At 66.1% G+C, this 57,671-nt stretch carries 42 protein-coding genes, 2 tRNA genes and 1 pseudogene; 30 read left to right on the plus strand and 15 right to left on the minus strand.

Features of this window, described 5'->3' with window-relative positions; all coding sequences use genetic code 11:
• The first annotated feature begins 219 nt into the window (after positions 1 to 219).
• The gene (locus VGK32_17120) at positions 220 to 2,535 is read left to right on the plus strand and encodes an ATP-binding protein (protein HEY3383491.1); all 2,316 of its coding nucleotides are present in this window, start codon (positions 220 to 222) and stop codon (positions 2,533 to 2,535) included.
• Between the two features lie 17 nt (positions 2,536 to 2,552).
• Positions 2,553 to 3,491 (plus strand): diguanylate cyclase, encoded by a 939-nt coding sequence (locus VGK32_17125; GenBank protein HEY3383492.1) that lies wholly within the window; start codon positions 2,553 to 2,555, stop codon positions 3,489 to 3,491.
• Between the two features lie 73 nt (positions 3,492 to 3,564).
• Here VGK32_17125 and VGK32_17130 read toward each other — a convergent pair whose 3' ends face one another.
• Together VGK32_17130 and VGK32_17135 are read right to left on the minus strand one after the other, a co-directional pair.
• Positions 3,565 to 5,283, minus strand: coding sequence for a metallopeptidase TldD-related protein (locus VGK32_17130; GenBank protein HEY3383493.1), 1,719 nt, complete (start codon positions 5,281 to 5,283; stop codon positions 3,565 to 3,567).
• Positions 5,284 to 5,360: 77 nt separating this feature from the next.
• Positions 5,361 to 7,064 carry a TldD/PmbA family protein gene (locus VGK32_17135; protein HEY3383494.1) on the minus strand — a complete coding sequence of 568 codons (1,704 nt, stop codon included), beginning with the start codon at positions 7,062 to 7,064 and terminating at the stop codon, positions 5,361 to 5,363.
• Positions 7,065 to 7,186: 122 nt separating this feature from the next.
• On the opposite strand from VGK32_17135, the gene VGK32_17140 reads away from it, so the two are divergent.
• The 10 genes from VGK32_17140 (at position 7,187) to VGK32_17185 (ending at position 20,972) form a co-directional block, all read left to right on the plus strand.
• On the plus strand, positions 7,187 to 8,263 hold the full coding sequence (locus tag VGK32_17140; GenBank protein HEY3383495.1) for an NADH:flavin oxidoreductase/NADH oxidase: 1,077 nt from the start codon (positions 7,187 to 7,189) through the stop codon (positions 8,261 to 8,263).
• A gap of 76 nt (positions 8,264 to 8,339) precedes the next feature.
• Positions 8,340 to 8,433: transfer RNA gene (locus tag VGK32_17145), tRNA-Ser, on the plus strand.
• A gap of 659 nt (positions 8,434 to 9,092) precedes the next feature.
• The gene (locus VGK32_17150) at positions 9,093 to 9,551 is read left to right on the plus strand and encodes an Rrf2 family transcriptional regulator (GenBank protein HEY3383496.1); all 459 of its coding nucleotides are present in this window, start codon (positions 9,093 to 9,095) and stop codon (positions 9,549 to 9,551) included.
• A 77-nt stretch (positions 9,552 to 9,628) separates the two neighbouring features.
• On the plus strand, positions 9,629 to 10,051 hold the full coding sequence (locus VGK32_17155) for a DoxX family protein (protein ID HEY3383497.1): 423 nt from the start codon (positions 9,629 to 9,631) through the stop codon (positions 10,049 to 10,051).
• Positions 10,052 to 10,232: 181 nt separating this feature from the next.
• Positions 10,233 to 10,808: a methyltransferase domain-containing protein gene (locus VGK32_17160; GenBank protein ID HEY3383498.1), complete on the plus strand. Its 576-nt coding sequence runs from the start codon at positions 10,233 to 10,235 to the stop codon at positions 10,806 to 10,808.
• The gene (locus VGK32_17165; GenBank protein HEY3383499.1) at positions 10,798 to 11,799 is read left to right on the plus strand and encodes a DsbA family protein; all 1,002 of its coding nucleotides are present in this window, start codon (positions 10,798 to 10,800) and stop codon (positions 11,797 to 11,799) included. Before VGK32_17160 ends, VGK32_17165 begins: the two co-directional genes overlap by 11 nt.
• A gap of 32 nt (positions 11,800 to 11,831) precedes the next feature.
• The gene (locus VGK32_17170) at positions 11,832 to 12,323 is read left to right on the plus strand and encodes a hypothetical protein (GenBank protein HEY3383500.1); all 492 of its coding nucleotides are present in this window, start codon (positions 11,832 to 11,834) and stop codon (positions 12,321 to 12,323) included.
• Between the two features lie 944 nt (positions 12,324 to 13,267).
• Positions 13,268 to 18,466 carry an NBR1-Ig-like domain-containing protein gene (locus tag VGK32_17175; GenBank protein HEY3383501.1) on the plus strand — a complete coding sequence of 1,733 codons (5,199 nt, stop codon included), beginning with the start codon at positions 13,268 to 13,270 and terminating at the stop codon, positions 18,464 to 18,466.
• Between the two features lie 209 nt (positions 18,467 to 18,675).
• Complete coding sequence (locus tag VGK32_17180; GenBank protein ID HEY3383502.1) at positions 18,676 to 20,406, plus strand: IS1634 family transposase; 1,731 nt, start codon at positions 18,676 to 18,678, stop codon at positions 20,404 to 20,406.
• A 374-nt stretch (positions 20,407 to 20,780) separates the two neighbouring features.
• Positions 20,781 to 20,972: a hypothetical protein gene (locus tag VGK32_17185; protein ID HEY3383503.1), complete on the plus strand. Its 192-nt coding sequence runs from the start codon at positions 20,781 to 20,783 to the stop codon at positions 20,970 to 20,972.
• Between the two features lie 547 nt (positions 20,973 to 21,519).
• Here the strand turns inward: VGK32_17185 and VGK32_17190 are convergent.
• The 3 genes from VGK32_17190 to merR all read right to left on the minus strand — a co-directional run bounded on the left by VGK32_17190 (position 21,520) and on the right by merR (position 24,840).
• The gene (locus VGK32_17190) at positions 21,520 to 22,218 is read right to left on the minus strand and encodes a VTT domain-containing protein (GenBank protein HEY3383504.1); all 699 of its coding nucleotides are present in this window, start codon (positions 22,216 to 22,218) and stop codon (positions 21,520 to 21,522) included.
• Positions 22,215 to 23,783 (minus strand): mercuric reductase, encoded by a 1,569-nt coding sequence (locus VGK32_17195; protein HEY3383505.1) that lies wholly within the window; start codon positions 23,781 to 23,783, stop codon positions 22,215 to 22,217. Before VGK32_17195 ends, VGK32_17190 begins: the two co-directional genes overlap by 4 nt.
• Positions 23,784 to 24,432: 649 nt before the next feature.
• Positions 24,433 to 24,840, minus strand: coding sequence for an Hg(II)-responsive transcriptional regulator (gene merR, locus VGK32_17200; GenBank protein HEY3383506.1), 408 nt, complete (start codon positions 24,838 to 24,840; stop codon positions 24,433 to 24,435).
• Between the two features lie 71 nt (positions 24,841 to 24,911).
• On the opposite strand from merR, the gene merT reads away from it, so the two are divergent.
• The 3 genes and pseudogenes from merT to merA all read left to right on the plus strand — a co-directional run bounded on the left by merT (position 24,912) and on the right by merA (position 26,918).
• On the plus strand, positions 24,912 to 25,262 hold the full coding sequence (gene merT, locus VGK32_17205; protein HEY3383507.1) for a mercuric ion transporter MerT: 351 nt from the start codon (positions 24,912 to 24,914) through the stop codon (positions 25,260 to 25,262).
• A 34-nt stretch (positions 25,263 to 25,296) separates the two neighbouring features.
• Entirely contained in the window at positions 25,297 to 25,581 is a 285-nt protein-coding gene (gene merP / locus VGK32_17210; protein ID HEY3383508.1) for a mercury resistance system periplasmic binding protein MerP, read from the plus strand.
• 4 nt (positions 25,582 to 25,585) lie between these two features.
• Positions 25,586 to 26,918 (plus strand): annotated as a pseudogene (merA, locus tag VGK32_17215) (mercury(II) reductase).
• A 75-nt stretch (positions 26,919 to 26,993) separates the two neighbouring features.
• Here the strand turns inward: merA and VGK32_17220 are convergent.
• Both VGK32_17220 and VGK32_17225 read right to left on the minus strand, forming a co-directional pair.
• Positions 26,994 to 27,341, minus strand: a complete 348-nt coding sequence (locus tag VGK32_17220) for a redoxin domain-containing protein (protein ID HEY3383509.1) — start codon at positions 27,339 to 27,341, stop codon at positions 26,994 to 26,996.
• A gap of 3 nt (positions 27,342 to 27,344) precedes the next feature.
• A complete protein-coding gene (locus VGK32_17225; GenBank protein HEY3383510.1) occupies positions 27,345 to 27,593 on the minus strand; it encodes a hypothetical protein in 249 nt (82 codons plus the stop codon).
• Positions 27,594 to 27,797: 204 nt separating this feature from the next.
• On the opposite strand from VGK32_17225, the gene VGK32_17230 reads away from it, so the two are divergent.
• Both VGK32_17230 and VGK32_17235 read left to right on the plus strand, forming a co-directional pair.
• Positions 27,798 to 30,458, plus strand: a complete 2,661-nt coding sequence (locus tag VGK32_17230) for a hypothetical protein (protein HEY3383511.1) — start codon at positions 27,798 to 27,800, stop codon at positions 30,456 to 30,458.
• 25 nt (positions 30,459 to 30,483) lie between these two features.
• Positions 30,484 to 31,911: a hypothetical protein gene (locus VGK32_17235; protein ID HEY3383512.1), complete on the plus strand. Its 1,428-nt coding sequence runs from the start codon at positions 30,484 to 30,486 to the stop codon at positions 31,909 to 31,911.
• A 22-nt stretch (positions 31,912 to 31,933) separates the two neighbouring features.
• Here the strand turns inward: VGK32_17235 and VGK32_17240 are convergent, their stop codons facing one another.
• The 5 genes from VGK32_17240 to VGK32_17260 form a co-directional block, all read right to left on the minus strand.
• Positions 31,934 to 32,551 (minus strand): CDP-alcohol phosphatidyltransferase family protein, encoded by a 618-nt coding sequence (locus VGK32_17240; GenBank protein HEY3383513.1) that lies wholly within the window; start codon positions 32,549 to 32,551, stop codon positions 31,934 to 31,936.
• Between the two features lie 107 nt (positions 32,552 to 32,658).
• Positions 32,659 to 32,922, minus strand: a complete 264-nt coding sequence (locus VGK32_17245) for a zf-HC2 domain-containing protein (GenBank protein HEY3383514.1) — start codon at positions 32,920 to 32,922, stop codon at positions 32,659 to 32,661.
• Positions 32,923 to 32,929: 7 nt separating this feature from the next.
• Positions 32,930 to 33,562: a sigma-70 family RNA polymerase sigma factor gene (locus VGK32_17250; protein HEY3383515.1), complete on the minus strand. Its 633-nt coding sequence runs from the start codon at positions 33,560 to 33,562 to the stop codon at positions 32,930 to 32,932.
• Between the two features lie 220 nt (positions 33,563 to 33,782).
• A complete protein-coding gene (locus VGK32_17255) occupies positions 33,783 to 34,469 on the minus strand; it encodes a hypothetical protein (GenBank protein HEY3383516.1) in 687 nt (228 codons plus the stop codon).
• 78 nt (positions 34,470 to 34,547) lie between these two features.
• Positions 34,548 to 35,024, minus strand: a complete 477-nt coding sequence (locus VGK32_17260) for a DUF302 domain-containing protein (protein HEY3383517.1) — start codon at positions 35,022 to 35,024, stop codon at positions 34,548 to 34,550.
• Between the two features lie 244 nt (positions 35,025 to 35,268).
• On the opposite strand from VGK32_17260, the gene VGK32_17265 reads away from it, so the two are divergent.
• The 10 genes from VGK32_17265 to VGK32_17310 all read left to right on the plus strand — a co-directional run bounded on the left by VGK32_17265 (position 35,269) and on the right by VGK32_17310 (position 47,366).
• Positions 35,269 to 36,120 (plus strand): DUF547 domain-containing protein, encoded by an 852-nt coding sequence (locus VGK32_17265; GenBank protein HEY3383518.1) that lies wholly within the window; start codon positions 35,269 to 35,271, stop codon positions 36,118 to 36,120.
• 59 nt (positions 36,121 to 36,179) lie between these two features.
• Complete coding sequence (locus VGK32_17270; protein HEY3383519.1) at positions 36,180 to 38,984, plus strand: TonB-dependent receptor; 2,805 nt, start codon at positions 36,180 to 36,182, stop codon at positions 38,982 to 38,984.
• A gap of 229 nt (positions 38,985 to 39,213) precedes the next feature.
• The gene (gene gltX, locus VGK32_17275; GenBank protein ID HEY3383520.1) at positions 39,214 to 40,707 is read left to right on the plus strand and encodes a glutamate--tRNA ligase; all 1,494 of its coding nucleotides are present in this window, start codon (positions 39,214 to 39,216) and stop codon (positions 40,705 to 40,707) included.
• A gap of 104 nt (positions 40,708 to 40,811) precedes the next feature.
• Positions 40,812 to 40,885, plus strand: a tRNA-Gln gene (locus VGK32_17280).
• Between the two features lie 770 nt (positions 40,886 to 41,655).
• The gene (locus VGK32_17285) at positions 41,656 to 42,384 is read left to right on the plus strand and encodes an ERCC4 domain-containing protein (protein HEY3383521.1); all 729 of its coding nucleotides are present in this window, start codon (positions 41,656 to 41,658) and stop codon (positions 42,382 to 42,384) included.
• Between the two features lie 116 nt (positions 42,385 to 42,500).
• Positions 42,501 to 42,683 (plus strand): type II toxin-antitoxin system HicA family toxin, encoded by a 183-nt coding sequence (locus VGK32_17290; GenBank protein HEY3383522.1) that lies wholly within the window; start codon positions 42,501 to 42,503, stop codon positions 42,681 to 42,683.
• 18 nt (positions 42,684 to 42,701) lie between these two features.
• Positions 42,702 to 43,262 (plus strand): type II toxin-antitoxin system HicB family antitoxin, encoded by a 561-nt coding sequence (locus tag VGK32_17295; protein HEY3383523.1) that lies wholly within the window; start codon positions 42,702 to 42,704, stop codon positions 43,260 to 43,262.
• Positions 43,263 to 43,970: 708 nt separating this feature from the next.
• A complete protein-coding gene (locus VGK32_17300; GenBank protein HEY3383524.1) occupies positions 43,971 to 45,047 on the plus strand; it encodes a hypothetical protein in 1,077 nt (358 codons plus the stop codon).
• Positions 45,048 to 45,143: 96 nt separating this feature from the next.
• Positions 45,144 to 45,524 (plus strand): calcium-binding protein, encoded by a 381-nt coding sequence (locus VGK32_17305; protein ID HEY3383525.1) that lies wholly within the window; start codon positions 45,144 to 45,146, stop codon positions 45,522 to 45,524.
• A 6-nt stretch (positions 45,525 to 45,530) separates the two neighbouring features.
• On the plus strand, positions 45,531 to 47,366 hold the full coding sequence (locus VGK32_17310; protein ID HEY3383526.1) for a hypothetical protein: 1,836 nt from the start codon (positions 45,531 to 45,533) through the stop codon (positions 47,364 to 47,366).
• Positions 47,367 to 47,495: 129 nt separating this feature from the next.
• Here the strand turns inward: VGK32_17310 and VGK32_17315 are convergent, their stop codons facing one another.
• Together VGK32_17315 and VGK32_17320 are read right to left on the minus strand one after the other, a co-directional pair.
• On the minus strand, positions 47,496 to 47,825 hold the full coding sequence (locus VGK32_17315; protein HEY3383527.1) for a DUF86 domain-containing protein: 330 nt from the start codon (positions 47,823 to 47,825) through the stop codon (positions 47,496 to 47,498).
• Positions 47,815 to 48,108: a nucleotidyltransferase family protein gene (locus tag VGK32_17320; protein ID HEY3383528.1), complete on the minus strand. Its 294-nt coding sequence runs from the start codon at positions 48,106 to 48,108 to the stop codon at positions 47,815 to 47,817. Before VGK32_17320 ends, VGK32_17315 begins: the two co-directional genes overlap by 11 nt.
• Positions 48,109 to 49,485: 1,377 nt before the next feature.
• Between VGK32_17320 and VGK32_17325 the strand changes: the two genes are divergently transcribed.
• From VGK32_17325 to VGK32_17335, 3 genes are all read left to right on the plus strand, one after another.
• The gene (locus tag VGK32_17325) at positions 49,486 to 49,614 is read left to right on the plus strand and encodes a hypothetical protein (GenBank protein ID HEY3383529.1); all 129 of its coding nucleotides are present in this window, start codon (positions 49,486 to 49,488) and stop codon (positions 49,612 to 49,614) included.
• Positions 49,615 to 49,744: 130 nt separating this feature from the next.
• Positions 49,745 to 53,572 (plus strand): carboxypeptidase-like regulatory domain-containing protein, encoded by a 3,828-nt coding sequence (locus tag VGK32_17330; protein ID HEY3383530.1) that lies wholly within the window; start codon positions 49,745 to 49,747, stop codon positions 53,570 to 53,572.
• A 165-nt stretch (positions 53,573 to 53,737) separates the two neighbouring features.
• Complete coding sequence (locus VGK32_17335; GenBank protein HEY3383531.1) at positions 53,738 to 56,953, plus strand: DUF5695 domain-containing protein; 3,216 nt, start codon at positions 53,738 to 53,740, stop codon at positions 56,951 to 56,953.
• A gap of 218 nt (positions 56,954 to 57,171) precedes the next feature.
• Here VGK32_17335 and VGK32_17340 read toward each other — a convergent pair whose 3' ends face one another.
• Positions 57,172 to 57,489, minus strand: a complete 318-nt coding sequence (locus VGK32_17340) for a hypothetical protein (protein ID HEY3383532.1) — start codon at positions 57,487 to 57,489, stop codon at positions 57,172 to 57,174.
• Positions 57,490 to 57,671 lie beyond the last annotated feature (182 nt).

Consider the following 57,671-nt stretch of genomic DNA (forward strand, 5'->3'; position numbering starts at 1 on the left):
GCGGCGCGAGCGACGGCGGGATGGTTCGCCGGCACCCTCCCCGGCACGTGGCACGTTGCACCGAGCACTTTCCCGCGCACCCAGCACTCTGCACTTTTCTCTTTCCACTTCCAGCCGATTCTTCCTGTGTAGCGGTGTGACGACCCGTGTGCGCCAGTGAGCGCGCCGGACACGGCCGCTGAACCCCAACCGGTTGTGGTTGGCTGGGCAAGATCCACAATGTTCAACGATTCGAACGAGAGGGTTCCTCTGCCACTCGTCAGTGAGCTCGACCAGTTCTTCGAGGTCACGCTCGAGATGCTCTGCATCACGGACGCGGAGGGCCGGCTCCTCCGGGTGAACCGGGCGTGGCAGACGGCGCTCGGCTACAGCTGCGACGAACTGAAGGCGCGGCCACTGTTCGGCCTGGTCCACCCGGACGACCGCCAGCGGACGGTAGCCGCGTTCCATGAACTGGCCTCCCAACGCCCGGTCTTCAACTTCCTGAGCCGCCTCGAGCGAAAGGACGGCAGCTTCCGCTGGCTGGAGTGGCGGGCAATTCCGGCGGGCGACCTCAACTACGTGGCCGCCCATGACATCACCGACCGGATGGCGGACGAGGAGGCACTTCGCCTGGCAAAGGCGACGGCCGAGCTGGCCGCCAACGCGAAGCACGAGTTCCTGGCTCGCGTGAGCCACGAGATCCGCACTCCGCTCAACGCAATCGTCGGTCTCGGCCACCTGGTGCTGCGGACGCCGCTCACCACCATGCAGCGCGACTACCTGGCGAAGATTCAGTCCTCCGCTCAGGCCTTGACCGAGCTGGTGAACAGCATCCTGGACTTCTCGAAGATCGAGGCCGGCACGCTGGCGCTGGAGCGGACGACGTTCGCGCTGGACGAGGTGATTGGCGGGATCGTGCTGCAAGCGGCGCCGAATGCCGAAGCGAAGGGTCTGCAGATCGTCGCCCGGACAGCGTCGAACGTGCCACGCGCGCTCATCGGTGACCCGGCCAGGCTGGGCCAGGTGCTCGCCCACCTGCTCGGCAACGCGGTGAAGTTCACCGAGCACGGCCGCATCATCGTGTTCGCCGATCTGGTGAGTCGCGAAACCGACGGCGTACGCCTGCGATTCGCCGTCCGGGACACCGGCGTCGGCATCGCCCCGGAGCAACAGGAGAGCATGTTCGAGCCGTTCACCCAGGGTGACAGCTCGGTCGGCCGTAAGCACGGGGGCACAGGCCTCGGCCTGGCCATCTGCCGACAGCTCGTTGCCCTGATGGGCGGCAACCTGTGCGTGGAGAGCTTCGTCGGGGCGGGCAGCACGTTCTGGTTCACGGCGCCGATGGGCGTTCCGGAGAGCGTCCGGAGCGAAGCGGACCTCACCTCGCCGGTGGTGGAGCGGGATCTGTCCGATGCGCTCATCGACGCGGCCCGGTCCGACGCAGATCGGGCCGCCGCGCGTTCCGACCGGCCGGCGCAAGCCGGTGCCGGGCGCGGTCGGACCTCGCAGGTGTCGGGCGTGCGAGTGTTGCTCGTCGAGGACAACCAGATCAACCAGCGGGTCGAGCGCGAGATGCTCGAGGGGTTGGGCGCGTCGGTGCAGATTGCCACCGACGGGCGGGAGGCCGTGGACGTCGTGATGCGCGTCGGTGAGCGATTCGACGCCGTCCTCATGGATCTGCAGATGCCGGAGATGGATGGCGACGAGGCCACCAGAGTGATACGGCAGAAGCGTCCCGACCTGTTGCTGCCGATCATCGCCGTCACCGCGAACTCCATCGAGTCGGAACGAGCCGCTTGCATCGACGCGGGCATGAACGACTACCTCGCCAAGCCGGTCGATCCCGGGCGTCTCGAGGCGATGCTGAAGCGGTGGGTGACGCCCCACGTCCCGGCGCGGCCGGCAGCCACCGAGGTCGCCGGCGTGTCCGCCGATGTGCCCACGCTCGAGATTGCAGGCGTGAACGCTCCGTCGGCGCTTGGCCGGCTCAACGGCAAGCAGGATCTGCTCGTCCGACTCCTGCGCGGATTCGTCAGCGACCACGGCCGAAGCGCGGCAGAGATTGCGGAGGCCGTCAGTCGCGGCGACCTCGAGACCGCGTCGAAGCTGACGCACGCGCTGAAGGGTGTCGCCGGCACGCTGTCCGCGTTCGAGGTGCTGGGTGCCGCGCGTGCGCTCGAAGCCGGCATCCGTCAGGGCGATCGCCAGGCGATCGACGATCACCTCTCGCGTCTGGCTGCGGCTCTCGACGTGGTGGGCCGGGCGGTTGGCGCCCTCGATGTCGGGGTTCGTCGCACGGTCACACCGACGCCGGAACCGATGCCGGCCGACACGACGCGCGTGGCGGCGCTCCTGGTCGAGTTCGACGCGTTGCTCAGGACGAGACGGTTCTCGGCGCGGAGACAATTCGAGGAACTGAGGCAGCACGTGCCGCAGGCGGATCTGCGCGAGAGCCTCGAGGCCGTGCAACTCTGCCTGGATCGGCTCGACTTTCAGCACGCACGGGAGATGCTGCCCGCAATCGCCCGCACGCTGGGCGTGGAGCTGTCGTGACGGGGAACGAGGGAGGTATGGAAGCCTCACGCCAATCGATTCTCATCGTCGACGACTCGCCGGCCAACCTCGAAGCGCTGCACGAGGTGCTCGGCCCGGACTACGAGTTGCTGTTTGCCACCAGCGGCCAGGAGGCGCTCGAGTTGGCGCGCGAACAGGTGCCGGACCTCATCCTGCTGGACGTGATGATGCCGGGGATGGACGGGTACGAGGCCTGCCGCCAGCTGAAACGGGAGGCTCGCACCGAACGGATCCCGGTGATCTTCGTCACCGCGATGGATCACGAACAGGATGAAGAGCGGGGACTGAACGTCGGCGCGATCGACTACCTGACCAAGCCAATCCGCGCGTGCATCGTGCGGGCCCGCGTGAGGAATCACCTCGAGCTCAAGCGTGCCCGCGACCTCCTGGAAAGCCTGTCGATTACCGACCCGCTGACGGGATTGGCGAATCGGCGGCAGTTCGACGCGGCGCTCGAGACCGAGATTCGCCGCGCGCAGCGCGTCGCCGAACGCCTCGCGCTCCTGATGTGCGACCTCGATTCGTTCAAGCCCTACAACGACCACTACGGCCACGTGGCAGGCGACCGCTGTCTGCAGGACGTCGCGGCGGTGTTCCGGGAGACGTTCAAGCGCGCGGGGGAACTCCCGGCGCGCTACGGCGGCGAGGAGTTCGCGGTCATCCTGCCCGGCGTCACGCCTCGGGAGGCGTGGCAACTGGGCGACCGCATCCGCGCGGCGGTCGAGTCGCGGCAACTGCCGCACCGCGCGTCCGAGGTGTCATCGTGGGTGACGCTGAGCGTCGGCGTGGCGAGCGCGATCGTGACGCCGGACGTGACCGGCGCCTGGCTGGTACATCGGGCCGACCAGGCGCTCTACACGAGCAAGAAGAACGGCCGCAACCGCGTCACTACCGCGGAGACCGACTGGACGATCCCGGCCGCGGCGACATTCTGACCCCTGAGCCTGGCCCCAACCCCAACCCCAACCCTTGATCCCCGCCCCGCAAGCGCCGGTCCCGGCTGCCGTGTCACTTGATTGGCGAGTTGACGATCGGCTTCTTCGGCAACGGCTGCTTGTTCTTCTGCAGGTCGAGTTCCTCGAAGATCAGGCTTGGCGCGATGACCGAGACCAGCGTGGTTGCCCCCGGCATCACCATCGCCCCGCCGAGCATCGACGCCGGCGACTGGCCCTGGTAGTTGAACAGCACCCGCTCCTGCGACGCGCCGAGGATGTCGCGGAACGCCGTGTGCGGGATGTTGCCGAGCGCCAGGCCGCGCACCGCCTCCTCCTTGCCGTCGGGCGTGACCTTCACCGCGCGGACGATCGCCGGGCCCTGCCGATCGCCAGGACGTGCCGTTGACGTTTCCAGCCGCCGCAGGATGTACCCGTGGGTGCGTCCCTGCGTCTTCAGGAGATCGAGGTACTTCGCCTTCAGGCCCGCGGCCGGAATCGCCGTGGCGCTCTCCACGAGGAGCACGCCCGCCTGCGCGCCGCCCTTCCTCCCGTGGCCATTGGACTGCAGCAGGTTCTTCTGCGGCGTCCGCGACGTCAGCATCGTCAGCAACCGGCCGTCCCGAACGAGCGTCACGTCCTCGGCCGCCAGCCCTTCGTCATCAACGGCGTACGCACCGGCGACCGGTTCGGCGCCGAAGCGTTGGACCGAAGGCGCGTCCCTCACGGTGAACGACTCGGGCATCACGCGGGTGCCGATGCGCGTCAGGAACGGCGTGGAGAAGAGCTGCGACAGCGAGCCCATGCGGGCATCGTCGGATTCGGGCGCGCGCTGCGATAGAAACAGCGGGACCAGCGACTGTGCGACCAGGGATGCGGCCGCTTCGTTCTCCACCAGCACCGGGCCGCTGTAGTCGTCTCCCACGCGGCCGGCGCGTGTCGCACGCAGGTCTTCCAGCATGCGCCGCGTCCGCGCCAGCAGATCCGCGGCCGGCGGCAGGTCTCTCGGCGATTGCGCGATCACCTGCACCGAATCATGCAGCGCCATCCCGTCGTCCGCCAGCACTTCCGCGTTCACCCGGAACGACGCCGACCTCGCCGGGAGCACCGTGCGGAACCCTTCGGAGCTGACGAAGTACCGCGTGCCTTCGGAAACGCTCAACTGCGCGTCCGAGCTGACGACGTCGGCCGCACCCTGGAAGATCGCCGAGGCCCGGCGCACGGTGTCTGCCCAGCCCTGGTCCACGGGCTGCGCGATGGCCACGGGCTCGACGCGTTCGAGCGGCTTCTCCCTGGAGAAATCGGGAATCGGATCGCTGTCCGTGCGGTTCTGCGCGGCCGCCTTCTTCTTCGCCAGGATCTGGACGCTTCGTTTGTACGCGGCGTCGGTCGCGAGCCAGATCTGCCTCCGCATCACCGTCTCGTCATCGTCCACCGGCAGCGGCGAGACCGACAGGCCCAGCATGCCGAGCAGCCCCGCGTCGCGATCGAAGCTCAGTAAGCGCGAACTGTCGAACCCGTAGTCGCCGACGCGGACGTCGACGCGCAGCAGCCGCATGCGCGCCACGAGGTCGTTGACGGGCGCGCCGAGCGTCGCCACGAGGCGGCTCTCGGTGGCATCGAGCACGTTGTAGGCGATGTAGTACGGCGCCGGCTGGTCTTTGATCGTCAGCCCGGACATCGACCGCGCCAGCTCCTCCTGCATCGCGCGGAGGACCGGCGGATCCGCGCGGGGCTCGGAGAGCAGCGGAACCGCCGCGGCGACCAACAGCAGCATGGCAAGTCGCGTTCGCATCGTCGTTCCTCCGTTCCCGTCCAGCAAGGGCGAGACGCCCATGCCACTCACCCGAGAGTGGCGGCGGGCCCGCCTCCTCACTTCCTGATCGGCGCCGCGAGAATCGGCAGCGTGTCCTGCGACTTCGGCTTCTTCTGCACTTCGACCTCGGACACGAGCAGCGCCGGCGACGAGGCGGAGATCGGTACCGGCCCGCTCTCCGCGCCGCACATCCCGTTGAACGTGTCCATCCGATTGTCGGTCGCGACGATCTTGCCGAATGCGGCCAGCGGCGTTCCGATGAGATCCACGCCGCGCACGAGTTCGGTCGGCCGACCATCGGCGTACACGCGATAGACGAGTACCGGCGTCACGTTGAACGCGTTCGGGATGTACCGGCCGGTCATCGTGAACCCGCCCTCGACGTGGTCGAACAGCAGGCCGAACGGCTGCCCGCGCTTGCGGCACTCGTCGCGAAGCCGCTCGACGAGCTGGTCGGGCGAGACGCCCGACGATGACTCGATGACGAGGTTGGACTGTCGAGAGACCGGGCGCTGACCGTCGGCGGCGCGGCCATGGCCGTTCGACGTCGGGAAGTTCGCGAGCGGCGCACGGCTGAGGAGGAACTCCTCGAGCACGCCCGCCTTCACCACCATCACGCGCCTGGCCTTCACGCCCTCGTCGTCGTAGTCGTAGTGGCCCATCAGCTCAGTCGATCCGAGCTTCGAGATCGTCGGATCGGCGGTGACGCTGATGAACGTCGGCAGCACCATTTGTCCCACCTTCTTCCCGAACGTCTGCGCATCGTCGGTGTTCTTCTGACGATGGGCCTCGATGCGGTGGCCGAAGATCTCGTGGAAGAACACGCCCGCCGCGCGTCCCGACAGGATGGCGGGGCCCGAGAAGGGCTCGACGACGGGCGCCGCCCTCAGCTTCGCCAGCGTGGCGACCATCTCGCGCACGTCTTTCTGAAGCCGCTCCTCGGTCGGGAGTCCTTCTGCGCTGGCCGAGTAGTAGCTGGCGTAGATCGGCAACTCCATGCCGTCTTCGGCCTTTGTCATCGCGCTGACCATGAGGCGATACGAGGACTCGGCCGTGAGCAGCCGCGTGCCTTCGGTGTTGACGAGGTACCGGGTCTTTATCTGCGCCGTGAGGCCGAAGTTGTTGCCCAGGATCAGCGGGTCGGCGGCAAACGGCGCGGAGAAGCGGCGCAGGCGCGTCTCCCACGCGGCTCTGTCGAGCGACAGCACCGGCGGATCGAGGGTGAAGCGCTGCGGATCCTCGCGCGAGAAGTCGGGCGCGGGGCTCTCCTCTTTGACCTTCGCCGCGAGGTTCGTCTTCACCCGCGCCAATCGCTCGACCGCCTGTCTGTACGCGCGGTCGGTGGCGCGCCACGCCGTCAGCGCGACGGGGGCACCGGCATCGGTCAGCGGGATGCTTGCCCGACCCATCGGGGGGGGTGCGCCGGACATCTCGCCGCGAATCTCGTGCGTGCTGTCGAGCGCGTAGTCGCCCGTCCGGACCTCGACGCTCAGCGAGCGGGCGTGCGTGTCCATGCTCGCCTGCAGCGCCCCGAACGAGGCGGACATGTTGATCGACCGCGTCTCGTTGACCGTGTAGGCGACGAAGTAGGGCGGGACCGGCTCCTTCTGGAGCACGTCCACGTTTCGCTTCAGCTCGGTCTGGAGGATGTCGAGCAACCCGGCAGGCGGCGGAGCCGGCGGCGCGGCGGGAGGGGCGGCCGGCGGCGCGGCGCCAAGCGGGGCGAGCAGGCAAACCAGGATCGCGACGAGACTTCTCATGAGGCGACTCCTTGGCCGCGAGTTGTAGCACATCCCGGGGAATCGGGGTCGGAGAATCCTGACCCCTGCTCGCCGATCCCTGCCTCCCCCGATCCCTGCTAGGATCACCGGAGGAGTCCGCCATGCCTCATCAGCCGCGCCTCTTCACTCCGCTCACGCTCCGTGAGGTGACGTTTCGCAACCGCGTGTTCGTCTCGCCCATGTGCCAGTACTCGAGCACGGATGGGTTTGCGAGCGACTGGCACATGGTTCATCTCGGGAGTCGGGCCGTCGGCGGCGCGGGGCTGGTCATGGTGGAAGCGACAGCCGTGGTGCCAGAGGGCCGCATCTCGCCGGCGGATATGGGCATCTGGTCGGACGAGCACGCACTCGCGCTGGCGCGCATCGCCGCGTTCATCAAGGCGCAGGGTGCGGTGCCGGCCATTCAGTTGGCGCACGCCGGAAGGAAGGCGTCAACGGCACCGCCGTGGGATGGCGGTGGAGAGGTGGCGGAGCGCGATGGCGGCTGGATTCCCGTCGCGCCAAGCCCTCTGCCCTTTACGTCGCACTTCGCAACGCCTCGCGAGCTGGCGGCCGGGGATCTGCAGGACCTGGTTCGGCGCTTCGTCGATGCGGCGCGCCGGGCGCACGCGGCCGGCTTCGAGGTCGTCGAGGTTCACGCGGCCCATGGCTACCTGCTGCACGAGTTCCTGTCGCCGCTCACCAATCTGCGGCACGACGACTTCGGCGGGTCGTTCGACGGCCGGGTCCGGTTCCCGCTGGCGGTGATCGAGCAGGTGCGGGCCGCGTGGCCCGCGCCGTTGCCGATGTTCGTCCGTATCTCGGCGACCGACTGGGTGGATGGTGGCTGGTCGCTGCCCGACTCGGTGGAGTTCTCGCGGAGGCTGAAGGCGATCGGCGTGGACCTGGTCGATTGCTCGAGCGGCGGCCTGGTGGCGGACGCGAAGATCCCCGCCGGCCCCGGCTACCAGACGCCGCTTGCCGCGGCCATCAGGCGCGAGGCGGGGATTGCCACGGGCGCTGTCGGGATGGTGACGAGCGCCGAGCAGGCCGAGCAGATCGTGGCCACCGGCCAGGCCGATGCCGTGCTACTGGCGCGCGAACTCCTGCGCAATCCGTACTGGCCGCTCGTCGCGGCGCGCCGCCTCGGAGCCGCCGTGGACTGGCCGAGACAGTACCTCCGCGCCAAGCCCGGGTAGGCCAGGATTTCGTGCTATCCTTGTCTTTCGTCCGTGGTTCGGCCGCCCAGCGGCCGCCGCGGGCCGCTGCCAATGCGGTGAGGTGGCCGAGAGGCTGAAGGCGGCGGTTTGCTAAACCGTTGTACGGGCTAAAACCTGTACCCAGGGTTCGAATCCCTGCCTCACCGCCAACTTTCGCTCACGTCCGGCTTGCCACTTTCCTCCGCGAGCTACGGTTGGCAAGCCATTGACACTGCGAAGGTTGTCCGCCGTAGCCGCGAGCGAAGCGAGCGCGTGGCGAAGGCGGACTATCCGTCGCTTCCCTCCCCGTCAACCCCCGTTGCCAAAATGATGTCTCCATTCGACTCGCCCGGCTTGCGCTCCGCGCCGCGCCAGGCTCGCTCCCTTCGACTTTGCTCAGGGAGCCCCGAGCGTGGTCGAGGGGCTCATGGCAGGCCATCCGACGGAGAATACTCTGAGCGAGGGAACGACGCGAGGTGCCGGAGGCACCGATTCGAAGGGGAGTCGAAGGACCCACCCGGCGAGATGGCTCCCTGATGGAATGCAGTCTCGCCGAAGCGGCCCGAGGACCATCCCGTCCACCCGCAGCACCGCGAAGGTGGACCTCAAACCTCACAAAGCCCTCGACGCCCGCCAGGCCCTGCTCCGGCGTTCCGGCCCGCTCTCTGGATGTCGCCCGCGCCAATCACCTCTTCGCCGACAAGTGCCTCCGTCTCGTGGCCCTCACCGCAGCCGACATCGGGCCTACACCGGCGCGGCAGTCGCGGGGGCCCTTGCGTGGAAGCGCGCACGGTGTTAGTATCAGTGACGGTTACAAATAACGACTGTTGTGAATAGCCGTTTCACCATGGCCGCTCACGTGCTCGCGATGCTGACTCACGCCGACCAGGAGGGCCGGGGGGCCGTGACGTCCGAGACGATGGCGACAAGCATCCAGACCAATCCGGTCGTCGTCCGGCGGCTGGTCTCGGAGTTGGCCCGCGCCGGCCTGGTGACGTCAAAACGCGGCACGAGCGGCGGCGTGACCTTGGCGAAGCGTCCCGAGCAGATTACCTTGCGGGACGTGTACGCGGCCGTCGAGGAGAAGCTCGTCCTGTTCGGGCGGCATCCTTCGGGCCCCAACCGCGAGTGCCCGATCGGCCCGCACGTCGCGGCATACCTCGAGGGAGTGTTCGGCAGGGCACAAACCGCGTTGGAGCGAAGCCTGGACGAAGCGACGGTCGCCGATATGTTCCAGGACCTGCTCGTCCGAGTGCACAGGAGCAGGCGGCGCACGAAGGTGGACTAGTTGGGCCGCTTCCCTTTTTTTTGATTTCATTTGTAACCATGGAAGTGTTGAATGAATTCCAACGATGGAGGAAGACCATGAAGACTCGACTCGGCTATCTCGTTTCGACCGCGCTGTTCTCGGTGATGATGCTGGCCTCCGCGCTCGCCTATCTCACAGGCTCCGAGCAGATGGTCCAGGCGTTCCGCCATCTCGGCTACCCTGACTACTTCAGGCTGATGCTCGGGATGGCGAAGATCGCTGGCGTCCTCGCGCTCGTCATCCCGCAAGTGCCCCGGCTGCTTCGTGAATGGGCCTACGCGGGCTTTGTCATCACGATGGTCTCGGCATTCATGTCGCATGCGGCCAGTGGTGACCCACTCGGACGCATGGCAATGCCGCTCGTGGCGCTCGGCCTCGTGGCCACGTCTCGAGCGCTCTGGCGTCCCGTCCCCCGGGCGGCACGCGCGGAGTCGGGCGCGGGGACTTGGGATCTGTTGCCGGCGTCAGGTCGCTCCTAGAGTTGGTTTCAGAACCCTCGGGCGGGTGATGGCGAGCGGGGCCGCCCCGCCCGCCGCGCAGGCGCCACCCATGTAACAAGCGGTTTTGGCGCCGAGGACGGGTGGGGCTGCTCGCCGGCAGGACCCGAACGGCGGAAGATGGGGTTTTGAAACCGGTTGTAGGGTGTGGGCGGCCCTGCTGATGACGAACCAACACGAGACGTACAGGTGGCTCGTGGAGCGGCTCCCAGGTGAGCGACCGCTCCGCCTTCTCGACCTCGGATGCGGCGAGTGCCTGGAAGCAGAGGCGCTGCTGGCTGCCGGGGTCGACGTGACCGGCCTCGATATCGACGAGGCCGCCGTGGATTCGGCACAAGCCAGGGTTGCGAACGCCACCTTTGCTTGCGAGGACGCGTCGGCGGCGCGTCGCGGTGAGGAGTTCGACGTCGTGCTGCTGCGTCGCCCGGATCTCGCGGCACAACCGGACAGATGGCAGAGGGTATTCCTATCAGTTCGCCAGTCGCTCGGAGCCGCCGGGCAGATCATGGTGACGACGCCCGGCCGTCGAGAGGCGGACCTGGCTTGCCGGTGGCTCGAGCAGTCTGGCTTCGGCACGGCAACAGGACCCGCGGCGGCGAACGCCCAGACACACGTCACGAGTCCGCTCGTGCGGGTCTGGGACGACATCGGCGAAGAACCGGCCGAGCTTTGTGACCTGAAGACGGGCCACTGCGGCCCGCTGCGCGGGTCAACACTGGAGGACGACGATGCAGGGTAGTGCGGAGTTGCTGGCCTTTACGGATCCGTTCTGCTCGTGGTGCTGGGCGAGTGAGCCCGCGCTGCTCACCTTGCGGGAACGGTACCGCGATCAACTCGTGGTTAGGTACATCATGGGCCGGCTCGTCAAGGACATGAGCCACTTCTTCGATGCGGCGAACGCGATCCGGGGCACCGCCGAGGTCGCTCCTCACTGGCGGATGGTGTCGGAGCGTTCCGGCCAGCCGATTGACGAGCGCCTCATGCTCGACATCACGGACCCGCACTGGTCCACGTGGCCTGCGTGCATCGCGGTGAAGGCCGCGACGGCGCAGGGAACGACCGTCGGAGAGCGGTACTTACGGCGGCTTCGCCGAGCGGCACTGACCGAGCGTGCGCAGGTGCAGGACCTGGGGGTCCAGGTGGATCTCGCTCACCAAGTGCCTGGCCTCGACGTCGAAGCATTCCGGCGCGAGCTCGGGAGCGAGCGCCCCCGCGCCGCGTTCCATGAGGACCTCGAACTCTGCGCCGCCCACGGAGTGACCGGCTTCCCGACGATGCTGTTTCGATCCGCGGCGCAAGCGGGCCAGGCGGACGCCGAGCCGGGCATCCTCGTCGGCGGTCACCGCTCGCTGGCCACGTACGAGCAAATCCTCGCTCAGGTGGCGCTACGACTGGTGCGGCACGAACCGCGATCAGTCGGCGAGCTCCTCGCCGAACACGGACCGCTGACCACACGCGAGATCGGCGAGATCACCGGCCAGGGCTCGAACATCGAGGAGTCGCTCCACAGGGCGGCGGCCGCAGGACGGACCTCGTCTCACGAACTCCGCGGTGGTCGGCTGTGGTCCATGGCCGGTGATGCAGCGGCGCGGCAGTCGCTCAGCGGCGCGGCCTTCGTGTACCGTCCTCCCGACTTCCACGGAAAACTCCGTCAACCTCGCGCCACGGTTGCCGCCACGGGCCCCGTCTGGACGAGTACCGTGGCCCTGCATGGGGACTGGCCGTCCTGACGCCATGTCATATTTGACATAGCATGGCCTCGTTGCCTCACGCCGACAAGCCGCTCGCACGGCTGCTCGCACGGCTGCACGGGGAGATCAAGACTCCTCCGCTGTCGAGTGAGGCCAGGATCGAGGCCGGGCTGCTTTTGCGGACGCTCCAGCGCGAAGAACGGCCGGGAATGCCGCAGTCTCGACCGATGCCGGTCGTCGGTGTGCTTTGTCACGAAGCGCACATCCCGGACGGCGATCTGACGAGGCGCATCATCTACCGTCTGGACAGCGACGCGGTGGTGGGGATCCGTCTCACAAAACCTGTCCGCCCGATGAGCCTGTTTCGCGTCCTTCTGGCGCGCACCGATGACCCGTCTCAGGAATCAGTTGATTGGCGAGACAGTGGTACTCAACGCGGAAACGCGCGACCCAACGTGCGAGTCGGCGAGGAGTTCAGCGGGGCCGGCTGCGGCAACGCCGGTCTGGCGGAAAGCACTCGCGGCCCGATGCGCGCCGAGAAGCCGCGCCGCGAAAGCAAATGACAGCGACGACGCAGCGGCGGCGATAGAAGCGTGAGGCTCGCGGCTGGCGCTGCCGGGCCTGCCCAACGGAGTCACCGCGCCGCCTACAGACCCGCCGCCGCCGCTCTTCGAGGCCCCGGCCTTCGATGAGCACGCGGGCGTCGCCGCCTTCGACGCGTCCACGTGACCGGCCCACTCGGTGCCAATTTCGTGGGAGGTCCGCCTGTTCCTCGTCCAGGCGATCACAGGTCGAGCCCCGTTATCTGCAAGCAACGAGTTCTCCAGCATGGAGTTCTCCGACGATGCGTTCTCCAACAAGGATCTCTGCTGTTGACATATCGGCCACGGCCAACATAATCAGCCCGGGGCGCGGTTCCAAGGCTGGCGCCGGCGGACCGTGCCAGAGAACGGCCTTCTGCTAATCTCGCGAACGGTGAAGACTCTGGTAATCCGGCCTTTCGTCCCTCCGTCGAGTTTCGATGAGACTGAAAATGCGCCATCTCGTTGCGCTTATCGTCCTCCTCTGCGCCACGCTGCTGTCTCCCCATCCAGCCCTCGCGCAGTTCTCGCAGCAGGGGCAGAAGTTGGTTGCGGCGGACGCCGTCGGGTTGGGCGTTGCCCAAGGCCAATCCGTGTCCATCTCCGCCGACGGCAACACGGCTATCGTCGGAGGGTACGACGACAACGGTGGAGCTGGGGCCGCGTGGGTCTGGACGAGGAGCTCAGGGGTCTGGTCCCAGCAGGGAACGAAGCTCGTCGGCTCAGGCGCCGTGGGGAACGCTAACCAAGGCTGGTCTGTGTCTCTCTCCGCCGATGGCGACACGGCCATCGTCGGAGGGCCCATCGACCATAACAGTAGCGTTGGGGCCGCGTGGGTGTGGACGAGGAGCGGGGGAGTCTGGACCCAACAAGGACCCAAGCTGGTCGGCGCGGGCGCCATGGGAGCCGCAAAACAAGGCTATTGCGTGTCCCTCTCCGCCGACGGCAACACGGCCATCGTTGGAGGGTGGGTCGACGACAGTCAAGCAGGGGCCGCGTGGGTGTGGACGCGGAGCGGAGGAGTCTGGACCCAGCAGGGACCCAAGCTGGTCGGCGCTGGCGTCGTGGGAGCAGCATCTCAAGGCTATTCCGTGTCGCTCTCCGGCGACGGCAACACGGCCATCGTCGGAGGCCACACCGATGGCCCTGCTGGGGCCGCGTGGGTCTGGACGCGGAGCGGAGGAGTCTGGACCCAGCAGGGTACCAAGCTGGTCGGCTCGGGATCGACAGGGAACGCCTATCAAGGCTATTCCGTATCGCTCTCCAGCGACGGCAACACGGCCATCGTCGGAGGCTACGGCGCTGGCTCTGGGGCCGCGTGGGTGTGGACGAGGAGCGGAGAGGTTTGGACCCAGCAGGGCGCCAAGCTGGTCGGCGCTGGCGCCGTGGGATTCGCAAGCCAAGGCATTTCCGTATCGCTCTCCGGCGACGGCAACACGGCTATCGTCGGAGGGTACACCGACAACAGTAACGCTGGGGCCGTGTGGGTCTGGACGAGGAGCGGAGGAGTCTGGACCCAGCAGGGAACCAAACTGGTCGGATCAGGCGCCGTGGGGACCGCTTACCAAGGCGTTTCCGTGTCCCTCGCCGCCGACGGCAACACGGCCCTCGTCGGAGGGTACGGCGACAACGGTTTTGTTGGTGCCGCGTGGGTCTTCACCGCATCTTCCCAGGAATCTAACTGGGTGCTGAAGTCGCCGACGAACAGCCCAACGGCGCGCGCTGGACACGCGATGGCCTACGATGCGGCGCGGGGGCAGGTGGTCTTGTTCGGAGGTATGAACTACAGCTATAGCAACGGTACGTGGGTCTGGGACGGGACGAACTGGATGCAGAAGACGCCAGCGGACAGCCCGCCGCCGCGATACGCCTCCACGATGGCCTACGATGCGGCGCGCGGACAGGTGGTCCTGTTCGGAGGCATGGACAGCGACAGCACCTCCCTCAACGACACGTGGGTCTGGGACGGGACGAACTGGACGCAGAAGAGTCCAGCGAACAGCCCGCCATCGCGTTGTCTGCACGCGATGGCCTACGATGCCGCGCGCGGGCAGGTCGTCTTATTCGGAGGATTTGACCTTGGCTTTCGCAGCGACACGTGGGTGTGGGACGGGACGAACTGGACGCAGAGGACTCCAGCCGACAGCCCTGGCTCGCGCGCCTACGTCTCAATGGCCTACGATGCGGCACGCGGGCAAGTGGTCCTGTTCGGTGGCTCCGACGGCGGCAACGCCCGTAACGATACGTGGGTCTGGGACGGGACGAACTGGACGCAGAAGAGCCCAGCGAACAGCCCGCCAGTACACTATAAGCACGCGATGGCCTACGACATCGCGCGTGGGCAGGTGATTCTGTTCGGAGGCGATGGCACTACCTACGGCAACGACACGTGGATTTGGGATGGGACGAACTGGATGGAGAAGAGCCCAGCGAACAGCCCGACACGGCGCGCTGAGCACGCGATGGCCTACGACGCAGTCAAGGGGCAAGTGGTCCTGTTCGGAGGTGCTGACTACACCATCCGCAACGACACCTGGGTCTGGCCTGGCGATTCTGCCTCTTCCACGGGCGCGGCCTTCGTCAACGAAACGATTCCCGACAACACGACAATGTTGCCGGGCCAGAGCTTCACGAAGACGTGGACGCTCCGTAACACAGGGACGACGACGTGGACGTCAGGCTATAGCCTGCAATATGTGTCCGGCAACGCGGGGTGCAGCCACACGCTCGTTGCGGTGAGCGGAACGGTCGCGCCGAATGCGACCCACTCGTTTGCTACGAACTGCACGGCTCCGGCGCCGACCGCGACGTATCGCGAGGACTGGCGGCTGGTGGAGCCCGTCGGCTGGACGATCAACGTGGGGAGTTCGCCGACGATCTGGGCCCAGATCAAGGTCGCGAGCGGCGCGCTGCTCACGTTCGGGTCTATTGCCTCTCCACCGGCGGTGGGAGTGCCGTTCCCGATTACGCTCAGGGCCGTTGATGCGTATGGCGCGGTGGTGACGTCGTTTGTGGGTGATGTGCAGTTGTCGAGCACGATCGGTGCCGTCACCCCAACCAAGGTGACGTTTGCCTCGGGTCAAGCGACGGCCAATGTGACCATCGGCCAGCCGGCGTCGCAGGTGGCGCTGATGGCGTGGAGGGCCGGCGTCTCCGCTCAGAGTCTACCCTTCACAGTCACCGGCGCCACGTACCCCGTAACAGTAAACGTCCGAGTGTTCGACTGGTCGGGTGCCGTCCCAGTCGTCGGCGCGACAGTGCGGGTCGGCGGTGTATCCCTGTCAACGCCGACCAACGCTCTTGGAATCGCGACGGGCACGGTCGAGTGCGGTCATGACGCTCTCGTTGAAGCAGCGTCTGGGGCACGCACGGCCCAGAAGACCGTGCCGGTGGTTTGCGTTGTTGGACGACCAGTGGCAGTTTCCCTCTCGCTATCTGGCTCGACGTGCAATCCAACCGGGAAGATCCCTGTCATTCTGCTGCCAGGCATGTTGGGTTCGACCACCGGGGGGGCCCTATTTCATCCGACCCTTCCGAACGGAACAGCACCTGGCCATCACTGGTCGGACTGGGACGCCGGCCTAATAAACGTGGGCTCATTCCACGGGCTGTTCGACCCACTCGGTCTAACCCCTTGGGAACTTGGTTGGGATCTTCTCGCCGAGGAGCTTGGAGGAAACGACGAAATTGGATGCACGTGGTTCCCCGCTCCGTACGACTGGAGGCTCGGGATCGACGAGATTGTCAACGAGTATTTGGCGCCCGTGATTGAGGATGCGAAGAAAGTGTCCGGTATGCACAGAGTCGACATCATCGCCCACAGCATGGGCGGGCTGGTGGCCCGGGCGTACATTCAGGACAAGGGAGGTCTGCGATTCGCCACGGACGAAGACGTCGATGTCCGGAGGCTAGCGTTAGTGGGCACGCCCAATCTTGGGGCGGTGAAGGCCTACTACCTGTGGCAAGGCGGAGATGTCAGGCGGGCCGACGGCCTAGGTGCGGTGGTCGGGAACAAGCTGGGCGTCTATGAGAACACGATCAGCTCTCTGTATGAAGGCCTTCACCCATTCGGCTCGATCTACCGCTTCTCCATCGGACCAATTGAACTCACGAAGGAGTTGTTTGTCGATCGAAGTGAAGTCCGGAAGTTCGTCCAAAGTGAGGTCAAGTCGGGCCGGCAACTGCTGCCGACGTTCGACTTTCGTGAGGACCCCAGAACAGGCGCCAAGGAAGGATTGACTCATACCGACAGGAAGAACCAATGGCTTGAAGACCTCAACAAGACTCTGTGGAACGTATTGGGCGGCGAAACCTATCTCCGAAGCACGGTGGTCAGAGGTTTCGGCGGTACCGGAGAGCCGACGGACGCGTCGTTCGTATGGAAGAAAGAGAGTCCGTACGACGATGGGGCGCCGTCGAAGGTCAACAACAGCCTGCCAGGAGGCGACGGTGACGGGACAGTCCTCAAGACTAGCCTGGGGATCTCCACGCTTCCGCTGGTTGCCTGGCTTCCCGTCACGCAGAAAGCGTCCAGCCATGGACGTCTGATCCGCGCCCATCTGAATGGGCTGGTGGAGTTCATCACCGGGGCCGCTGCCGTTGCGCCGAGAGCGGCCGCCATCAGAGAAGGCATTCAGCCGGCGGCGGCTGCCAGCAGCCTTGGTCCCACGATGCTCCGCCTCTCGGTTGAAGGCCCGGCGGTCGCGCTGGTCGAGCAGGTGAATGCGCCGGGCTTGGCGACCGGTGTCACATCGGGCCTGCTGCCGATCATCGATCTGCCCGAATCTGACTTAGGTGTAGCAGGCGGGGAGACGCACGTCTCGGTCGGACATCCGTATCTGGCCGATGGCAGTGGCGACTCGCTGCGCGTGCGGTTGAGGGCGACGGGGAGTGGCGACTACGCCGTGTCGATCGCGCTGTTCGCTGCAGACGAAGTGAAGACGCAGGACTACCGGTTCCACACAAGCCATCCCGATCGGGCACTGATGTTGACCTGGAATCAGGCCACGCAGTCCTTTGGTGTCGACGTCGGCGCCACTCCACCGACGCTCGTGACAACTGCGCCGTTTGGCAACGCCACGCGGGTGAGTTGGCCAGCGGTCCCAGGAGCGACTGGTTACCGCGTCTTCCGGCGACGCGACGCATTCCCGAGCTTCGACCTGGTGGCCACGGTCGCCGCGGATGCCCTGAGCTGGCTGGCCGTCGACGACCCGTGGAGCGGCACATCGGTGGTGCCGCCGACGCAGTTCGCTGTGAGCACGCTTCTGGGCGCGGAGGAGAGTGCGTTCTCGGTTCTCGTCTCGAACACAGACCGGGACGGCGACGGATTGTCGGATGTCGAAGAGGCCGCGTTGGGCACGAACCCGACGCTCGTCGATACCGATGGCGACGGATTGAGCGACTGGTCGGAGGTGCAGATCGGCACGAACCCAACCAGTCCGGACACCGACGGGGACGGGCTGTCCGATGGAGACGAGTATCGCGTTGGGTCGGACCCCCAGCGCGTCGATGTCACCACCGGCCCCACACCGGAGGTCACAGCCCTCTCACCTGCGGCCACCGTTGCGGGGCAGGGCCTGACCCTCACGGTCGACGGCGCGGGGTTCTTCACGGGCGTGTCGGGTGTGCACGTAGCCGGCCAGGTCGTACCGACGACGTTTGTGAACGACGGGCAACTACGTGCGACCGTGTCGCAGGCGGTGCTGTGCCCGCCGGGTCCCTGTGCGATCACGGTGGTCAATCCGCCACCAGGGGGCGGATTATCCAACAGCCAGTCGTTGATCGTCACGGGCCCCGCTCCGGCGTTCACGGACGACCCGTTGGCGATCGGAGCGACGCGCGTGAGGGCCGTTCACTTTACGGAACTGCGCCAGGCCATTTCCACCCTGCGGGCGCGGTACCCGTCGTTGGGTGCATTCCCTTGGACGGACGCGACCATCGTCTCGGGCGTGACGCCGGTCAAGGCGGTCCATCTGACGGAGTTGCGGACGGCGCTCGCTGCGGTGTACACGGCGGCCGTGCGGACGGCGCCGACCTACACGAACCCCACTATCGCGGATGGAGTCACGGTCATCTCTGCCGTGGACATCGCTGAGTTGCGGGCGGCCATCCTGGCGATCTGGTAGCTGTGTTTCGGCTGTGTCTGGGGCTTGGCGGGGGGCGCCCACGGCGTCGGATAGCGGGCGTTGCGTTAACCCGAAGTTCCGTACCGTTTGACCCTTGGAAGTGATCACTTTTCGGAATGATTCATAGGAAGAGTGACTGGTTTATCCGGGTAATATGTAGTCACTAAAGACCGCTTGACAAAACGGCTGGGCTGGCACATATTGTCTGCATGCCGAGGCGAAGTGGCGCCGTCCATGTCGTCACGACCACGCGCGAGTACAACGGCAAGACCTACCAGACTCATTTGTTGCGCCGCAGCTTTCGGGAAGGGGCACGCGTCCGCAACGAAACCGTCGGCAACCTCTCGCATCTGCCCGGCCACGTCATCGAGCTGATCAAACGGGCGCTCCATGAGGAGCCGGTGTTTGCGGCCAGCGAGCTGGAGATCGTCCACTCCGTCAGCCACGGCGATGTCGAGGCGGTCCTCACGGCGATGAAGCGAGTGGATCTCGCGGGCCTGCTGGGGAGCAAACGCGGCCCTGAACGCGACCTCGTGCTCGCGATGATCGCGGCCCGCATCCTGGCGCCGCACACCAAGCTCGCGACCACACGCTGGTGGCACGCGCGCACCCTCGCCGAGGACCTGGGCGTGCAAGAGGCGACGGAAGACCATCTCTACGCGGCGATGGATTGGCTGCTGGCACGGCAATCAGCGATCGAGACGAAGCTAGCCGGGCGCCACCTCTCGGCCGGCGGCCTCGTGCTCTATGACTTGACCTCGAGCTACATGGAGGGCACGACGTGTCCGCTCGCGCACTACGGCCATAATCGTGACGGTAAGCGCGACAAACTGCAGGTCAACTACGGGCTGGTCACCGACGGACGCGGGTGCCCGGTGGCCGTCTCCGTTTTCGATGGCAACGTCGCGGACACGAAGACCCTGGCCCCCCAAGTCACGCGTCTGCGCGAGAGCTTCGGCATTCGTGAGGTCGTCCTGGTCGGCGACCGCGGGATGATTTCGGATCGGGCCATCACCGACTTTCGGGAGCACGATGGCTTGGCGTGGATCACGGCGCTCAAGACCGGGCAGATCCGCACGCTGCTCGAGGGCGGCCACCTGCAACTCGGGCTCTTTGATGAGCGGAATCTCTTCGAGCTCCGTCACCCGGACCACCGAGACGAACGCCTCGTCGCGTGTCGGAATCCCGAACTCGCGAAACTGCGCGCGCACAAACGGCAGGAACTCCTCGAGGCGACGGAACGCGAACTAACCAAGGTGCAACGGGCCGTCAATGCGGGGCGCCTGCACGGGCGGGATCAGATCGGCCTTCGTGCAGGCCGTGTCATCAACAAATACAAAGTCGCCAAGCACTTTACCCTGACCATCGAGGATCGGCGCTTCACGTTTGCCCGCCGTCAGGCGCGTATCGAGGTCGAGGCGTCGCTGGACGGGATCTATCTCATTCGCACGAATGTCCCGGCGAGCCGGATGAGGGCGGAGGACGCCGTCCGCAACTACAAAGCGCTCAGTCAGGTCGAACGGGCCTTTCGCACGCTGAAGACGATCGACCTCCACGTCCGGCCCGTCCATCACCGCACGGCGGACCGCGTGCGCAGTCACATCCTGCTGTGCATGCTCGCGTACTACGTCGAGTGGCACATGCGTGACGCTTGGCGGCCGTTGCTGTTTGCGGATGAAGACCAGGTCGCGAAAGTCTTTCGCGACCCCGTCGCCCCCGCCCGCCGCTCCGCGGAGGCCGACCAGAAAGCCGCGACCCATCTCACGACGGAGGGCCGGCCCGTCCACAGCTTCCGCACACTGCTCGACAGTCTCACGACCATCGTCCGGAACCGGTGTCGCGCGCGAGGCCAAGCCGATAACGCCACTTTCACGGTAACGACGACCCCGACGCCCGAGCAGCGTCACGCGCTCACGCTCTTGAAGGAAATCGCCGTGTAGTCAGAATCCTCTCCACCGAAAGTCCGTATCCTTCTGTCATCACGGCGGATCCAACTCATAAGTCAGTGGAACTTCGGGTTAACCTGGCGAGCGGAATCCTGCTGACGCCGGCCGACCCTCTTGGTTCCAGAACGGCCGGGCTATGCGGGTTCGCGCCCGGGTCAGTTGGCGTCTCAGGAATCACATGTTTCATGGAACGCTGCGCGCCGACCGATGGCACCACGCGAATCCGTTCGGTTTCTGTGAGCCCCCGCATCCAGGATCAAGGGGCATTTCTGAGACGCGTGCCGGCCAGGCGACTCCCAAGACAGTCATTGAATCCTGTCGGCGGCGCCTGGCTGCGTATGACGCCGTCGCCGGTCAGAGGCAGGACCATGAACAAGAACAAACGCGCGCGCCTCGAGGCCCGCGGGTGGCGCGTGGGGAACGCCGCCCAGTTCCTCGAACTGAGCGCGGAAGAAGCAGCGCTCGTGGAGACCAAGCTGCTGCTGAGCGCCCTCTTCACCCTCGGCGCGACGCCCCGCGACGTGGCGTCGGCGATCCGAAAGGCACGCCCGGCGGCGTGACAACCGTTGCCAAAATGTCTCCATTCGACTCACCCGCGGTTCACTCACGGAAGCCCGCGGATTCTCTCGTGGCGGGCCGTCCGGCCTGCCGCGCGAGGGAGAATACCCTGACCCCGAGCGCGACCGAGTCGGAGGGCATAACGCCAGCGGTCTGATCGAGCGGTCGAATCGCGATGTCCAACGCGGGCGGATCGAGGTGCGCGTCGCGCCGGGTCATGCGCAGCTCCAGCCGGGCCGATGTTCGCCCTGCTGTTGTTCGCTCAGTCGGCGGCGCTGGACCAGCAGAACCTAGTGCACCGTCGAATCTTCACGTCGGGAATCCGCCGCCTTCTGCCGCGCGCGCATGTCCTGCTCCCAGGACACTGGATCCAAGCCTCACGTCGCGTGTGTGGGGCGGGTCAGTCCGTCCAGCACCTCGCGCAGGCCGCGCAGGAACGCCACGAGTCGGAGCCTCGTCGTCATGTGAGTCAGCATACTCTCAGCCGCCGTGCGCGGCGCGTCTTCTCGATCGATCCCGATTGCCAGGGACGCCCGACGAGCCTCGAGTTCACACCTCGTCGCCAGGCGGGAGCCTGCCAGCCAGCGCACGCTTGGCGATCCTCGCGGAGACAAGGGCCGCTGCGAGGGTTGCCACGAATCCGGCGACGTAGAACCACGCGCGGAGCGGCGTCTGCGGCGTCGACGATGTCGAGAGTTGCGCGACCGTGGTGACCAGCGACCCGAGGTAGACATACAGCCACCCGCCGGGTATCTCTCCAAGCACGGTCGCCACCACGAATCTGCGCAGCGAGAGTCCCGACAGGCTGAGCGCGTAGTTGAGCACGTTGAACGGGACCAGCGGCGAGAGCCGGAGCAGGAGCACCAGCGTGAACGCGTCGCGGTCGACGGCCTCGTCGAGCGCCCGCGTGCGCGGCGACTTCGCCATTTTGCGGCGAACCCAGTCCCGCAGGATCGTTCGACCCAGCAGAAACGAACAGGTTGCGCCAAGGAGCGAGGCCGGCACGACGACGAGCAGCCCGTAGATGGGACCGTAGACAAAGCCCGCCAGCATGGTCAGCACCGAGCCAGGAAGCAGCGCGACGGCACTCACGGCATAGACGGCCACGAAGAGCAGGACGCCCCACGCGCCCGACTCGCGGATGAGCGAGACCAGCTGGACCGTCCAATGAGCGAGTGGCAGAAGCCTGGCGCCAGCGACCAGCGCCGCCAGCACCGCGGCTGCGCCGAGCAGTTTCGAGCGGCTCACAACCCGCTTCCCCCTCTGGTCCAGCGGAAGTACCGAGCCAGCCACCGGGCCGCTCTCGGCGTGACGGCCGAACGGCGGTACCGGTCGCCAACCATGCGGAACGCCTCCGCTTCGGTCGGGTATGGATGAACCGTGGCCGAGAACTGACCGAGCGAGCCTCCGTGAGTTACCGCATAGCTCGCTTCGCCAATCATCTCGCCGGCGTGCGCCGAGACGATGGTACAGCCGAGGATCCGCCCCTTCTCGTGGTGCACACGGACGAACCCGTCCGTGTCGTCGTCGAGCACGGCACGATCCACATCGTTCAGCGCGACGGTGATCGTCTCGACGGTGCGCCCTGCCTCCCTCGCCTGCGTCTCGTACAGCCCGACGTGGGCAATCTCAGGTTCGGTGTAGGTGGCCCACGGGATGACGAGCGCGCTGGCCTTTCGCCGTCCGTAGAAGAGCGCGTTCTGAATGACGATGCGGGCCATCGCGTCGGCCGCGTGCGTGAATTTGAACCGGGAGCACACGTCGCCGGCGGCGAAGATCCGGGAGTTGCTCGTTCGGAGATGGTCGTCCACGGTGACACCGCGCCTCGTGAACTCGACGCCGGCGGCCTCGAGACCGAGCGTATCGACATTCGGCGCGCGTCCTGCGGCCACGAGGACCCGGTCGCCCGCCACCTCCAGCCTTTCGGTCGAACCGTCTCCTCTTGTCCGCTCAGCGTGGATCACCACCTCGGATCCGCGCGCCTCGACACGCGTCAGATTGATGCCCAATTCGAGCTGAATGCCCTCGGCCACGAACCGGCGCTGAACGACTGCGGCGGCATCGGCATCCTCACGCGCCAAGAGCTGGGGCGAACTTTCGAAAATGGTCACCCGGCTGCCAAAGCGTGAGAACGCCTGTGCCATCTCGCTTCCAATGGGGCCGCCGCCGATGACGAGGAGGCGCGCCGGCAGGTCGGTCAGCCAGAAGAGCGTTTCGTTCGTGAGGTAGCCGATGTCGCCCAGGCCAGGAATCGGAGGGGCTGTCGCGCGCCCGCCGGTGGCAATCACGGCTCGGTTGAAGCGCAGGGTGCGACCATCGACTTCGATCGTTCGACGGCTGGAGAACCGGCCCTCGCCGAGGAACACGTCCACGCCCGCCTTCGCCAGCCGGTGCGCCGAGTCGTGCGGGCTGATTCCCGCCCGCAGCCGGCGCATGCGGGACATGACGGCCCCGAAATCGACATCGACCGGAACGGTTCGCACGCCCAATGCCCCGGCCCTTCGAATCTCGGCCACCGCCCGCGCGGACCGCAACAACGCCTTCGACGGCACACATCCGCTGTTCAGGCAGTCGCCGCCGAGCAGCGCCTTCTCGACCAGCGCCACGCGGGCACCCAGGCCTGCCGCACCCGCCGCGCTCACGAGGCCGGCCGTGCCGCCCCCGATCACAACCAGGTCGTACACCCCGCCGCCAACCGGATTGGTCCACCCGGAAGGATGCACCCGGGCGAGCAGTTCCTGGTTGGCCTCGTCCAGCGGTTCCACGAGCGGGTGATCGGCGGGGCGGTCCAGGAGTTCTGACATTGATGTCATAGGCGCTCAGTCTTCCAGGTCAGCCGGACGTTACGCCCTGCACACCGGGATCTCGGACGAAGGCCGGCCCCCCCGCTGCCTTTCGCTGCACCGTAACGAACTGGCAATCCGTCGGACAGTGCAGCACGCGAGAATGACCGGCGAGCCTCGATCCCGTGACCCGACTCGACCACAGAGAGGTGACCGATGCACTCGATTCCCGGACTCTCGCCCGAGGCAGAATCGATCCCGTGGCTCACGACGGAGCAGATGGTGGAGGTCGACCGGGCCATGGTCGAGGACTTCCGGGTCCTCCTCCTGCAGATGATGGAGCATGCCGGACGGCATCTCGCACATCTCGCGCGGGAGCGCTTCCTCTCGGGCGATGCCCGTGGCCGCGAGGTCGTGGTACTAGCCGGTCCCGGAGGCAACGGTGGAGGCGCGCTGGTCTGCGCGAGGAGGTTGGCTGCGTGGGGAGCCAGGGTCGTCGTTGCGGTGACCGCCGACGACGAGCGGTTTGCCGAGGTGCCTCGCCATCAACTGGACTCTACCTCGCCGACATCGGGGTGCCTCCGCAGTTCTACCGGAGGCCACCGTTGGGCCTCGACGTCCCCGGCATGTTTGCCGAAGCGGACTTGGTCCGCGTCTGGTAGCGACGCTCAGATCGCCCTCAATGCCTACGCAGTGCCGCGATCAACGGGCAGGTGACGGTTCCCCGGCCTGCCCGACAGCTCGTGACCAGGCGCGCCAGTGCCGACTCCATCCGCCGCAAGTCGCGCAGTTTCGCGCGCACGTTCCCGAGCTTCTGCTCGGCCATCGTGCGGGCCTCGTCGCAGTGTGTCCCGTCTTCCAGCCTCAGCAGCCCTGCGATTTCGTCGAGACTGAACCCGAGGCGCTGCGCGGCCTTCACGAACATGACGCGTTCGACATCACGTTCCCCGTAGCGCCGCATCTGGCCGTACGGTCGGGGCGGTTCGTTCAGGAGACCCCTGCGTTGGTAGAAGCGAATCGTCTCGACATGAACGCCGGCCGCAGCCGCCACGGCGCCGATCGACAGACGGTCCGCCTGTGTGGTCATGCGCTTGACTCCGTACTTGAGTACGGACTCAAGATTAGTCCATATCGGCATCCCGTGAAAGGAGCCTGTCAATGTCGCAGACCGAGGGGGGACGGAGCGCGCTGGTTGTGGGCGGCCTCGCCGCCATTCTGGCATCAACCTGCTGTCTCGGACCGCTCGTGCTACTGGTGCTGGGCGTCAGCGGCGTATGGATCGGGAACCTGACGGCGCTGGAGCCGTACCGTCCCCTTTTCCTTGGCGGGGCCGTCGTCGCCCTGGTCGTCGCGTACCGAAAGATCTTCCGGTCGGCCGTCGCCTGTCGGGTTGGCGAGGAGTGTGCGGTTCCGCAGGTGCGGACCACCTACAAGGCCCTGTTCTGGGCCGTCGTCGTCCTGCTGGTCATCGCGGCCGGCTTTCCACTCGTTGTCCCGTACCTCTACTGATGTCCCTCTACCTCACACCATGAAGGAGACCCCCATGAAGCAAGTACTCGTCGCCGCCGTCGCCGCCATGTTGTTTGCAAGTCCAGTCTGGGCCGCATCCAGGACCGTCACGTTGGCCGTCTCGAACATGACCTGCGCGGCCTGCCCGATCACCGTGAAGAAGGCGCTCACCAAGGTTGACGGCGTGAGCAAGGCCACGGTCGATCTCGACAAGAAGGAGGCCGTGGTAACGTTCGACGATGCCAGGACCAGCGTGGCAGCGTTGATCAAGGCCACGACCGATGCCGGGTACCCGTCGCAGGTGAAGGAGAGGAAGTAGCGCCATGGTCACCCGACACGCCCTCGAGCCTCCGACCCGCGTGGCGGTCATCGGAAGCGGCGGTGGGGCCATGGCGGCGGCGCTGAAGGCCTCGGAACGCGGCGCACATCGCCCACCTCCGTCGCGAAAGCCCGTTCGATGCGGGGCTGTCCGCAACGCCTGCGGTCGTCAACCGGCCACGCCTGCTTGCGCAACAGCAGGGCCGGGTCGAGGAACTCCGTCACGCCAAGTACGAAGGCATTCTCGCCTCGACCCCGGGCGTCACGGTCGTGCGTGGCGAGGCGCGATTCAAGGACGGCCGAACGCTCGCTGTGAACCTGGACGGCGGAGGCGAGCGTCCGGTTCCGTTCGATCGTTGCGTGATTGCCACCGGGGCCGGCTCCTCCATTCCGCCGATTCCTGGCCTGAGCGACACGCCCTACTGGACATCGACCGAGGCCCTCGCGAGCGATGACGTCCCGCCGAGGCTCGCCGTCATCGGTTCATCCGCCGTCGCCGTGGAGCTCGCGCAGGCGTTCGCCCGACTGGGCAGCCAGGTCACGATTCTGGCCCGCCACACGCTGCTGTTTCGCGAGGCTCCAGCCATTGGTGAGGCCGTGACGGACGCATTTCGCGCCGAGGGAATCGAGGTGTTGTCCGGGACGCAGGCCTTGCACGTGTCGTTCGCAACCGATGGGTTCATGCTGGTCACCAATCGCGGCGAAGTGCGGGCGGACAGGCTGCTGGTGGCGGTGGGCCGCACGCCCAACACACACGACATGCGCCTGGAGGACGTGGGCGTCACACTCGATGCGAGCGGCGCCGTCGTCGTCGATGATCACCTGCGCACCAGCGTGCCCGACATCTATGCCGTTGGCGACTGCACCAACCAGCCTCAGTTCGTGTACGTGGCCGCCGCCGCAGGCACCACGGCCGCCGTCAATATGACCGGCGGAGACGCCACACTCGACCTGACCACGATGCCGGCCGTGGTCTTCTGCGACCCGCAGGTGGCGACAGTCGGTCTGTCCGAGGCGGAGGCGCGCCGGGCGCACATCGAGACCGACAGCCGGACTCTCCCACTCGACAGCGTGCCTCGGGCGCTCGTCAACTTCGACACGCGCGGGTTCATCAAGTTGGTGACCGAGGCGGGCACCGGCCGCCTGCTCGGCGTGCAGGCGGTCGCGCCGGAGGCCGGTGAACTGATTCAGACGGCGGCGTTGGCGATCCGCTCAGGGATGACCGTGCAGGAACTGGCCGGCCAGCTGTTTCCGTACCTGACGATGGTCGAAGGCCTGAAGCTGGCGGCGCAGACGTTCACCAAGGACGTCGGCCGACTTTCCTGTTGCGCGGGCTGACGGCCAGCGGCGCGCCTCAGACGCTGAGCCTGGGATCCAATTCCACGCCCAATCCGTCGGCCATTCGATGACCCGCTATTTCAGGCCGTGCAACACCGCCAGGACGTCCGGCGCCGAACTCCGGTCGCCGTGCGAGTGGCTGATCTTCACGAACCGCACGACCCCGTGACGGTCGACGACGATCGTGGACGGGTAGGCGGTCTCGTTCGGGGCGTCCCATCGCAGGCCGTAGAGATTGACGACCTTCAGGTCGGGATCGGTGACGAAGTGGAAGTTCTCAGGCAGCGTCTTTCCGGTGATGAACTCCGTGGCGTACTGTTGAACGGACGCGGCAGCCCCCGGGTAGATCAAAATGACGCTCGCCCCGGCCGCCTCGAGGGCCTCTGCCTGCCCGACGAACCCGCCAACCTGGCGGGTACAGATCGGTCACTGATAGCCGACCCATCCCCGGAGCATGATGATCACGACCGGGCCCTGCATTGTCAGCGCTGACAGCGTGATCGGCTTGCCGTCGATGCCCGGCAGCGAGAAGTCGCGCGCCGCGTCGCCGACAGCCGGCGTCGACGTCGGTGCAGCGGCCGGGTCGGCCGCCCCGGTCGGCGAAACCCACACGAGCGCGGCGAGTAGCAGCGTGCAGAGCGCCCGGTGGCGATACTTGGCGTCAATCATGCTCATCCTGCGAAGCTCCCTCGTCGATCATAGTCTCCCCAGCCCGGCTGGCGTTACAGGCCTTTCGGCACCCTGATCAGCCGGGCATGGCTCGGAGTGGCGCCTGTCCCCCGACGCCGAGGGGTCGAGATGATGTAACGGAATCGAGGCCCAATGGACCGTGACAACACGCGCTCTCTGTCAAGCTGTCGGAGATTGTCGGGACATGAGATGACCGCAGAACACGCGAGGCTCGAAGCCGACCAACAACGCCGACACCACTGGAAGAGGTGGGGACCGTACCTGAGCGAGCGCGCCTGGGGCACCGTTCGCGAGGACTACAGCGCGGCAGCGACTCCCTGGGACTACCTACCGCACGACCACGCGCGTTCCCGGGCCTATCGGTGGAACGAGGATGGCCTGGCGGGGATCTCCGACCGCCATCAACGAATCTGTTTCTCGCTGGCTGTCTGGAACGAGCGCGATCCCTTCCTGAAGGAACGCCTGTTCGGGCTCACCGGCAGCCAGGGCAACCACGGCGAGGACGTCAAGGAATGCTATTTCTACCTGGACAGCACGCCGACGCACTCGTTCATGACGTTCCTCTACAAGTACCCGCAAGCCGAATTCCCATACGGCAGGCTCGTCGAGGAGAACGGCAGGCGCGGACGCGAGGCGCCGGAGTTCGAGTTGCTCGACACGGGCATCTTCGATGAGGACCGCTACTTCGACGTGACGGCCGAGTACGCCAAGGGCGGCCCGGACGACCTGCTCGTCGAGATCACGGCGATCAATCGTGGTCCCGATCCGGCGCCGATTCACCTCCTGCCGACGGTGTGGTTCCGCAACACGTGGGCGTGGGGCCATGACGTCACCAAGCCGGCGTTGCGGGCGAACCCGGGCGAGTCGTATGCCACCATCGAACTCGACGAGCCCTACTACGGCCGCCGCTGGCTGTTCTGCGAAGGTTCGGCGGGACTGCTCGTCACCGAGAACGAAACCAATGTCGCCAGGCTGTTCGGCGCCGCCGGTCCGCGCCATGCGAAGGACGGGATCAACGATGCCGTGGTCCACGGGCGGACCGACGCGGTCAATCCGGCACTCGAAGGGACCAAGGCGGCCGCGCACTACCGGCTGGTGGTCGAGCCCGGCGGACAGGCGCGGCTGCGCGTCCGGCTGACGGACCAGCCAGCCGCGGCATGGGTTGGAGGCCCGTTCGACGTGGAGTTCGACCGCGTGTTTGCGGCGCGCCGTGCAGAAGCGGACGAGTTCTACGCTTCGGTCATTCCCGCGGGCCAGTCCGAAGACGGACGACGCGTCATGAGGCAGGCGTTCGCGGGCCTTCTCTGGTCGAAGCAGTTCTACCACTACGTGGTGAAGGACTGGCTCGAGGGCGATCCGGGACAGCCACCGCCGCCGCCCGAGCGCCGGAACGGCCGCAACCACGAATGGCCGCACCTGTTCAACGCCGACGTGATCTCGATGCCGGACAAGTGGGAGTACCCGTGGTACGCGGCCTGGGACCTCGCGTTTCACGCGGTGCCGCTGGCGCTGGTCGACTCGGATTTCGCCAAGGACCAGTTGGTGCTGATGCTGCGCGAGTGGTACATGCATCCGAATGGCCAACTGCCGGCCTGCGAGTGGGCGCTCGGCGACGTCAACCCACCGGTCCACGCGTGGGCGGCGTGGCGCGTGTACACGATTGAGAAGCAGCGCCGCGGCACCGGCGACCGCGTGTTCCTGGAGCGGGTGTTCCAGAAGCTGCTGCTGAACTTCACCTGGTGGGTGAACCGCAAGGACGCCGAGGGTCATAACCTGTTCCAGGGAGGCTTCCTCGGACTCGACAACATCGGTGTCTTCGATCGAAGTGCGGACGTACCGACGGGCGCCCACATCGAGCAGTCCGACGGCACCAGTTGGATGGCCATGTTCTCCCTCAACATGCTGGCCATCGCCTTGGAACTCGCCGACGGCAATCCCGCCTACGAAGACATGGCAAGCAAGTTCTGGGAGCACTTCCTTTACATCGCCCACGCGATGAGCCGTCGGGGCGGCCACGAAGGCCTCAACCTATGGGACGAGGAGGACGGCTTCTTCTACGACGTCCTCCACATGGCCAGCGGCGATCACCAGCCTCTCAAGGTCAGGTCGATGGTCGGTCTCATCCCGCTGTTCGCGGCCGAAACCCTCGATCACGCGAGGCTCCAGCGATTGCCGGCGTTTCGGCGCCGGATGCAGTGGTTCCTGGACAACCGGCCGGACCTGACCGACGGCGTCATCTGCGAGCAGGCGCCCGGTGGCGGGGAGCGCTACCTGCTGTCGGCCGTCGATCCCGGGCGGCTTCGCCGCGTGCTGCGGATCATGCTCGATGAGCAGGAGTTCCTCTCTCCGCACGGAATCCGGGCGCTGTCGCGCATTCACCGCGAGCATCCGTATGTCCTCCAGCTCGATGGGCGGCAGCATCGAGTGAGCTACGAACCAGGCGAGTCGACGACGGGGCTCTTTGGTGGCAACTCGAACTGGCGCGGCCCGATCTGGTTCCCCGTCAACGTCCTGCTGATCGGGGCACTGCAGAAGTTCCACGACTACCTCGGCGACGGGTTCACGGTCGAATGTCCGACCGGCTCCGGGACGACGCTGACACTCCGGGACGTCTCCGCCGAGCTGTCGCATCGGCTATCCGGGATCTTCCTCCGGAACGCAAACGGCTTGCGCCCGGTCTACGGAGGGCTCGATCGGATGCAGCACGATCCGCATTGGCGCGACCTGATCATGTTCCACGAGTACTTTCACGGAGACACCGGTGCCGGGCTCGGAGCCGGGCACCAGACCGGATGGACGGCACTCGTCGCGGAACTGCTCCAACAGACCCCAGGCGCGAAGGGCGCATGAGCGCCGGGACCGGAGGCGTCCGCTGATGATGGCCGATGTGATCGGATTCGTGGCCGTGTTCGGAGTCCTGGCGTGGACGGGAAGCCGCCGCGCGCGGGGAGACAACGAGTTCCTCGTCGCAGACCGGTCGTTGGGCCTCTTCCCGCTGGTCGCCACCCTCGTGATGACGGAATTCAACACGAGCACGCTGCTGGCCTTCAGCGCGGCAGGCTACCGGGCTGGTCCGATGGCGATAGCCCTTCCGTTCGTCTTCCTCGTCGGTCTCCTGTTCTACACGGTGACCGTCGCGAAGGCGTGGAAGCGATTCGACCGGTTGTCAGTGGCGGAGCTGTTTGTCGTGCGGTATTCCCCGGCGCTGGGGCGATTGGTGTCGGCCATGCTGCTCCTGGCGATGACCGGGTTCAGCGCGACCTACGTCAAGTCGCTCACGCTCCTGGCGCAACCGTTGCTGCCGGGCGTCTCCTTCGGGCTCCTGAGCGCAGCGCTGACGGCGGTCGTGCTCGTGGTCATACTCCCCGGCGGCCTGGTGTCGGTGGTCCGGAGTGACATCGTCAGCTTCGTGATTACGCTGGTCGTTCTGCCGGTCCTGCTTCTGGTTGGTGTCACCGCCAGTGCCCGGCTCGGGGGCCTGGCCGCCGTCTTTCCGAGGGATCAACTCGCGTTCAACCCGTTCACCCAGTGGAACCATCCGGCGCTGCCGTTCCGGTTCGTCAGCACGCTCATGGTGCTCACCTGTTTCACGTACATTGCGGCTCCCTGGTACGGTCAGAAGATCTTCGCCGCACGAAACGAGCGGACGGCGTTCGCCGCAGTGGCGTGGGCAGCCAGCCTCGTGTTCCTTCTGTACGGCGTGATGGTCCTGGCGGCCGCGCACTTCCGCGTGGTCTCGCCAAACCTTGCTGACCCACAGGCGGCGGTGCCGGCATTGGTCGCCGCGTGGCTGCCGGCGGGCATTCGCGGCGTGGGTTTTGCGATGCTGTTCGCTGCGGCGCTCACGACACTCTCGGGTGTCTGGACCGCGATGGCCGCCATGGTCGCCGCGGACTTCGGCTGGCGCGAGGGGCGGCACGTCGGCCAGCAGCGGGGGATCATCGTGGGGTTCGCGCTGGCGAGCTGGCTGGGTGGCGTGTTTCTCGTGGACGACATCCTCAACCGTCTCATCCTGGCGAACATCCCGGTCGCGGCGCTCGCGTTCGCACTGCTCGCCGGTTTCCACTGGCCGCGCGCCAACGCGGCCGGGGCCTGGGCCAGCGTCGTCGTGGGCTTCGTCTGGGGCGTCGGGTCGTTTCTCGTGGTTGGCGAATCCGGGGGCTACACCTGGCCGTGGGCGATGTACGGGATCCCGCTCATCTTCGCGACCGGCGTGATCGTATCGCTGGCCACGCCCGCGGACCCCGCGCAAAGCGCCGCCGTCATCCCCACCGCTGGCGGATCGACCGCGGTGCACGTGTAGGGGGCCGGCCGGTGCCGCACGCTCACGGTCCGGGGTTCTCACGTAGCAGACGTTGTGCCAGCCACGTGCGCTGGACGACCGTGAGCATGACGATGCAGAACCAGGCCCAGGCCAGCCACACGAGCCACTGCGGAAGCACGACCCAGAGCGCGTACATGATGGATGTCTCACCGGCCTCGGCGAGACTGGTCGTGAATTGAAACGTCCGGTTTGTTTCGCTGGCTCGGCGCCCGGCAGTGGTGGCGGCGCCCGATAGCGCCAGGGTGGTCGTGATGGCGAGGACGTAGCCCGCCAGGATTGCCGACCACACCACGCCGAGGTCCGGGTTTGCAATGGCAAACCCCACGACCATGGCCGAGTAGGCCGCCATGTCGAGAGTGATATCGAGGTAGCCTCCGAAGGCGCTGACAGAACCTGTCTCTCGAGCCACGATGCCGTCGAGGCCGTCGGCGAGTCGGCTCGACAGCCAGACGATGACTCCCGCCAGCGGATGCGCCGACGCGACGAGGCCGGCCGCGGCGACGGCGACGACGCATGCCCCGAAGGAGATGGCGTTCGGCGTCACTCCCGCTCGCACGAGCAGGCGAACGAGGTGGCTCACCGTTCGCGGCAGCACCGCCCGGACGCGTTCATCGAGCATCCATCCCTCCCGGGCTTCTGGCTTCGCAATGAGTCCGTCGGTCCACCCGAGACGTCGGCCGGGGTGAGCCAAGTCTGGCCACTCGGCCCGTCTGCCGCGCTCCAGGACTACTGCTGATGGTCCGAGGGACGGTTGGGCCGCTCCGCCTTCCATTGCCGGAAGACCTGGTGAAGCGATTCAGGCGTCTGAACGGGCGCGTCACCTCCCGAGAGCTGATGCAGCACGCGGGACGTGAGCGCGAGTTGCTGGTAATACCGACGGCACATCCAGCACATCGCGAGGTGCAGGCGCACCTGCAGCCGCGTGGTCCAGGGCAGGCCGCGCTCCGCATACTCCGTGGCCAGCGACGTTACTTCCCGGCAGCTCAACATGTCGCCCTCAGGCCCGATGGCCCAGCACCCCGTCAAGGGCCTTCCGCAGGCGCGTTCGCGCCCGGTGCAGAAGCACCCGCTGATTGGTCTCGCTGATCTGCAGAATGTTACAGACCTCGGCGGCGTCCAGTCCCTCGAGGTCCCGGAGGATGACGACGGTCCGCTGGGCCGGCGGCAAGGCGGTCAGGGCGCCTTGAAGTTGATCGACGGCCTCCCGACGAAGCACGATCGCTTCCGGTGTGTCGACCTGCCACGGCGCCGGCGGCTCACCCCAGCTCCCCGTCGGCGTAAACGGCAATTCCTCGGTCGGGTCTCGCCCCTCGTCCCCCGCTGGCGTCAGGTCCGCGAATGGAACGACCCGCCCCTCGCGCGTCGCCCGTGATCGCGCCCGGTTCGCCAGGATGTGGAAGATCCAGGTCTTCAGCGACGAACGCCCCTCGAAAGCCGTCAATCCCTTCAGCACGGCCAGCCAGGTCTCCTGCACAACCTCTTCCGCCACGTCGGGCTTCGAGATGAATCCCCTGGCGACGCGCATCATGGCGCCGTGATGCTGCCGCACGAGGATGTCGAATGCGGGCTCGTCGCCGTCCAGCAACCGCCTGACGAGATCGTTCTCGGCGGACGCCGCTTGGTCGCCCATGGAGCCGGGATCTCGGGTCGCGGCAGCAGTATCTCCCGGGAGACCGTCGGCTGCGGTTGGTCGCGTTTGTTGACCGGCTGGTGAGGTGGCCATGTCGATCGATCTGCGTGACCGGCCTGAATCTGCGCCAGTCTACACCAGACGCCGGTCGGCTGACTCTCGTCATGGCGGGTACGACATGCGGGGCGCGCTTCCGTTGCGGACGACCCAACCAGCGGTTCTACGCACGGAGCACCGTTCCACGGTTCGGCGCGGAGAGGATCGGACTCCGCCCCTCGCCAAGGAACGCCCGAGCCATGAGGGCGGTGAGCGCGAGCCCGAACGCGGCATGCGCTGTCAGCACCGTGGCCGCGAAGTGCCAGCCGAACTCACGTCCAAACGGGCCGACGCCGAGCGCGAGCACGACGGGGCTCGCGAGAAAGCCGAGGCCCACGGTGATGCTGTAAGGAACCGCCCACCACGGGGACCGGCGCCCAGCCAGGAGCGCGTAGATGATCCCGAAGCTGGCGCCGTTCCAGAAGTGATAGGCGAAGCCCGCGAGGTTCGACGCCGTCGAAGGGCCCAGAGCGAACCGATCGAGCAACAACACCCCCATCAACTGGGGAAGATTGCCGGGCATGAACCCGAGCCTGAAGCCCGGGTATCGCACGGCTTCGAGTGCGAAGGTCGCCAGCGCGCCTGACAGCGCACCGCGCGCCAGGAGCCCGGCCTGGACGGACGACCCTCGCCACGCCAGGACACCCCACGCCGCGACCAGCGCCGCCGCGGCGGGCAGGATGAGGGCGAGCGAGAGCGCATGGAGGGAACCGTATCCCAGCTGTGACAGCGGGAACGCGGTAGGGCCGACCGCGGCGATCCCGGCCAGCACGAGTCTCAGAACGAGCGGTTTGTAGACCTCGCGACTCATATCAGCCTCCGGAGCGGGGAGCGTCAGGCTCCCCGCTGTGTTCGTCGCACGGGTGTCCCTTCTCGCAACGGCCCGGACCTACTGCGCGGCCATCGTGGCCAGGCCTTCCAGCTTCTTGTCGAGCATGTCCGCCACCATCGCCACCTTGTCGTTCTTGTACTGTCCGAGCAGCGACGAAGGCTTGTCGTACTCCACGAATGTCCGCCCGTTCGCATCGGCGAACACGAACACCCTCAGCGGGATATACAGGCCGGCAGCGTGCTCCTGCTCGAAGATCTGCTTGCCGACCGTCGGGTTGCCGACGAGAAAGAGCGTGGCCTTGAGGCTCAGGCCCGTCATGGAGAGCATCTTTCCCTGGTCGACTTCGGCCATCACCATCATGCCGTTCCTGGCGACGAGAGACTTCAACGCTTCGACGACCTGCTCGAACGACTTGCCGGACGACACCGACACGCGGGTTCCGGCGAAGCTGTTGTCGGCCGCCCGCACCGCGGGGGCCTGTGCACCGATTGCGAAGACGACGAAGGCGGCAACGGCGGCGTTCTTGAGTGACATGTTCGTATCTCCTGCTCGTTCCACGAGCTGGCGGCATGGGGTCATTCCCAGCGGGAGCGGTCCGGCTGCTGATCGAGTTCGGCCGGGCCGTTGCTCTCCACTCTGCACGCTCGCCATGGAGTCTCGCGGGTTCGACGAGCGTTACACGGGCCACCGACTTCGGGGCCGCGTTGCCGGCGAGACCACACCCCGCCGCCCGCAGAGCGCGCGTAACGTTTCGGGTCGCGTGCGGACTGATGTGGACATGAGGTTCAGACGTCACACGTCGAGGCGATGGCCGGCCGTGGCGGGCCTTCTGGCGGTCGCGACCGCACTGGTGTCGTGGTCGCAACCGGGGATCGCCGCGGAACCGTTCGATCACGAGTACACGGGTTACGGACGGCTCCTGGCGGCCTACGTGCGGGACGGCAGGGTCGACTATCGATCCCTCGCGGCGGAGCGGGCAGCACTGTCCGCGGTCGCGCGCGCGTTCGGAGAGGTCGCACCAGACAGCGAGAAGGCGTGGACGCTGGATCAGCGCCTGGCCTTCTGGATCAACACCTACAACTTCTTCACGCTTCGCGCCGTCCTCGACCACTATCCCATCCGGGGTGGCTGGCTGAGCCTGTACCCGCGCAACAGCATCCGCCAGATTGACGGCGTGTGGTCCAAGTTGACGTGGCGGGTCGCCGGACGCGATCTGACTCTGGACGACATCGAGCACCGCATCCTGCGTCCCGTCTACAGGGAGCCGCGGATTCACTTCGCGATCAACTGCGCATCGCTAGGCTGCCCGCCGTTGCGGTCGAGTGCCTATCTCGCCGCCCAACTGGAGGCCCAACTGGACGAGGCGGCACGGACGTATCTCGGAAGTCCGCAAGGCGCCGCCGTGGAGCACTCGACGCTCGCTGTAACCTCGATTCTGAAATGGTACGGAGCGGACTTCGTGGACCGGTTCGCCCGGCTGGGTCCGGCGGGACGCGACGCCAAGGAGTCCGCCATCGTCGCCGTCATCACGACGTACGGACCGGCGCGGGCATCGGCGCTGGCTCGGACTCCAGGCGTGAAGATTCGGTTCCTGGACTATGACTGGTCGCTCAACGACGTGGCCCGATGAGTCAGCCGCCACGAATCGTGACCGACTGACATTGCGATTTGAAAGCTGGGAGAGTCCCGATGAGACGAGCGCGTTGGATCGTCGTATTGTCGCTTGGAAGCCTGCTGGCGTTGCCACCAGCGCCCGCGATGGCGCAGGGCTCCGCCTCGGTGGAGGGGGTGGTCCGGGACACGAGCGGCGCCGTGGTCCCCGGCGTGTCGGTGACCGTCCGCAACGTGCGAACGGACCAAGCCCGAGCCACCACGACCGATGCCGCCGGATCGTTCACGGTGCTCGGGTTGCCGCCCGCCGAGTTCTATGAACTCCAGGCTGCAATCGCAGGGTTTCGGCCATCCCGTCAACTCGTGCAGTCGCTGGCAGCCGGCGAACGTCGGGTCACGGACCTCCGGCTCGAGCCCGCCGGGGTCACCGCGTCGGTGAATGTGACGCCGGACGCGGCCATCGCCCGCACGACCACGCCCGAACTGGGCGGGTCGCTGACGCAGGCCCGGATCGAGCAGGTGCCGACGAACGGGCGCGACCTGGTCAGCCTCGCCTATCTGGTGCCGGGCGCAGCGCCGGCGCGGGGGTTCTACAACCTCGCGCCCCGGCTCACGATCAACGGATCCTCGTCGCTCGTCACCAACTACGCGGTCGACGGGTTCGACAACACCGATCTGTTCCTGGGCGGGCCGAAAGTTCCGGTGACGGTCGCTTCGACCCAGAATCTCGCAATTCTCGTGAACTCGTACTCGACCGAGTACGGCCGCACAGGCAACGGCGTGTTCGCCGTGACGACCAAGAGCGGCGCCAACCTGACCAGCGGCGACGCGTTCCTCACGGTGCGGCCCGGGAACGTCCTCGACGCCCCCAACTACTTCGCACCACGAGGCAGCGACAAACAGGTGCTTCCGGACAGTTTCCGGCGAACCCAGGCAGGGGGCACGCTGGGCGGCCGGGTCGTCACCGATCGCACGTTCTTCTTCGTCAACGCAGAGGTCACGCGAGAAGAGCAGGATGCGATCCTGACGTCGCCGTTGTCTGCGGGCCTCGCCCCGACCAGCTTCCACAACCTGGAGGCGATGACCAAGCTGGACCAGCGGTGGAACGAGCGCCAATCCACCTCGGTCAGGTACCTGTTCAGCGACTACACCCACGATCAGGACGCCGGGTTCATCGGCGGCCTCACGCTACCGTCGGCAGGCTTGCAGGTGAACTACCGGAACCAGTACGCGGCCTTGACCCACCGCTCGATCGTGGGCCGTCAGAGCCTCAACGAGCTCGGGCTCCAGGTCGGCCAACTCCGTGCAAACTGGCGGTCGCTGGATCCCGGTCCGAGGGCCATCGTCACCGACCGTGGCGCGACGCTCGCCGTGATCGGAGCCGTCAGCAACGACTTCTTCTGGACCGAGAGCGATCTCCAGGTCCGCGACGTATTCAGCCACGTCGCCGGGCGCCACAGCCTCGAGGCCGGTGCAGATCTGCTGCGGGGCGCCTTCGACATCCGGTCGGGCCCCGGTGCGCGCGGTGCCTACGTCGTCGACTTGGCAGGTCGAACGGTCGTGCCCTCGGGGCCGTTCCTGTCGGTATCCGATGTGCCGCGCGACGTCATGGTGTTGTCGTATTCGCAGTCGTTCGTGAACCCGGAGGTGATACGAACGCAGACACTGGTCGGGGCGTTCGTCGAAGACTCGATCCGCGCGGCGGCTGACTTGACGCTCACGCTTGGCGCGCGGTGGGACTACGACTCGGTGACCAATACGCCCGTCGGGCGGCCCGACCTCAACAACGTGGCGCCCCGAACGGGGTTCAGCTGGACGCCCGGGGGCAGCCAGCGCCACCAGGTTCGCGGCGGGTTCGGGATCTTCTACGAGCGGATTCCGTTTGCTGTCTACTCCGACACGGTCTTCAACAGTCCGGCTGCGGGCGCGATCGATGTGACGTTCGCGCCGGGAACGCCGTTCGCTCCGCCGCGGTTTCCGGCGACGCTTCCGCCCGGCGCGCTGTCGAACATCCCGGTCAGCCAGTTGCCGCCCCGCAATGTGCAGGTGTTCGACCCCAACCTGAAGAGTCCGTGGAACGCGCAGTTCTCGATCGGGTACGTCGTGACGCTCGCCTGGGACGCGGCGTTGTCGGTCGACTACGTGCACAACAGTGGCCACAACCTGATCCGCCGCATCGACATCAATGCGCCGACGTCGCCGCCCGGTGGTGCGATCCGAACGGTGGCCGAGGCCGACGCGACACGGCCGGTCGCGCCCGCGCCGGGCGGATTCCGACTGATCGAGCAGGATCAGTCGTCGGGACGAAGCCGATTCGACGGCGTGTACATCAACCTGCGCAAGCGATACTCGCACGGAATCGCGCTCGACCTCGCGTACACCCTCTCGCGGACCCTGAACAACACCGACGACATCAACTTCCGTCCGGTGGATAGCCGTCGTCCCGACGCCGAGTGGGGGGCGAGCCTGAACGACCGGCGACACGTGCTCGCGCTCAACGCGATCGTCCGCCTCCCGCTGCGTATCGATCTCGCCCCCGTCCTGTTCGTGTCGAGCGGCCAGCCTCTCAATCCGCTCACCGGCGTGGACAACAACGGCGACACGATCTTCAACGACCGGCCCGCCGGTGCGCGTCGGAACACCCTGAGAACGTCGGGCTTCCGTCAACTCGACCTCGGCATCGTTCGGGAATTCCACACGACCCGCGGCGCGATTGAACTGCGCGCGGACGTGTTCAACGTCCTGAACACGGTCAATTTCTCCGGCTTCTTCAACTTCGGCGCGAGCGGCGTTCGGCCCGACGAGACTGGCACCCTGGCCTACCAGCCGACCGTGGCGGGTCCGGCGCGCCAGTTTCAGTTTCAGGCCCGATACCGGTTCTGATGTCGCGGCCCACGGCTGACGCTGGCCACCGATGGAATGTCTCCACGACTCCGGTAGAATAGAGAGGGCGCGGGGCCACTGCCGGGAACGACAGTGACCCCGGAACTGGTGGAACCCAAGGCCGTTGTTGCCAGAAGGCGCGCGTCATCCATAACTCACCGCAAGCGAAGGCTGTCTCGCCATAGCCGCGAAGCGGCGATCGCGGACCCCTTCAACAGAATCCTGTCCCATGTCTTCCCCTCGCGTTCGCTTTGCGCCGTCGCCGACTGGCTACCTGCACGTGGGCGGCGCCCGCACGGCGCTCTTCAACTGGCTCTATGCGCGGCACACGGGCGGCATCTTCGTTCTGCGCATCGAGGACACTGATGTCGAACGATCCTCGGAGGAGATGGTCGCGGGGATCCTCGACGGGATGAGGTGGCTCGGCCTCGACTGGGACGAGGGCCCCGAGGTCGGCGGCGCACACGCTCCCTACTTCCAGTCCGAGCGTCTCGATCGTTACCGCGCCGCCGCGGCCGCGCTCGTCGCCTCCGGCAAGGCGTACTACTGCTACTGCAATCCCGACGAGATCAAGGCCCGGCGCGAGGCGGCCGATCAGGCTGGCCAGTCGTGGAGCTACGACCGCACCTGCGCAAACCTCTCCGCGGACGAAATCGCGCGACGCGAGGCGGCCGGGGCAACGCGCGCCGTTCGTTTCCGCATGCCTGCCGGCGCCACCGCGTTCGACGATGTGGTGCACGGGCGGATCGAGTTCGAGAACAGCGTCATCGAGGACTTCGTCGTCCTGCGTTCGGATCAGCAGCCGACCTACCACCTGTCGGTCGTCGTGGACGACATCGACATGCGGATCACGGACGTCGTCCGCGGCGACGATCACATCTCGAACACGCCCAAGCAGGTGCTGCTCTACGAGGCGCTCGGCGCGCCGGTGCCGCGCTTCGCGCACGTCCCGCTCATCCTCGGCCCCGACAAGCGCCGGCTCAGCAAGCGCCACGGCGCCACGTCGGTGATGGAGTACGAGCGCCAGGGGTTCCTGCCCGAGGCGATGTTCAACTTCCTCGCGCTGCTGGGCTGGTCGCCGGGCAACGACCGCGAGTTGTTCACGCGCGAGGAACTCGTCCGCGATTTCTCGCTCGAAGGAATTGCGTCGAGCAACGCCGTGTTCAACCCGGAGAAGCTCGAGTGGTTCAACAGCCAGCATCTCGCGCGTCTCGGCGGCGACGAGCTGACGAACCGTCTCGAGCCGATGCTGCGCGAAGCCGGCCTGTGGGACGACGACGTCCGCGGCGCGCGGCGAGAGTGGTTCCATCAGGTGGTCGAGGTGTTGAAGCCCCGCGCGCGGAAGATCCGCGACCTCGCCGACCAGGGACGCTACTTCTTTGCCGATCCGGCGACCTACGACGAGGCGGCGGTGAAGAAGCACCTGGGCGTGGCAGGAGTGGGCGAGCACCTCGCCGCGTGGCGCGCGGTTGTCGCCGCGATCGATCCGTTCACGCCGGCCGCGATTGAATCGGCGCTGCGCGCGCTCGCGGAGTCGCGGGGCGTGAAGGCGGCCACACTCATTCACGCCACGCGAATTGCCGTGACGGGCCAGGGCGTCAGCCCCGGCGTCTTCGACGTCGTCTCGCTGGTTGGCCGGGAACGCGCCGTGGCGCGGCTCGAGAAGCTCGAGCGCTTTCTGGCGGCGCCGCGCGATCAGGCCGCCGCCCCCCGGCCGGCCTGACCGCCGAATGTGAGATAGTGAACGCAAGAACGCGCCTGTGGCTTGCGCAGCCGCGCGCCATTCGATAGAATTGGTGGTCTATTCGCGTCCTGCCTTGCCTGTACTGGGAGGTCGTTCAACGGTAGGACTCGTGGCTCTGGACCACGATATCGGGGTTCGAATCCCTGCCTCCCAGCCATTCGACTCGCCTGCATCGGGCGCTCGCTCATGGCGAGCCGTCCCCGTGGAGAATGGCCCTGAGCCTGTCGAAGGGCCAAACAACCCTTTACACATCAATCGCTTGCGACCAATTGGTCCGGCTTCCTGAATTTGTGGTTTTGACCACGTTATCGGGGTGCCTGCCGTGCGCCCCGGAGGTGTCGTCCTAACACCTTGTCGTTGAGCGGGTTATGGCCACATCGACGAGCCTGGTTCGCCGAGCCTCGGTTGGTGATCTAGACAGGAAGTTGACGAAAAGGTCGCGCCACGACGGTCTGATGACGGGCGGTTCAGCGCTTCCTGAGCGGGTCGGTGTCCCATCGCGCGATTGCGGTACATGCGATCGGGATCGGCAGGACCGGAGGCACGACCGTGTGGGTGGGCACGTCCCCGTTCCCGACCAAGCGTCACTGGACAATGACATCCAGCACTTCGCCAGCAGCGCCCGAACCGACGACCGAAGCGGTCGGTGCGTGGCAGCGCGCGTTCAAACGAACGTCTCGCCTTGCCCTGCGGCCTTCGTGATTGGCAGGCCTATCTCGGCGGTGGAGTTCTGCTACGACAACCATCCCGGGCCTGGGCGCCCGGTGCCGCCGGCAAGACGAAACAACACAGGTCGTCGCCACCGATGTGGTGTTTCCGCCTCAAGGCCACAACCCCAGCACAGTTGACGCAGTTTTGCCGACGATGGCATCGTCGTCGATGACATCGATCCACGGCATCTACTCAAGGGTCGTGAGGGGAGGAGGGGTGAGCAATTCAGACACAGCCTGTGCCGAGGGGGCGCCGGCGCGGGAGATCATTGTCGATATTGTCGCGGATGTTCGCGAACGGCCGTCCGAGACGTTCGCCGCTCTCGAGTCTCGGTCCGACGTCGCGATGACTCTCGCAACGCTGGAATTCGGGGACTACTCCATAGCAGGGCAAGTGTCGTTCGAACGCAAGACAGCCGACGATCTGGGGCGGTCGATCATCGACGGCAGGCTCTTCCGACAAATGTCCAGGCTACGGCGGCTCGCGGACCGTCCGGTCCTGCTCGTTGAAGGCCTCCTGCCGCAGACGACGCCATCCGGCGTGCCTTGGCACGCCGTCCGTGGCGCACTGGTCAGCGTCGCGGTGATCTTCGGGGTTCCGATCCTCATGACAGGGTGTCCCCACGAGAGTGCCGAGATGATTGTCGCTGCGGGCCGTCAACTGGCGCGCAGCTCAAGCCTCGGGTATGCGCGGCCAGGGTATCGGCCGAAGGGCTGGCGGCGACGTTCATCGTTCATCCTGCAGGGTCTACCCAATGTCGGTCCTGCGCGCGCGCAAGCACTGCTCGACTCGTTCGGTAGCGTCGCAGCGGTGATGGCCGCGGGCTTCGAGGGGCTGGCGAACGTCGACGGTATCGGCGAGCGGGTCGCCGCATCTATCGTTCGGGCACTCGGACCTGAGCCGGTCGCTGAACCGCAAACCCTCGTCAACCGCTTCCCCGACTGACGACGGAGCGGTCCCTTTGGGCGCGTGCACACCCTGCCCCGGCGACCGCTGAGGGCGTGAGGACGCGACAACAGATCTGTTGCTTCATACAACAGATCTGTTGTAAGCTGATCCTGATGACGAGCCAGGAATTCAAGCGCTGGCTTGGAAGGCAGGGCTGCGCGTTCGAACCGGGTCACGGCGGGCACTTGATCGTGCGGCACGGCAACAAGATGTCCATCCTGCCGATGCACGGCAAGCACAAGGAGTTGGGCAGCGGCCTGGTGAAGAGCATCAAGAAGGACCTGGAGCTGAAGTAGGGCGATGACGAATGCTGCGTGGTGGTGGACAGCCGCGTCGGGTTGGGGGTTGCCATGGACTATCCGGTGAAGTTGGAGCGAGACGACAACGACACGATCTTGGTCAGCTTTCCAGACTTTCCGGAGGCACATACCTACGGCGGCAACATGGAAGACGCGTTGATGCATGCGCCGGATGCTCTCGCCACGGTGATTGACGCCTACATCAGGGACCGGCGAGGCATTCCCTCTCCCTCGGCGTGTGTGACGACACACCGAGTGACGGTGCCTGCGCTGGTCGAGGCGAAGATCCGTTTGTACGAGACGATGCGCGAGGCGAAGATCGGCAAGTCAGAGCTCGCGAAACGGCTCGACTGGCACCCTCCCCAGGTCGATCGACTGCTTGCCATGACCCACGGGTCAAAGCTGGAGCAACTTGAAACGGCGTTCCGGGCCATGGGCAAACGCCTCGTCATCGAGGTCGAGGACATGACGGTCCTTCGCGACCGACCGAAGTCGGCGCCGCGTCGGCGGCGACAGAACTCCGCATCTCTACCGCGACACGCCACTCCCGACCGGAGGCGCCGTCCGAGGCGCTAGAGGGGACCGTCGCCCGGCTTCGTCATCTCGAAAAGAGCTTGACCTCGTCGGAGCAAGGGAGCGCCGATCTTGACACGATGTTGACAAACTGCGCCCGCGACGGCCCGTGTTCGCCCCAGCCAGCCCGAAGGTCGTTGCAGAAAACCCGAGGAAAACCGCGACGATCGGTCACCGGCGTCTCCGGGCTTTCTGCCTCTGGACCACGTTATCGGGGTTCAAATCCCTGCCTCCCAGCCAAAACAATCCCTTTAGATATAGGCACTTACGGCACCGACAAAGGGCAGGCTGTGCGTCCGCCCTGACACCACGTCATCGGGCGCGGCGTCAACTCCCTCAAGTTGTTGATGCTCTTCGCCTTGCCGGTCGTGCAAGTGGACTCTCGGCGCCCTGGTGAGACACGAATGAGACACGCTGGCACCGGACGGCCGAGGGTCTACGGAGTGCCGCCGGCGCCTCCACTTTGTCGTCGACCGCGGTCCACGCAGTCCTGAACGGGTCGGTGGTCTGTCGCACGACGATACCGATGGCGAGTAGGATCGGCGGAACCGGAGGCAGGACCTTTTGACTCGACGCATCACCGATCCCGACCACAGGTCGCCAGACAACGACATCCAGGAAGTCGTCAGAACTGCTCAAACCGACGACGACGGGTTCCGAGCGTGGCACGGCTTCTTGAATGAACGGGTCGCGTTGCCATGCGATGGCTTCGTGATCGGCGAGCCTATCTCGGTCGTGGAGCTCTGCTACGACGGCAATCCTCGCCGCGGCTTGACGGCGCGATATCGCCGGTCGGACCAGACCACGCATGTCGTGGCGGCTTGTGATGTCGTCCTTCTACCTGGCAGCGCGGGTGGAGACGGGCTCGCTGCCTATCGCCGATGGCTGGGGCTCGAGCCCTTCCACCCAGAAACCCTCAGTGTTGGCGCCGCTCGCCAGCACAAGGCCACGGCGCGGGACCTCCAGTTGACCGGCCCTGTCGAACTCGTTCTCCTCTCGGTGAAGGAGACGGCCGCGCGTTGTCTGCTGCTTGGGACCCGGCGTGCCATCACCCTCCGCGCCACTAAGCTGTGGGACGTCGTGCCCGGCGAAATCGTCGTCGTGAAGCCGCGCAAGCAATGGAGCTACGCCGGACAGCCATATCTTTCGGGCGAAGTGCAGTCGGCGCGGCTGGAGGTATCCGCGCTCGACCTCGTGCCCCTGAAGTTGAATGACGAGGGCGTGTGGGATCCGTGCGAGCAGTACTGGGGCGAGCCGGATGAACCGCTCGACGAGTGGGCGAAACCGATCATCGCTCGTGGCGAGAGACGCGAATTCGAGATGGAGCAGGTGCTGCCGGGCACCGACCCCGAGGACCCAGAGTCCGACCCGATCACCGAATCGAACGATCTCAAAGACGCCGGCGACGTTCGCGGTGCGCTGAGAATACTGATGGGACTGTTCCAGGCCGACCTGCGCTGCCTCGACGCTCATGCGCATCTCGGCAACCTGGCATTCGAGCACGACCCCGAATTGGCGATTCGTCACTACGAAGTGGGCGTGCAGATCGGTGAGTTGTCGTTGCCCTCCGGCTTCGACGGTGTTTTGCCGTGGGGCGTCATCGACAACCGGCCCTTCCTTCGCTGCCTTCACGGATTCGGACTCTGCTGTTGGCGCCTACGCCGATTCGACGAAGCCGAACGTGTCTTCGTTCGGATGCTCTGGCTCAACCCATCGGACAACCAGGGTGTCCGATTCCTGGTCGACGCCGTCCGCGCGCGAAGTCCCTGGGTTCCAGACAAGATGTGAGTAGTTCGTGGCTGGAGGCGCGATTGGTGGCGAGCCGACCAGTGAAGCGGCAGCGACGTCAGTGGTCGGTTGGGTGGAATCTCGGAGGAGCGACGCATGGCAGGATCGCCCAACGCGGGATGCGCTCGGAAACCACATCCCCGCACGTGGCCTACGGCTGTCCTCGACCGCCTGATCGAGGAAGCGATCGTCGATGCCTACGGCGAGTCCGAACAGACGGTCGGGTTCTTCACGATGCTGGAGGATCACCTCGCGGTGCCGTTCGCGACGAACGTGCTCGATACGGCTGTCATCGTCGAACGTGTCGACTTGACGGATGACGAGCGCATCGTCGCCGTCTGCAGGCGTGGACGTTCACGCCAGCGGATCGGGATTCTCGACCTGCCGATTCCCAACCCGTCACCCGACGGCGCGGAGTGGATCGAGGCCTACCGACGTTGGTCGGGCCATCGCGCCAGCAGAGAAGAGGACGAGTAGACGGCGATGAGCAACCAGACCTTCGTTCCGAACCTGGGGGGCCGCCCGGCCACGCTTCGCGAAGCGCTCGAGGACTGCTACAACGCGGACCGGCTTCGTGAGTTCGCCCGTGCGCTGAACATCGCCGGCCCTACAAGAAAGGTGGATCTGGCGGCCGCCGTCGCCGAGGTCATGCTCGGCGGCGAAGGCACGCGCGCCTTGGCGGATCTCCACGCGCGCCTGACCGAGATCGAGCGAGCCGCGGTTGCCGAGACCTTGTACGATCCGGATCGCATCCTCGATCTCGCCCGCTTTCGCGCGAAGTACGGGTCGCTGCCAGAGTGGCCCTCATTTGAGCGGGCCGGGGGCAAGGTGAAACTCCTCGGGCTCTTCGTGATGCCCGGGGCCGTCCGCGGCCAGGGGCGCGCCCAGTTCCTTCCGGAAGATCTGTCGATCCGCCTGCGCGCCTTCGTGCCTCCCCCTCGCGAGGAAACGCTCGCATCGATCCCGGAACCCGTGCCGGTTCGCGCCGAACTTACTCTTGTCGTGGCGGAGACCGAAGACGCGGCCGTGCGCGAGATCTTCAGCGTGCTGCAACTGGTGGACCGCGGCGGTGTGCCGGTCAGTGCCCAAACGCGCCGCCCGGCGCAGAAGGGCGTTGATGCCGTGCGCGAGGTCCTCGTCGGCGGCGACTTCTATGTGGCTGCCGAGCGGACGAGCCGGTGGCACACCGACATCGGGCCGATCAGAGCTTATGCCTGGCCCCTCATCGTCCAGGCCGCCGGCCTTGCGTCGGCCGCCGGATCGAAACTCGCGCTCACAGCCGCCGGCCGTCGCGCTCTCTCGCAGGCGCCGGCGCAGATCCTCCAGCACGCCTGGAAGAAGTGGATCGCGAACTCGATCTTCGACGAGCTCTCCCGCATCGAGGCCATCAAGGGGCAGAGCGATCGCAAGCGCCTGACCGCTGTCGCCGGCCGACGCGAGGCCATTGTGGACGCGTTGACCGAGTGTCCCGTTGGCGCCTGGATCACGATAGGCGAACTCTCCCGTCACATGCGGGCATCGGGCAATGGGTTCGATGTCGTTCACAATCCCTGGGATCTGTACATCTCGGACAGGAACTACGGCAGCCTGGGATACGACGGAAACGGCGGGTGGGACGTGCTTCAGGAACGTTACATGATGGCGTTCCTGTTGGAGTACGCGGCCACCCTCGGCGTCGTGGACGTCGCGTGCACGACTCCCGAGGATGCACGACCGGACTTCCGGTCGATGTGGGGCACGGACGACCTCGCATTTCTGAGCCGCTACGACGGGCTCTCCTGCATTCGCCTGACACGGCTTGGGGCGTTCGTGCTCGGCCTCGTGGACGACGTCGCAGCACCTCCAACGGCGTCGGCCGGCCGCCTGAAGATTCTCCCGAATCTTCACGTGGTTCCGACCGATGGTGACTTCGACGCTCGAGACGAGGCCTTCCTCTCCACGTTCTGCAGACGCGGTGCCGGCGGCTTCGCGCTCGAGCCCACCTTGGTCGCGGCAGCGGTCGAGAAGGGGCATCGTCTCGGGGATCTGGCCGGCTTCCTGGAGGACGCCTGCGAGGGAGGTCTGCCCGCGGGTGCCCGCGCGTTCTTCGAGGACATGGCACACCGTGCCGCGATGCTGTCGATCACCAGCCATGCCCTGCTGATCGAGTGCGCCGACTCGGAGGTCGGTTACGAGTTGGCGCGCGACAGGCGGACGAAGCGCCTGTGCACTGTGACCGCAGACGGGTCCGTTATCGTGGTTCCTTCCGAATCCGAGGCCGCATTCAGGCGGGCCGTACGCGAGATGGGTTACCCGCTGCTCGTGGGAGGTGATCGCTGAGGCATTCAAGATTCCAGAACCTTGGAATGCCGGCTGGCAAGCCCGCGGCCCGCCAGGCGCCGCAGAAATGCCTGCAGGACAGGACGCTTGGAAGGGACGCCGGCCGAACGAGCGCCGGACGGCGACCAGTCAGAGCAATGGCCGGAGCGCAGCCAGGAACTCCGGCACCTTGTTCCGCGCGACGTCCCACAGTTCCTCGGCGTCAATCGTCCAGCAGCCGTGCGCCAGCAGGTTCCGCAATCCCACGATCTTGCGCCATGGAACCTCCGGCAGGCGCCGCTTCCACTCGTCCGGCAGACGGGCCGCCCCCTCGCCAATGATGAACCGCTGGCGCTCCACGGCGGCGCGCTTCTCGTCGTTGGCAGCGAAGACCTGGAACGTCACGTCGTCGGTGTAGCGGAGGATGGCTTCGCCCGCCGCGACGACATCCGCGATGTAGAGCTGGGCATCACGCGACACGGACAAGATCCTGGTCGATGAGCGGACGGAGACGGGGCTTGATCCCTTTCGCCGTCAGAACATCCACCCGGCGACCGAGGAGATCCTCGAGGAAGATGAGCAAGCCCATGTGGCGGTCGAAGGTCGTCGGCCCCTCGAATTCGACGAGGACATCGACGTCGCTGTCGGGTCCAGCCTCGTCGCGAGCCACCGATCCGAACAGCGATAGCGAGCTCACGCCGAAGCGTTGGACGATCTCGTCCCGGCGGGCTGAAACCAAGGCGATGACATCCGCGCGTCGCATGGCCGCATCATACCGCTTCGTGCAACCCCAACTGAGTTTCTACCGACCTTCACCATCGTCGCCCCTGAGGCGCGGGCAGAATCACCGCGCCTGTGGATAGACCTGGAGAGGCAAACGATGCGGAAGATGCAGGCGCGCCCGCAGAAGAACCGCCCCATGGCGCAACGAACGGCTCGAACCGGCACAGCATCCGCCACATCCTCGCGGCCGCGCTCCAGTCCCTGGACGACGTGAGCTGGAGCCGGCTGCAGGCGCGAATCGGGACGGACACGAGCGCTACACTTCGAGCGGTCCTGGACGCACTCCGCAAGACGCGCGACGGACATCGAGCGCATCGCTCGGCAGATGCGCGTCCTCCTCCCACGCGTATGGGACGACGATATCGACCCGGACCTGAGCGATGCGACCTGAGCCCCTGGGCAGAAGCGCTCCAGCATCCCTATTCGAGTGGTCCCGCGTCCTTCGCCACCATGTGCAACCGGAAAGATGGGTGACAAATCAGACCGGTTACATGGGTGACATCTCGTCCGTCGTCCTATGGATCTCTGGGTCCGGCGTCGAGGTTGCGGTCAGGGCCCGGTAGGCCCTGCGCCAGCAAGGTCGGAGCGGAGCGAAGAGCCTTGACCCTCGCCGAGCGCCGAGCCACCTTGCTCCCGGACGACGGACGAACGGGCGTTCCGTCGTCGCCGGGGTCGCCCCCACCACGCCGCTGTAAATGGCGGTAATCACGATTTAGGGACCCCTGCCTGACGGATTTCTCACGAGCATTCCCCCCTGACGAGGCGGTGTTTCTCACCACCTTTCCCCCCGGTGCGTGACAGAGCGATCGTTGGCGGCCGGGCAGGCGGGGCCCCTCGTGGTCGTGAGCCAGGCGGATCGCACCCCCACCCTGCTCGAGATGCGCTGCCGGGGCGGGTCTGAGGAGGTGTCGCCCACGCTGGGGATCACTCAGGTGGCGACGGCATACGAGTCGACTCCGGAAAAGGTCGGGGCCGACGCCGGTCACGTGTGACCGGTGACCTCCGTCTCCGGCAGCCGTGCACGACAGCCGTGCACGACAGCCGTGCACACGGCCGTTGACAGCGAGACGGCTCATCCGTATGATATGCGGCACCGTGAACGTTCACGGTGCGCTGGCAACGTTCACGTCCGCCCGCCCCGCATCGACCACGGCACCGCCCCTGGGCGGCTTTCAGCGTTCGTATCGGCACAACGTCTAACCGAAGAACCGCGGCCCGCGGCCGGACAGCGGACCGCGCGAGGAATCTGCCTTGAGAACCGTCGTTCCGGTCCTGGTCTTCGCGGTGCTGCTGTTCGCTGAATCCGCGCCGGCGCGGGTCGCATCGCCGGAGCCATGTCCGCGTCGTCACCGACAGCTTGGACCTGGTCGTCCCCGGTGCCGGCGTGCCGCTCATGGACGAGGGCGCCGGCATCGCGAAGCAGACGATCAGCAACCATTCGGACCTCTTCGCGTTCCCGGACCTCAACTTCGGGTCGCATAAGTGAAGGTCTCGCTCGAGGCGTTTCAGAGAGCGGTGTTCAGGAAATTGATCGTCGAATCCTCAAGGACGACGGACCTGCGGGTGAAGTTGACCGCCGGTCAGATCACCAGGACGGTGCAAGGAGGTTGTGTCCTATGAAAAAGCGACATGTCGGCGCGCGACTGTGGGGCAGCCTGCTCGGATGTCTTTTGCTCTGTCTGTGCCTGGTCCCCACAGCCTGGGCCCAGCAGACGACGGGTACGATCACCGTCAGCGTCATGGATTCCAGCGCCGCGGTGGTTCCCGGGGCGCTGTTGACACTGACGGACGTCGCCACGAACGACACGCACACGGCAACCACGCAAGGGGCGGGCAACTACACCTTCGTCAACCTCAACTTCGGCCACTACAAATTGACCGTGTCCCTCGCAGGCTTCGAGACGCAGACGCTCGACGTGCTGGTGCAGTCGGCTCGCACCACCGACGTGAAGATCAGTTTGAAGGTCGGAGCGTTGCAGGATGTCATCCAAGTCTCCGCCGTGGCGCCGATGGTGGAGAGCACGACCAACGCGATCAACACCACCGTCGACATCAAACAGATCGAAGATCTGCCCCTGGGCGGCCGAAATATTGCGCAATTTGCGCAGTTGGCGGCCGGCTACAACGGCACATGGAATGGGTTGCCGTCGGCGGCACAGGGCAACACGGTGGACGGCATCATCGGCAACACCAACCGCTGGCGGTATCAGACCAACAACAGCGCTCTCCAAACCGCCATCACCCCGCGTCTGGAAAACATCGCGGAAATGGTGGTCAGCACCGACCAGTTGGACATGAACCAGGGCTTCGGCAATTCCAGCATGCAAATCACGTACGTAACCCGCCGCGGCAGCAACCAGTTCCACGGTCGGGTGTACGAGGATTTCCGAGCGGATTGGCTGAACGCCAATAACTGGGGCAGCACGGTCAAGCCCAAGTACCACCAGAACGAGGCCGGCGCCAGTGTCGGCGGCCCCATTCTCAAGGACAAGCTGTTCTTCTTTGGCAGCCTCTCCCTTCTGGACGTTCCCGGTAGCCGCCTCACCACCCGCACCTTCCTGACCGACGGCGCGAGGCAGGCGGTATTCACGTACGGCAAGGGCGCCCAGGCGAACCTGTTCAATATCTATGCGGCCTACAACGCGTCGAAAGGCACAGCGTTTCCAGCCTCCGTCGGGCAGATGAATGCGATGGTGAAGGCCCGCTTCGCGCAAGTGGACGGCTATCGGCAGACTGCCGGCGTCCTGTCTGCTCCGGAGCTCCAGCCGACCGATCCGAACCTGCGCCAGTGGGAGTGGCAGTACCCGAACTCGCAGCGAACCTACTTCCCGACCTTTCGGGTGGACTACAACCTGTCGCGCAATTGGCGCCTGAACGTGGCTTACAACCAGACGAAGTTCAATGCGCCCAACGCAAACGCTGAGCACTGGCCTGGGGATGGCCGCGGCGCGGGTTCAAACAGCAACAATGTGAGCATGGCCTTCGGACTGGAAACCATTGTCCGGCCCAACCTTCTCAACCAGATTAGGGGCGGGTACCTGTACACGGCCGCGGCGTTCGGGCAGGGTGGGTCCGACGGCTATTACACCAACCCGACCATCCAATACGGTTACGGCGGCTACGACGATAACTACGAGGTGCCGAACTCGCGTAAGCAGCCCATCTTCAGCGTGTCCGACACGATGACCTGGGTGAAGGGGTCCCATACCTTTGGCTTCGGCTTCAACGCCTATCGCGAGGTGAATCAGTACTGGGATCCGCCTGAAGGTTTCACTCTGATGTCGCTAGGCATGGTCGAAGGTGACCCCGCGCGGGACGCACTGACCAAGGAGGCCATCCGGGCGGCGGCAGGTCCGGGCGCTCCCTTGCCGACCGACGCCGAATGGGCCAACGCCCAGCAGCTATACGCGATGCTGACCGGACGGATTTCCAACTTCTGGGGGCGTCACGCGTACGTGCCGTCCACAGGTACCTACGCGACTGGAAGCACGCCCGACCGGAACGGCGTTGCGTACTCGACGCTGGACGAACTGCTCACGTCCTGGGGTCTGTTTGTCCAGGACTCCTACCGTCTGAAGACCAACCTGACGGTCAATATGGGCCTGCGCTGGGACTTCGTCTCGCCCGACGTGGACCGTACCGGGAAGTATCACTCCCTGACGCCCCAGGATCTCTACGGCCCGACCGGCACCGGCAATCTCTTCAATCCTGGAACGGCGTCTCTGACCGGAACCAATGATCCGGTGTACACAGCCCGGGAAGCTGCGTACGGGCACTGGAAGGCCACCCCGCAGCCGGCGATCGGCATCGCGTGGACGCCGCGCTCCGGTGGCAGCTTCATCGAGCGGTTGTTGGGTGGCAACAGGTCGGTGGTGCGTGCCAGTTACTCGTTCCGGCGGTTCACCATGCCGCAGCAGTTCGTGTGGGACATGGGCTCCTCCTATGGCCTCGGGTTCTACCAGAACTTCTCGTCAAGTCCCAGCACCTCGGGTGCCAAGGGAACATTCATGCCGGGGAGCATCGCGCTCGGCGGCCCGGGCTATCTGCCCCAATCGTGTGCCGCGACTCCCTCCGCTCCCTCGTGCTTCGTGTACAGCCCGCAGCAGTACGACAAAGTCATCCATATGAAGGACGCGACCTTTGTCGGAGGCGCGGCCGCTGCCATCAATAGTGATATTCGTCAGCCCTACACTCAGTCCTGGAGCGTCGGCTTTCAGCGGGAGCTCGGCGGGGGACGGGCGCTCGAGGTTCGCTATAACGGCAACATCACGCGGAACCTGTGGCTCGCCATGGATATCAACGAGGTCAACATCTTCGAAAATGGCTTCCTGAGTGAATTCAACAAGGCCCGAGCGAACTTGGGCATCAACCAGGCGGCCGGAGTGAATTCCTTCGCCAACCGCAGCCTGCCGGGGCAGGTGAACCTCCCCATCATGACCGCGGCGGGCATCAGCTTCACCAACTCGACGTTCATCAACCAGCTGCGGAACGGCCAGGCCGGTAGCTTTGCCAACACGTTGGCCACCAACCGCGACTACTTCTGCCGGATGGTGGGCTCTTCGTTCCAGCCGTGCGGCGCCAGCTACGGCGCGGGTGCGGGCTATCCGATCAACTTCTGGTTGGCCAACCCGTTCGCCCTCGGCTCCTGGACCGGCGCCTCGTACATGAGCGACACTGGCTACTCCAACTACAACGGCCTGCAGGTGGAGTACCGGCAGCGCCCGTGGCACGGCGCATCCGTGACCGCGAACTATACGTTGAGCAAGACCATGGGCGTGCAGACCGCGGGCGACTGGACGGGCTCCTATCCCCAGTTCACAGTACGCGACCTCACATCCAGCTACGCGCCCGCGGGTACCGACCGACGGCACGTCGTCCACGTGAACGCCATCTACGAGCTGCCCTTCGGTAAAGGCAGGAAGTGGCTCACGAACGATGGCGTACTCGACAAGTTCGTCGGTGGCTGGACGGTCGCCACGGTCGTCACGTTCCAGAGCGGCACCCCGTTCCGGATTACGGGCAACAACAACACCTTCAACAACAAGCGCGACGGCGGCCTGATGCTGAACGGAATCACCCAGCAGGACATTCAGGATCGCGTCGGCCTGTACTTCAACGCTGCGGGACAGCCGTACTTCCTGCCTCCGGACTGGGTCGCCCAGGTCAAAGCCGATGGCACCCTCACCTCCAACAATGTGCCGGGAACCTGGGGGGAGATCTTCTATCTCCATGGCCCAACCCAGACCTACACCGATATTGCGATCTCAAAGACGGCACCGATCAAGGGACGGGTTCGTCTCAAGTTCCAGGTGGAAATGCTGAACGCCTTCAACCACCCGACCTTCGGACAGAGTACCGTCGGCCTCGCCTCGACCGGGTTCGGCCGTGGCAGTCAGCTAGCCACTTCGCGCCGCATCGAGCTCCGGGGGAACATTGAATTCTGATCCGGTTGGGTAAGACACGATGCGTTCGCTGGGACCTCGAACCAGGGGTCACCAGTGAAGCATCTCTTTCGACCGCGTCGAAGGGGCCGGGCGGCGCGCGCGCCGCCCGGCGCTCCTCGCCGGGCCCGTTCGGTCAAGCCACTGGATCAGGTAGTATCGGCGACGATGATCCACCTGCATCGAGCCCCGCACCTGGCGCTTCGTGTCTCGCGCGGCGCGCTTTGTCCGCTGCTGGCGACCGCCTGCCTGCACGTCCTGAGTGGCGTAGCGCCGGCGCAGGAACTGTCCACACAGGCCTTCACCCTCCGCTACGACGAATCGGGCGTCCGCAGCCTGAAGCGCGCCAACGACGTGCATGACACGGACTACATCGCGTCCGGCGGCGCGCTGGGCCGGTTGCTCGTCCGGTACCGCAGCACGCCCAATGGTGATTGGCGGCAACTGCGCGACGCTGTGATTCGGCGGCCAGCGGGACAAACGACGTCGATCGAGTACGTCCTGGGCGCGGTCCTGCCGGGGATGGCGTCAAAGGCCAGTCCGAGCGCCGAACGCGGCGTAGGCGGCCTGCGAGCGCTCAGCGACGGCCTCGTGCCGGCCCCATCTGGTGCTGGCGCGGCCGTGCAGGTGCCGACGTTCGCGTGGACAGCCGGACCGAACGAGCCGGGTGCGGGCGGCCCGGGCGCAGCGGCCTCGACACGCTGGGTCCAGTACACGTTCCCTGTCGAGGAAGACATCTCGCGCGCCGAAGTGTTCTGGGTGGCGCCTCCGCAGTCGTGGCGCCTGTTGTACCAGGACAACTCGCAGTGGAGAGAGGTGGCGGCACGCGGCCCGTACACCGTCGCGGCAAACGCCTTCGCCGTTGTCGAATTCGCGGCCGTCAGAACGATGGCTCTGCGGATCGAGGCGACGATGCCGCAGGGCGGTGGCGTCAGCGTTGCCGAATGGCGCGTCGGTCCCGCGTCAGAACTGGGGGCGCCCTCGGATCTCGCGGTGACGGAGAGGTTCGACCTTGAAGCAGACGCCCTCGACTGGACGATCACGCTCGCCAACCGGACGGATCGCCCTGTCGAAATCGCGGACCTTGGCGTCCCGCTGCCTTTCGCCGAGCGCACACCGGGGCGCGGAGAGATCTACACGCGCAAGCTGTTGCGACACTCGCTCATCGCCGGTCACGGTTCGTGGGTGTACTGGCAGCGCAGCAACGGTGTGGGACCCTACCTCGTGATGACGCCCGTCGGGCAGACGAAGTTCGAGTACCAGGACAATACCGGCGGCGGAGCAAGCGGCCTCGGCTACACGCCCTATATTCACGCAAAGGTTGCCAGCGCCGGAGCGCTCGCAGCGGGCGGTAATTGGCGGCTTCCCCTCACGTCACTCACGATCGCGCCGAACGCCTCGGTCATCTACGCGTTTCGTTTCAAGTGGGCGCGCGATTTCGCCGGCGTCCGCGACGTCCTGTACAACGAGGGAAAGTTCGACACGTCGGTGGTCCCAGGAATGGTGGTGCCATCCGATCTGGCCGCCATATTCGCCTTGCGGACGAAGAACAGCATCGAAGCGATCGAGGCGGAGCATCCTTCCGCCACGACGATCGACGCCCTCGGTGAGCGGCCGGGCGGCGCGAAGGTCTTTCGCGTCCGCTTCTCGAAGCCCGGCGAGAACGTGCTTCGTGTCAGGTACGGCCGCGGGCAGTGGACGACGCTGGAGTTCTTCGTCACCGAGCCGCTCGAGACCGTCATCCGGAAGCGCGCCGCTTTTCTCGTCAGCCACCATCAGCATGCCGATCCGGCGAAATGGTACGTGGGCGTCTACAGCGATTGGGATCAGAAGAACGAGACACTCCGCAGCCCGGAGGATCGCGACTCGCTTTCCGCCTGGCTCACCGACGCCAACGACGACGCGGGAAACGCCCGGCCGGCGTTCATCGCGTCCAAGAACGTCTTCTTTCCCGAGCCGAAGGAAATCGCGAGCCTCGAGCTCTACGTCAGCAAGTACCTGTGGGGCGGCATGCAGATGACCGACCGGGAGAAATATCCCTACGCCATCTACGGCATCCCCAACTGGAAGGCCAATCGTTCGAGCCCGGATCCCGGACGCAACGGCCAGGCGCACGTGTGGCGGATCTACGACTACCCGCACATCGTGCTGCTCTACTACCGCATGTACCAGATCGCGAAGTTCTATCCGGACAAGATCCAGCATCTCGACGCCGCCACCTACCTGGAACGGGCGTATCGCACGGCCGTCGCGTACTGGACCGTACCGCTCGAAGTCGAGAAGTGGTCCGCCGACGCGGTCGGCACGATGAACGAGGCATTCATACCGGAACTGATCGACGCGCTGCAGCGCGAGGGGAAGGTTGAATGGGCAGGGACGCTTCGCGGGTACTGGGAGGGCAAAGTCGATCGCTTCGTCAACCGCACGCCGAACCTGTACGGATCCGAGTTCGCGTTCGATTCAACGGGGTTCGAGTCCACCGGCGCGTTCGCAAGATACGCGGTGACGAGACAGGCTTCCGACTTCCGCGCCCGGGTGACCGCCGAGGCCGCGCTGAAGTTCATGAACCTCCAGCTGCTGCTCAACATGTCGGACCGCGGGTGGCTGGAGACGACCTATTTCCAGCTTGGGAGCGATTACCGGGGCAATCTTTCATACCTTCTCAGCTACATGTCGCAGATGGGCGGCTGGTCGATCCTCGACTACGGCCTGCACTTCGCTGCGGATCCCACCGACTACCTTCGACTCGGTTACGCGTCGGCGCTCAGCTCCTGGGCGCTGGTGAACTCGGGCACCGAGGCGAGCGGCTACGGCTACTGGTTTCCGAGCCGGAACAACGACGGCGCGACCGGCGGAGGGTTCATGGGGGACGCGTTCGGGCGCGGCTGGATCGGGAAAGAGATGGGCCGCGGCGCCTGGCACTACAGCGCGGAAGAGGACGTCGGGTACTGCGCCGCCCTGCGGACCCACGCGACGATCGTCACCCTTGATCCGGTTTTTGGCGAGGTCGCCTACGGAGGCGATCTGACGCGCGACGGCAAGCGCGTGAAGGTCGTGTCCCGTGACGGCCTGCGCGTTCGCTTCCACATCGTCCGCGGCAACCAGCGGCTGCACCTGGTGCTGGATCGCGATGGGTACGCGAAGGAACAGCCGATTTCCGTTGCCGACGATCTATCGCGCATCGAGTTCACGCTCGAGAACCGCACCGGCACAGCCCATCGAACCGAACTCGCCGTTTCCGGGTTGCCGGCCGGAACGTACACGGTGACCGTCGACGGGCAGCCGGCTGCGACGATTCTGGGATCGGATCGCGAGCAGACGGTCACGCTGGCTGTTGGCGCGTCGCCGACGCTCCCCGTGACGATCGTGCGGAAGGCGCTCTAGACGGCGTGGCGAAAGTTCCGGGCCGAAACCATCCCAGACAGCCAGCCGCTTAACGCTTCTGAATCCAGCGGTTACGTCGGCCTGCCTCCCCGTGCGCGACCCTTGTGTTCGCCGATCTCCCATCACCAACCGTCCCTTGTTCGGAATGTGGTACCGATCCTACCGGGTCTGGCGCCCAGTTGTGGCCCTCCGGCGCCTCAACCGTGAGCCTCTGAACCTCATCCGTCTCGACGGTCCCACGGCGTCGATTCCCATCCCCGAATGACGCCATTGTCGCCGCAGACCGGGCAGCCCCACTCGACGGCCTCCCCGTCGTCGAGTCGCGCAACGATGGTGCCCAGGCAGCGCTTCCGGCTCGGGCTTCGTCGACACGTCACGTTCGTTTCGTCGTACTCGTCCGGCGGGTGGCTCGTGACCCACGCGACAATTGAGGCGAGGAACAGCGCGAGGTTCAGCGCAGGACCGGGGATGTTCGCCGGAAAGGAGCCGTGCTCGTCCAGGAAATGCGTCAGGTCGGTGATCCACGTGTCTCCCATCGGCCGTCTCTCCCTTCCATCTCGGAGCGGGTCGGCGCACCGCTGCACGTTGCCCCGCTCGGTCTTCGTCTCGCCCTTCCGCGTTGCATCATCCGAACGCGGCGCCTGAGGACGCGCGCGTGGCACAGTTCCTCGCGTTCGCACGCGGTGTAGATCGTATCCTTGCTCACCTTGAGCAGTGC

Source organism: Vicinamibacterales bacterium (assembly GCA_036504215.1).
Classification (GTDB): domain Bacteria; phylum Acidobacteriota; class Vicinamibacteria; order Vicinamibacterales; family Fen-181; genus FEN-299.

Coding starts and splice junctions, on each gene's coding strand:
- VGK32_17120 (HEY3383491.1), top strand. CDS start 220: ATGTTCAACGATTCGAACGAGAGGGTTCCTCTGCCACTCGTCAGTGAG.
- VGK32_17125 (HEY3383492.1), top strand. CDS start 2,553: ATGGAAGCCTCACGCCAATCGATTCTCATCGTCGACGACTCGCCGGCC.
- VGK32_17130 (HEY3383493.1), bottom strand. CDS start 5,283: ATGCGAACGCGACTTGCCATGCTGCTGTTGGTCGCCGCGGCGGTTCCG.
- VGK32_17135 (HEY3383494.1), bottom strand. CDS start 7,064: ATGAGAAGTCTCGTCGCGATCCTGGTTTGCCTGCTCGCCCCGCTTGGC.
- VGK32_17140 (HEY3383495.1), top strand. CDS start 7,187: ATGCCTCATCAGCCGCGCCTCTTCACTCCGCTCACGCTCCGTGAGGTG.
- VGK32_17155 (HEY3383497.1), top strand. CDS start 9,629: ATGAAGACTCGACTCGGCTATCTCGTTTCGACCGCGCTGTTCTCGGTG.
- VGK32_17160 (HEY3383498.1), top strand. CDS start 10,233: ATGACGAACCAACACGAGACGTACAGGTGGCTCGTGGAGCGGCTCCCA.
- VGK32_17165 (HEY3383499.1), top strand. CDS start 10,798: ATGCAGGGTAGTGCGGAGTTGCTGGCCTTTACGGATCCGTTCTGCTCG.
- VGK32_17180 (HEY3383502.1), top strand. CDS start 18,676: ATGCCGAGGCGAAGTGGCGCCGTCCATGTCGTCACGACCACGCGCGAG.
- VGK32_17185 (HEY3383503.1), top strand. CDS start 20,781: ATGAACAAGAACAAACGCGCGCGCCTCGAGGCCCGCGGGTGGCGCGTG.
- VGK32_17195 (HEY3383505.1), bottom strand. CDS start 23,783: ATGACATCAATGTCAGAACTCCTGGACCGCCCCGCCGATCACCCGCTC.
- merR (HEY3383506.1), bottom strand. CDS start 24,840: ATGACCACACAGGCGGACCGTCTGTCGATCGGCGCCGTGGCGGCTGCG.
- merT (HEY3383507.1), top strand. CDS start 24,912: ATGTCGCAGACCGAGGGGGGACGGAGCGCGCTGGTTGTGGGCGGCCTC.
- merP (HEY3383508.1), top strand. CDS start 25,297: ATGAAGCAAGTACTCGTCGCCGCCGTCGCCGCCATGTTGTTTGCAAGT.
- VGK32_17225 (HEY3383510.1), bottom strand. CDS start 27,593: ATGAGCATGATTGACGCCAAGTATCGCCACCGGGCGCTCTGCACGCTG.
- VGK32_17230 (HEY3383511.1), top strand. CDS start 27,798: ATGACCGCAGAACACGCGAGGCTCGAAGCCGACCAACAACGCCGACAC.
- VGK32_17235 (HEY3383512.1), top strand. CDS start 30,484: ATGATGGCCGATGTGATCGGATTCGTGGCCGTGTTCGGAGTCCTGGCG.
- VGK32_17240 (HEY3383513.1), bottom strand. CDS start 32,551: ATGCTCGATGAACGCGTCCGGGCGGTGCTGCCGCGAACGGTGAGCCAC.
- VGK32_17245 (HEY3383514.1), bottom strand. CDS start 32,922: ATGTTGAGCTGCCGGGAAGTAACGTCGCTGGCCACGGAGTATGCGGAG.
- VGK32_17250 (HEY3383515.1), bottom strand. CDS start 33,562: ATGGGCGACCAAGCGGCGTCCGCCGAGAACGATCTCGTCAGGCGGTTG.
- VGK32_17255 (HEY3383516.1), bottom strand. CDS start 34,469: ATGAGTCGCGAGGTCTACAAACCGCTCGTTCTGAGACTCGTGCTGGCC.
- VGK32_17260 (HEY3383517.1), bottom strand. CDS start 35,024: ATGTCACTCAAGAACGCCGCCGTTGCCGCCTTCGTCGTCTTCGCAATC.
- VGK32_17265 (HEY3383518.1), top strand. CDS start 35,269: ATGAGGTTCAGACGTCACACGTCGAGGCGATGGCCGGCCGTGGCGGGC.
- VGK32_17270 (HEY3383519.1), top strand. CDS start 36,180: ATGAGACGAGCGCGTTGGATCGTCGTATTGTCGCTTGGAAGCCTGCTG.
- gltX (HEY3383520.1), top strand. CDS start 39,214: ATGTCTTCCCCTCGCGTTCGCTTTGCGCCGTCGCCGACTGGCTACCTG.
- VGK32_17290 (HEY3383522.1), top strand. CDS start 42,501: ATGACGAGCCAGGAATTCAAGCGCTGGCTTGGAAGGCAGGGCTGCGCG.
- VGK32_17305 (HEY3383525.1), top strand. CDS start 45,144: ATGGCAGGATCGCCCAACGCGGGATGCGCTCGGAAACCACATCCCCGC.
- VGK32_17310 (HEY3383526.1), top strand. CDS start 45,531: ATGAGCAACCAGACCTTCGTTCCGAACCTGGGGGGCCGCCCGGCCACG.
- VGK32_17320 (HEY3383528.1), bottom strand. CDS start 48,108: ATGCGACGCGCGGATGTCATCGCCTTGGTTTCAGCCCGCCGGGACGAG.
- VGK32_17330 (HEY3383530.1), top strand. CDS start 49,745: ATGAAAAAGCGACATGTCGGCGCGCGACTGTGGGGCAGCCTGCTCGGA.
- VGK32_17335 (HEY3383531.1), top strand. CDS start 53,738: ATGATCCACCTGCATCGAGCCCCGCACCTGGCGCTTCGTGTCTCGCGC.
- VGK32_17340 (HEY3383532.1), bottom strand. CDS start 57,489: ATGGGAGACACGTGGATCACCGACCTGACGCATTTCCTGGACGAGCAC.